Raw genomic sequence first — 57,671 nt, 5'->3', positions numbered from 1 at the left:
ATTTAAGTGAAGTGTTGCCAAAATAAACCCTCGAACCAACATCGGGATGGCGGCGGGCATGTGCTACATATTTTACATTCTCTACAGTCATTCCATCCAAACAATTCTCGCGGTCTACCGAATCGTACAGTCCCATAAAATATACTCTTACCAGCGGACTTAGCATACGGGCAATGGCGGTAACCACCAGGCCACCACGACTATGACCGATCAGCACCACCCGAACATCATCGGTTGTCAGCGGCTGGTTATCGAGCATTGATTTGGTAACGGTAGCGGGGATACGGGGTGTTTGATAGTACCCATGGCTTTCCATCATATTCTGAGCAGTACGCTCACTGTTTTGCATACAACTATTTACATCAAACATTTCGAGCGGCTTAATGTGCCTCGAGCGAATGGAGGGGAAGAGGGTGCTGATGCGTTGGTAAATGAAGTCGAGCGCTTCCTGCAAAATAGGTTCACTGTCGCTGCCTGTAACAACATTTGAAGGGCCGTGAAACCATTTGCGGTCAATGTCTATGGCGCCGTAATGCACATCGCGTACAAATTTAAAGGTGCTGCTGTTACTGCCATCTTTATTCATCCAGGAGCGGGAACCGGTGCCGTCTATTCCAACAACAATGTATTTGTAGTTCATAAGAAAGGTTTCAACCAAAAACTGCAGCTAAAAATAAGTTGTAAAAGGGCAGCAGGTTTTTAGTTTGGTTATTGATTAATGGTAAATGGGTATTCTTGTTTTGTAATAATGTAATGTCTAAACACTAACGGCCATCCTGCAACTTTTATCCAGGTTTTCGTCAAAAGTTTTGACTACACAGGTTTTTGTGTATAACAGAACAACAAATTTTAAACCAATTTCGAAAATTATTTTTAATTTAAACATCTGATTATTCAATCGGCACGTAAATTGGTTACAAAAATATACACATCGGAATATTTTTTTGTACTAATTTCGTTTTGCTGCACTGAGAGCATGATCAAGACAATCCTCTTTTGACACGCTTCACTGGTTGCGTTTTATTGTCGTTACCCATTTACCATTAACATTTACGATCATGCGGCTTAAGTATTATACATTACCATTGGACCCTGAATTGCTTATGCAAAAAAAAGAGCATCCCGGTTGTAATTTAAAGCAATCGGTGGCGCATCACCTGCACCTTATTGTTACAACGGCATTCGGTGAAATGCAAAGTGATGCAGATTACGGCAATTCAATCTGGGACCATGATTTTGATAATCTTACCACCCGCACAAGGCAACAGGAATGGATGAAAGAATCACTTACACAAGCTATTCATAAGCATGAAAAGCGGTTGGATGGCATAAAGGTAAGTGTTCAGGTAAAGCAGGAAGAAGTAAGCGCTTTATCGACTGAACGGCGTGTAAAAAAACGTTTGGACATATTTATCACCGGCCGGCTCACGGCAACCAGCGAAGACATTACTTTCCGCGACAGCTTTTTTGTGAGCCCCCTTTCTTATAGTTAGTTTATTGTTTAAGGTTTGTGGTTTGTAGTTGCCATAGTTAGCTTGTGGTTTATGGTTTGTAGTTTGTGGTTGCTGCCACGCTTTCGATTGCGAAAGTATTCGGCACATCCCTTGTTTACAAATCGGGGTATTCCCTTGATTAAGGTGTATCGCCTGAAGAACCACAAACCTCAAACTACAAACCCGAAACTGTTCATTTGTATTACACTGTTTCTTTTTTAAAAATTGATTTTACTTAAAGTGATGGACAATCGCGAGCAGATAAAGAACCGGATGATGAAAACGGCGGCCCGGGTATGGGGCTATCCCGAGGATGAAACGGAATCGTCATTCGATCCCCTGGTGAATGTGTTGTTTTCGGCCTGCGCCCTGGAGCTGGAGAAAATATCAAATGATATTCATTCTACCCGTGCGCGTTTGCTCGAACGCATGGTGCAATTATTGTCGCCCGAAGTTTTGTGCGGCCCATTACCGGCACATGCGGTGATGCATGCAAAATCTGTTGATGAATCGGCCTGGCTCGATGAGTGCGATCAGTTTTATTTTTCACAAAAAACAACGGCTTCTTATGAATCGACCACTACCGGGTATAAAGATATCTTCTTTGCACCCTCAGGGTCTTTTCAGTTGAATAGTTCAGCCGTTGGTTACCTGGCCACCGGTCACCAGCTTTTCCGTTATCGCGAAATGATCTCCAAAGAAGTGATCACCCATTGCCTGCCGGGAAAAGAACTGGAACAGTCGGTGTTATGGATCGGCATCACCGGACAACGGATCAACCTGCACAATACGCAATGTTATTTTGATATTAAGAATGAAGTCACCAAAGAACTGTTTTATCAAAACCTGCCGCAGGCTCGCTGGTTTTATAATAACCGCCAGCTAACAGCGGTTTCGGGATTTAATCAGGATAACATCAGCGGCGAACAACTCGATATTAAGCAATTGTTAACCCGTCGCAATACAGCTTCGTGGAAAATAAAAGAGCATGTGAATGCTTATTACAAGTCAAAGTTTATCACCATACGCGATGAGGAAGAAAATTCGATAAACGAAGTGGCCGTTATTCCCACTGAATTATTACAGTGCTTCGATAAAAAGGAACTGGAACAGTTACAGCAGGAAAAAGTACGGTGGCTAAAAATTCAATTCCCCGAAAATATTTCCAGTGCTGTTTTACAGGATGTGGTTTGCCACTTCAATTGTTTTCCGGTATTGAATTGCCGCTTTCACGAAATGCTGCACCATATGCTGAATATGCTGAACATTGTTCCGCTATATTCCGGCGATATTTATTTTGATCTGCACGACATTACCGATCTCGATGGCAATCAGTACAACATGCGTGAGGTTCAAAAAAATGCACAGGAAAAACTTACAGTTATTTTACGGCAGGGCGGCATTGGCCGGTTCGATGAACGCGATGCCGGTACAATCGTTGAAAACATCATTCAATTGCTCAGTGATGAAAGCGCTGCCTTTTCGGTACTGGGGCGTGAATTTCTGACCGGCGAAATGAAACAGTTGCAGCAAATTATTTATAAGCTGGAACAACAGATACACACCCGCGATCTGCAACGCGAACAAACACCATTCCTCGTAGTTCGGCAAACAAACGATAAACAAATAAACAACCTGGTAATAACACACTGGAGTACCTGCGGCGCTAAGGGGAATGATATAAAAGCAGGAACCGGTTTACTGACGTATAGAACAGCGAGGTTGTATCATCCTGATTGCATACTGGTATCGTCTACCGTTGGCGGAAGAGACCGGTTAAGCGCCACGGAAAGCATTACGGCCTATAAAGCGGCTTTGTTATCGCGCGACAGACTGATCAGCATGGAAGACATAAAAGTATTTTGCCGTCTTGAAATGGGCGACAAAGCAAAAACCATTGATGTAGCCAAAGGAGTGATGGTGCCCCGCCAGGTGTCGCAGGGATTTGCCCGAACCATTGATGTTACTGTAACGCTTCACAGGAAAGATTATATGGATGCGCAGGAAAAAAATCATATAAACTATTGGAAAGAAAGCCTGGCCCTGAAGCTTACAAAAAAATCAGCGGGTTTAACACCGTTCAGGGTATTTATTGAGCAGGAAAGCTGAAAATAAAGCAACATTCAACATTCGATATTCAATATTTAAAATCATTGACCATTGACCATTCATCATTCACGACGGGAGGCTATTGAAAAATTCTTTACCGAGCTAAACGGCAATGTGTACGACATTAAAGCCGAAGCGCTGGTGAACCAGGCCCTGCATTATGCCATGCATCCCGACGATTTTGTGGTGATGAACGACGGGCGGTTTTATCGTGAATACCGGAACGATGTATACGCTGTTACACAAACAGAAGATGCCTGGCTGCATCAATGGCTGCAGTTGCATTTGTCACGGTCAGGTTTATATGATCTGGTGCCTGAAGGACTTTTTCATCAACCCTTCACCGAACGTTCGGCGAATAATTCGGCAGCCGAAATGGCCGCTCACAGCCGTAAAGACAAGAAAAAAGAAACAGCTGCCAGAAAATTTTTTCAACCCATTGAAAATAGTTTATTCAAACAACGGGTGGCGCTTGAAACAGCGGAAGAAAACCTGCTGGCCGGTATTGACAATGGTTTGCTCAATGATTATTTCTTTACGTTCTGGGAATTTCCCGAAGGATTAAATAAAACATCTGCCATGTTGCTGGTATTGTTGCTGCCTTATGCGCATGCCATTGCCGGTGATATACAATTAATGCAGGATTGTCTTGAAATATTATTACAGGAAGAAATAGTGATAGCTCCCGTTGAACCCCGCGAAAGCCTTGCGCCAGGCAATACAGGTGGTTTGGGCATAGGTGAACTGGGTAACGACATGGTGTGCGGATATACATTCAACGAAGATTATCCCTGTTTGCAATACACCATTGGGCCGCTGCAAAATTCAAAGCCTTCGGAGTATTGCGCCGGTGGCGAGAATGACCTGTTGCTGCAGGTGTTCAACAATTATTTTGCGCCAGTTGAAGCAGATATACATATTACCGTAGAGGTAGACAGGGCGAATGCGTTGATTCAACTGGATGAAGAAGTGAGTCCGATACTGGGGTATTCGTGTGCACTGTAATTCAAATTAGCTAATTAGCCAATATGCTAATTTGATAATGAAAATCACTGAACCTATATAAAACGAATTGGCTCATTAGCAAATTAGCACATTAGCATATTATCACATTTATGGAAAGATGGTTTACACCCGATCTTAACAGATTGTTACTGTACCTGGGCATTGGCCTTATCAGTTTTTCGGTCATCATTGGCCTGGTGGCGAGGAAAATACGTAACAGTTTTAAGCCTTTCAGCAAAAAAGCCATTTGGTACCTGCTGATAAGCGCAGCCGTATTTGCCCTTACCGGTTTGTTTGTGGCCGCCAGGTTCTTTTCGACCTATAGCGGATACTTTATCTTTTTTCAGGTACTATTCCTGCTGTATGGCTGTTTGCACATTTACATGATGCAGCAAAAAATGGATTGGGGCAAGGATAAACGCTCCTTCTGGCCCGACCTTATTTTCACCTTTTTGATTCTGGTGGCAGGCGCTATTTGCTTTATGCTGATGTACCGGCTGATAAACCGCGAAGGTCTTGAATTGGCCATGATGATGTCGGTATTGTTTTTCATCATACCGTTGTTCGTTTGGCATACATTCCAAACAGCGATGGCCATTCCGCCCAAGGTGTTCAATCAATGGTATTATCCCGTGCATGAGCCCATGGAAGATCCTGAAGAAGGGAAACTGAAGAATATGTTGCTTATCAGTTTTGAATTTCAGAAAAACGGCAGGGATAGTTTCTTCACCAATTTCAGGGCCAAAGCGCCGGTTGATATGGAACTGGGACAGTTGTTCTATTATTTTATCAATGATTACAATGAGCGGCATCCGCAGGCGCAAATTCATTTTTCCAATGGCACCGGCGAACCCTATGGATGGATGTTTTATAAAAAGCCAAAATGGTATACCATATTGACAACCTATATGGATTCGGATAAAACAATTTTTCTGAACCGTATCAGGGAGAACGACATCATTGTGTGTTCACGCGTAATAGAAAACTGAAGTCGGAAGTCAGAAGTCTGAAGTCTGATAATACAGGAAGCTATTGAGCAATATGAGGTGGGTGAGGACCTTTGAAAAATTAACTGAGCATTAAACTTAATCATAGTATGCAATCACAACGTGAATTTTTACCGGTAAACTGGGTGGATGGAATGAAGATCAATAAAACGCATTTTATTTCCCAGGATAATGCGTTCACTTACCGGCAGGCGCAAACGGTAAGCAGTTTTTTAAATGAACATAACTATGGATTGTTACCGGTATTCGACCGGCACCATACATCGGCCAAATTATTTTTATCGCTCGATAATGAACAAACCGTTCATTGCCGCATACAACGTTGCCGCGCAATAACGCGAGGCGGATACGTAATGGAGTTTGATACCGACACTTCATTAACCGGTCAGCAGTTATCGGCCGGTATTCCCGGTTTGCAGGTACCGTTCAACGAACTGAAAGACCGCTCGGAGTTTTTTTATGTGGTGTTATCGGTTGATCCTTATCAGCGTGTACCTTTTGGTACGGCCGATGCTAAAGAAACACCGCCACGCATGCCGTTTACCATGCCGGTATATAATTTAACGTTGTTGCCTGCGCATGAAACCAGTGCCCTGTCGCTCGGTAATTTTCAGGTGCCCGTAGGAAAGGTGATGGTCGAAGAACAAATAGTGCGGCTGATGGAAAATTATATTCCGCCCTGTACAGCTGTGAATAGTCATTATGAACTGCTGGAAGTGCATGCCGGACTGGAGCAGTTTTTCGGGCAGATGGAGTTATATGCCCTGCAGATCATTCAAAAGATCTTACAAAAGAAACAACAGAATGATTTGGCCGATGCCATCTTTCGCATTTGTGAGAATCTAACCATGTTCACGGCTACCGAATACAGCAATTTCAAACTTTCTTATTTATACCAGCCACCGGTGTTTATGGTTACTGCCGTTGCCGGTATGGCCCGGTTGATCAAGAATTCGATGGACTATTATGCCGGCACCAGCAAAGACGAACTGATAAGCTACTGTACCGAGTGGTGCGGTGTAAGCCAGGGCGAACTGGAATCGGCCATTACCACCATTTGCAATTACCAGTACAATCATCTTGACATAAACGATGCGCTTGAAAAGGCTTTGCGATTTACGCAAATCATTTCATCGCTGTTCGCCAGCCTGGCGAGACTTGAATACATCGGTAAGAAAAAAGAAAGCGGCATATTCGTAAAAGAGCAGGTATTGATACCAACAAACGAAGCAGTGCCGGTGAAAAAACGCAGGAGTTTTTTAGCTGATTAGAAATATTCGCGCAAAGGCGCAAACAGTTTATAGTTTGAGGTTTGTAGTTTGTGGTTCTTTCTGTGAATCTTGCCGTGCAATTTTGATCCTGTTAAACAGTTAAGAAGTTTGATCTTAATAATGAAACTTCAAAGTGCGGCAGCAACTACAAACTACAAACCCCGTCCGACCGGGTCATCCGGGCGGGCACAAACCCAAAACAAAAAATAATTTATATGTCAACCATATTAAACAACAAAGAAAGGAACAGGGCCTTTTTAAAATTCCTTTTCTTTTTCATTATTTCAGTTTGGCTCATTGTTGGGGCCATTTATTTCGACATGCGTATTCCCTTTAAGGAAAATGATGTGCTGCGTGAGCAGGTTACCCGATATCGTAACCAAAGTGTGGCCCAGGAAAAATTTGTAAGCAGTATGGATCAGGCTAAAATACTCATCGACTCGCTGAAACAGCCGGGCGTGAATAGCATGTACGTGAATCAGCAAATAGCAGCCAAACTGCGCGAATTAACCGATTTGCAATATAAAGACAGCAGCATGTACAGTCGCATGAACAAAAATGTACTCGATTTGTACCTGCGTTATCAGGATGCCACGAATAAAGTGGTGAGCATGGGCGATTTGCCAAAGCAGCTCGAAGATTATAAATCGAAATATGAACAAACACAGCGCGACCTCGATCAGGCAAGAAGGGATATTGACCTGTTAAGAAGAGCAAGCAATGCGGCGGGATTTTAAACCCCCGGCCTAACCCCGGGCCCCTAAAGGTGGCGTTAAAGGGGAACAGGGTAATCGTTAAAGAAAGGTCATTTCAATTTTGAAGATTGCTTATTGCCAATTGCCGATTGCTTATTGATCTTAACCCGTCCCGCAGCCACAAACCGTTTTTTCCAGTAAGGATCATCCAAACTGGCCAAACTAACACCGAGGGAGGTTGAGGCATTTATAAAATACCGGTTTTGCAAATACAGGCCAACGTGCGAAATGGGATTGCCGGGAACGGTACAAAAGAAAACAAGATCGCCTTCAGAAAAATAATGATTATCATGAAAAGGTTCCACATTTTTTGTAAAGAACTGTTGCGCGGAAGTACGCGGAACCTGGATGTTGTACACATCATTCAGCAGCCGTTGAATAAAGCCCGAACAGTCGATGCCTTTTTCATCAATGCCGCCATATTTGTACGGTGTTTTCATCCATTTATCAATAAAAGTATACAGCGTTACATTTTTCAAACTGTCTGCGGCAGTTTTCAGGTAAGCGGCATACTTGTAAATAATTCTTTTTTCAGGCGTGTTGTTGGCGGGGTCAGCAGTAGCATCGGCGGGTTTAACAATAATGGTTTCATACTGGTTGGTGGTTTTGCGCGAACCGGAACAGGAAACCAGCGTTATGGTGATAAAAAAACTACCGCAAACGGCAATTGACCACCATGGTTGAAAAGTACGGATACCAGAGAAATATGATTGTAATTGTTTCATAGTTAGAAATACGTTTTGCAAAAGAGCTTTCGCCATATTGACACAACAGGACCATAGAACGAGCGTAGTTTACGACATGTCTTGTTCTCTATGTAAGTCCTATGCGTTCTTTGTGTCTTTCTGGCAAAACTTAAGGGTTTATAACGCGTACAGAAAAGTAAAATTATGGAAAATAAAAAAATACAGCCGGCTTATCTCGATGAAAAGGTGATCCTTACCATGATCATCACCGCACTGGTTGGCCTTGTGATCACCGGCTTTCAATATAAGAACTACGAACACTGCTTCGACTTTCATATCAAAGCAAAGGCGAATTATTTTCGTACCGATGAACCCATCCATTTTGAAACCGACGCTTTATATGCAAAGGAATTTCAATGGGATTTTGGCGATAATGAAAGCAGTGAAACCAATATCAGTTCTGTGGTGCATGCCTATAATATGCCCGGCGAATATACCGTATCATTAACCGTAAACGGTAAATGCAGCGAATACAAAGCTATTTATATTACCAGAGCGCCGAAAATCGAAAATCCGTTGCTGCAGCCCCGGTTTGTTTGTCCGCAAATGGCCGAAGTAGGCAAACCGGTTACTTTTCAGGATACCACGGCCGGCGCTCACAGCTGGGAATGGCGATTTGGTGAAACGGCTGTTGTAGATGCCACTTCGTCTACTGCCAGTTATACTTATAAAACTCCCGGCTTAAAAACCATTTCAATTGTTTTGAATAACGATCCCAGGCAATTGGGAGTTTGCAAAGTATATGTTAACGATAAAAAAGTAGCGCCGTCAAGATCAAATACCCGTATACCAAAGCACCAGCAACCGGCATTTGTTGTGGTGCCGGCAAAACCGGTAACGCCTACGATCGAAGAACAAAGCCATCCGCAGCCTGTAGTTACCGAGCCGCCAAAACCGCAGGGGGTAAACATCAGCAAGCAGGAGCTGGAAAGCAAACTGCGTATGGTGGTGAACAATTTTTATACGGCCGATAACTTTTCGCAATATTTCTGTAATAACATGAATGTGCCGGTAAGTTTAAACGGAACCGAAATAACCTTTACACAGTTTTGTAATAAACTCAGCTCAATTAAAAACGATAAAAAAATAAAACAGCTGAACGTTCAGCAAATAAAAAGCAGCGAAACCAACTGCCTTATCGGGTTAAATGTGAGTTTGAAGATGAAGCAGGGCTTCCTCGGGATATTTTAAGATTTTTTGATTTAGAGATTTTGAGATTTGTAAAGCAGCTTAAACCTAAAGAAATCTCAAAATCTCTAAATCCCGAAATCAGAAATTTATTAATGGGTTAAATATTAAATTATGACAGACCAACTATCCTCCATAGCAATATCTGAATCTTTTAGAAAAATAAATCACATTGCACAGGCCATTGCAAAGGAAAATATGCATCCGCATATTGCAGCGCCGCATTTATTAAAGGCCCTGTTGCATAAAGATGCCGGTTTGCAACCCTTGTTAAAGCAACTCGATAAAGACATTTTTTATATGGAAGAATGGGCCGATGTGCGCATGGAAACTTTGCCCAAAGCCACCCGCCTCGATGACACGCTTATGGCCGATGAACCGGTAAAAGCAGTGATCGAAGAAGCGGATACGATCAGGTTGATGACCGGCCACGATTACCTCGAAGCCGTGCATGTGCTGGCAGCCCTCAGCACGCCCGGTGTTGGGTTTACGTATGAACAGTTAAAAACCTTTCCGGTACAACGGCACGAATTAATACACCAAACGGCCGAAGAGGATACTATCAAAAAAATAACGGGCGTTGAACAATTGAACGGTTCTGCCCAAAAGGGTCAGCAGGCGTTGTTAAAATATTGCACCCATAAAAATCTGCGCGCCAAAGAAGGAAAGCTGGATCCAATAACCGGCCGTGATAAAGAAATCAGGGCAATGGCCGAAATACTTGGCCGAAGATCAAAACCCAATGTGCTGATCGTTGGCGAACCAGGTGTGGGAAAATCAGCGTTGGTAGATGGATTTACCCTCGCCATTGAAGAAAAAAAAGTACCGCGCTTTTTAGAATCGGCACAGGTGTTTGAACTCGATAACGGCGCGCTTGCTGCAGGTGCTTCGTATAAAGGTGAAGTGGAAGAACGGTTGAAAAGCATTATTCAGGAAGTAAAGCAATTCGAAAAGGCCATTTTGTTTATCGATGAACTGCATGTATTAATGGATAAACAGGGCGCTATGGCAGGTGCAGCCAATTTATTAAAGCCTGAGCTGGCGCGTGGTGAGTTGACCGTAATAGGCGCCACCACTCTTGAAGAATATCGCAAGCATATTGAAAAGGATGAAGCTTTTGCACGGCGTTTTGATGTAATACAGGTTGAAGAACCCGATGCAGAAACAACATTCAGGATGATGAAAATGATCATGCCGCATTATTGTAAACACCATACTATTGATGTTGAAGATGGAACGCTGCATGAAACCATCAGGCTGGCAAAGCGATATGTAAAAGATCGGCGTTTGCCCGATGCGGCCATCGATCTGGCCGATCATTCCATGGCCGCATTACGCCTGGCGCGTGATACCGGTATGCCGGTAACAGCCGAAATGAAAGTCATTTTCGACGAATGGAAAAATGAACCGGAGAAACATACTGTTGAAGACTGGCAATGGCACTACAGCCAGTTACAGCATAAGATCAGTCCTATTTTGTGGGCGGCCGTTCAGTCGCAGGACGATCCCATGAAAATGACCGAATCGCAGGCTATCATTGATTACCTCAACACAGCGTATACGTCGTTGTTGCAGGCAGCCACGGATAACCGCCAGCAACTCATCAATGCCGATGTGGCGGCGATCGTTGCGCATAAAACGGGCATACCTATCGGAAAAGTGCAGGCGCAGGAAAAGGAACGGTTGTTGAAAATGGAAGAAATATTAAAGCAACGCGTAGTAGGGCAGTACCATGCCATCAGATCGGTAAGCGAAGCCATACTTGAATCGCGGGCAGGTTTGGGAAAAGCAGGTCAGCCTATCGGATCGTTTTTCTTTCTGGGCCCTACAGGTACCGGAAAAACTGAGCTGGCCAAAGCGCTGGCCGATTTTCTGTTCCAGGACGAAACATCGATGATCCGCTTCGATATGTCGGAGTTCAAGGAAGAGCATTCTGCCGCCTTATTATATGGTGCGCCTCCCGGTTATGTTGGTTATGAAGAAGGCGGATTGCTGATCAATAAAATACGTCAGCAACCTTATTCGGTGGTGTTGTTCGATGAAATTGAAAAAGCGCACCAGTCGGTATTTGATATTTTTCTGCAGATCATGGACGAAGGCAAGCTGCATGATAAACTCGGTAAAGAAGGCGATTTCTCCAATGCGCTGGTCATATTTACTTCCAATATCGGCAGTCAGTATGTAGTGGATTCGTTCAATAAAAAACAGGTGCCTTCTTCTAATGAGTTGCTTGGGATCATGAGCAATTATTTCAGACCCGAATTTCTGGGCAGGTTAACCGAGATATGTCCGTTTGCTCCCATGACCAATGATATGGTTGAACGCATACTCGATATTCAACTTAAAGGCATATACAGTTCACTCGAAAAACAGGGAATACAGCTAACGATAACCGAGGTTGCCAAAAAGCAGCTGGCGCAAATGGGTTTTGCACCTCAATATGGTGCGCGGCCATTGGCAGGTGTAATTCGCAACCAGTTGCGCCGTCCCTTATCGCGAAAGATCATCAGCGGTGAAGCGGGACCAGCAGGCGTGTCGGAAATCATAATGGATTTTGATGAAAGTGGATTGGTGCTGAAGTCCTGAGCGTAACGAAGCCGGTAGTGAGCGAAGTCGGTGGTGAGCGCAGTCGAACCATCGAAGAAGTATTTAAAAGTGTCGGGCGCAGTTGAGACACGCTGATTTGTAGCAACGATAATACGGTGTTCCTGATATCATCCGGTTCAAAATTCATACCTGAACCGGGGTGGGAGTGTTTTTGTTTAAAATGTGTAAAACATATTTAGCACTGATGTGGAACATAATTAATAATAGTAGTAGCGCAAATTGCTGTTCTAACAGTGAAGACAGTCTCAAAAAACCTGTTCGCAAAAATTATTTGTGACTAACTTTTAAGATTAAAACAACATTATTTTTTGATGACTTGTATTATTTACTAACGGAAACATGTAAATTTATTTGCCATTATTATCCGCACATTAAAAATGAGTTTCACAGATATTTTTGCATAATGGTTTGTGGGGATTTTTGCCTTTTAATGTTCATTCATCAATTTTTGGGAATGAAATTTGTAAAATAATTTGGAGTTTTTTGTTTGATATCCAATCCTTAAAACCGGTTTTATCGTAATTAAATTCGATTGAACATTACAGAAAGTCAGCTTATTCTGAAAACCAAAAATACTTATCATGGGCATAGAACCATACGGAATTGGAGGCACGGAAGTCAGGACCGATGCTTTTGAAGCCTTTGCAGACATTCCTCAAAATCGTGTACTGCTGGCAGAAAAACTAACCTACGATCCTCCTGTTAAGCCAGACATAGTAGAAGGATTGACCAGCGTTGAAGAAGTTTTTGAGCATTACAAGCCGAAAGTAGATATGACTTTTGAAACAGAAGACGGCGCCATGCGTCGTGAAACCCTGCATTTCAAAAGCCTGTCTGATTTTGGTACAAAAGGTATTATAGCACAGAGCGAATACCTTGGTGATGTGAACATGCAGCAGATGCAATACCAGAAAATCATCAGGCAGTTAAAAACAAACAAGCTGCTAAAACAGGCGCTTACCAACAAAGAAACCAAGGAGCATATAATAAAGGCATTGCAGTCACTGATACAGGAACTCGACTCAGCCAGGTAATCAATACCAACACTATTTAATTAAATCGTAATCATGAGTACTGAAGCCATTAAACCCGCCGTTCAGCAAACGGCTATGAAAGAAGATCTGCCTTTCAAAGGGCAGCCGGTTGAACAACTGGAAAGCAGTGTACAGGGGCTCGCCAAATTTGGGGGATTTGATCTGCTCGAATCGGCCATTGATGCTGTTCAGAACATTAATCCTGAAAGAAAAGCACGAAAAAAAATATTCCTCGAAGAAAACAGTAAAAAAGAAGAGCGTACAGCACTGAAAAAAACATTGAAGCTGTGGCTCGATATACTGCAAAGCTCTGACGATATCGGTGAAATGGTTCAAACCTGTAACGAGCGCTCTGAACAATCGGGTCAGGTGTTAAAAAGGAATCTGAAAGCCGCTGTTAAAGAAACTGAACAACTCGAAAGATCCTACCGTTCAGTTGCCCTCTTTTATAAAAATACCGAAAGTCTTAAGGTAAAGAACGTATCTGTTATTAATATCGATCCCGATCAGGTAAAAGACCTCGATAACACCCGTTTTATTGATGCTATTCACAACGAACTGGTTGATAATTACGACCGGCTCGACCTTCGCAATAATTACAGCCTGCTTATATTACCCGGCTATCTCGGTAGCAACAAAGTGCTGGAGAAATGGGCCAAGCTCGCTTATGAAAATAAAGTGATGCTGGTGACCGATTTTGAAGATCTTGATACGCCCGATGATGTTATGGAATTGTTTGAAGCGGCCAACTTAACCGGTGGCGATCCATATCGTTCCAATGTAATTATGGCCTGTAACTGGCTGGTAGGCCGCGGACGGTTTTCCGAAATTGAAGAAGAAGACGATCTGCTGGTGCCGCCATCTGCAGCACTGGCCGGTAAAATTTATAATACGCTGATGTCGCAGGTTACTGCCGGTAAAAAATTCGGTGGTATTAATGAAGTAGATGGCGTACGCTTCGACCTGAAAAAAAGCGAAATTGCCAGCCTTGAAAAACTCGGGCTGATACCGATGGTAAAAGAATATGGAAAGGTGATGGCCTTTTCGGCCAAAACATTGTTCAATGGCGACAACCTCGGTTTACAAACCTATTCAGTGGTACGTGTATTTGATTACGTAACGAAAGTGATGATGGACTTCTTAAACCGCCGCGCTTTCGAAAACTTCAATGCATCTACCCGTAAAGAACTGAACGGGCAAATTGTAAAATTCCTCGACGGTATTACCGGCCCCAATAAACTGATTGAAAATTTCACCATTAAACGTTTTGAACAGGACCCTGTTCAAAAAGACCGCATTTATCTCGATATCCACTTGAAACCATACTTTCCTGCAAAAACATTTCTGATAAAACTCGAAGGGCAAAAGGGAGACGATGCCGATAAAGCAGACTGGTCTTCCAAATACGAACAGGATAAATAAACATCATGAGCGTCCTGAGTCCCGCTGAAGCGGGAAAGGATGATTCAAAAGCATTGAGCGTAGCCGAAATGCTTATTGAACGTTTATGCCGATACCGCATTCGGGATAATCAACATTCGCCTGTTAAAATCCACTATCTAACCCAAACTGTAGCGCCGGTTTAACCCCAAAAAATAATAACAGCTTGCAGTGTCATTTTTCAATAATGATGCTGACGGGAAATCATTTTCCCTTGTAAAAAACAAATACCGGCCCTTAGATCTTTTAATGAAATAAAAAGAGGGCGGCCATTAAACCTTGCCACACAGATTGTTCGTTGCCAAACGAGCAGAATAGTTATTTAATACTTCCTGTCTGGAAAAGGCAAATGGGCCTGCACTACACTTATTTCAACAGATTCGTTTTTTATTTTTTAGGTCTATATACCATTTTTTAATCATTTCAAAACCATTTTTTATGTCATTCAAGGCAAAACTCAAAGTGGCAGGCAAGAACGTGAACGTTCTCGCTTGCACGTATGCGCTGAAGCAGGAAACCGATGCAACCGGTCGTCCTTCTTCGATCACTCGTGGCGGAAAGATCACCCTTACGGTTGAATCAACCGGTGATACCACTTTCTTCGAGTGGATGACCAACAACTTTGAGCGTAAAGACGGCTCTATCACTTTTGTTAAACGTGATACCGATGCCACGCTGAAGGAATTGTCGTTTAAAGAAGCATACCTGGTTGAGTACCGCGAAAATTTCGACGGTGCTAACGACAGCCCGGTTACCGAAACATTCACGCTGAGCGCTAAAGCCATTGAACTGGGCAGCGGTAAGCATGAAAATGAATGGGTATAATCACTATCCATTATAACGGCAGGGCCTGCACCCGTAAGTGCAGGTCTTGCCTGATTTTAGTTACCGGTTACCAGTTTCCGGTAACCGGAAGACCGGCGACCGGAAATCGGTAACATTTATGACTTTAATCCTAATAAAAATTCCATGTCATTCATAGCAAAACTTAAGGTTGATGGCGAAGAGTTGAATATTCTGCATTGTGCATTTCGCTTTACACAGGCTACCGATGGAACCGGCAAACCTACTGCCATTCCGCAGGGAGGCGCTGTTACCCTTGTTGTTGAAAGCAATGGCAATACAGGCTTATTCGACTGGATGGTAAGTCCAACGCAAACCAAAAGCGGTTCCATAACATTTTACCGAAGGGATAATATGAGCAAATTAAAAACCCTTCAGTTTACCGATGCGCATTGCGTGGATTATCACGAAACCTATGATCATAACAGTGATAGCCCTATGCAGGTGCAAATTACGCTCAGCGCCAAGGAAGTAAAACTGAACGAATCAAAGTTCAAAAACAACTGGCCTCAGTAAAGGCACAGGTTTCAAGGTACAATATACAAGGCTCAAGGGGACCGTTCACCTTTGACCAATAAACAACCATAAACGACACATCTTTTTTATGGCCCAACTAATTAGTAGTAACATAACCATTGCCGGTAGTCCTATTAAACAAATTACCTCTTTTCAGTTAACGCAGAACATCTTCGACCATCATTATTTCAGATTGGTTTGTCCGGCCGAATCACTCGATGGTATGGATGGTAGCATACTTCATTCTTCCCGAAACCTTATCGGCGGCCTGTTACAGGCTTCCGTTACCAGTACAGGGTCTGCCGGTACCCTTCAATTCAGGGGCATTGTAATGCAGGTAGAAGCCGACCGGTTCAGCGGTCATACCGGCAACATTATCATTTCAGGCTGTAGTCCTACCATTGTGCTCGACAATGGCCCTCATTGCAAAAGCTGGGAAAAAAAGGCTATAAAAAATATTGTGCAGGATGTGCTAAAGCATTTTCCGCAAAACCTGCTGCAGCCACAAATTGCCCCGCAATATCCCGAAACACTCGCTTACACCGTTCAGTACAAACAAACGGCCTGGCAATTTTTAAATTATTTATGTTCAGCCTATGGCGAATGGTTGTACTACGATGGTAATAATCTGCAGATCGGCTCTCTCAAATCCTCCGAGCCTGCCGCACTCACCTTTGGCAGCAATATCAGCCGTTTTAGCATGGCGTTGCAGGTACAGCCGGCCAACAGCCAGATGATGGCTTACGATTATCTCAATCACGAAGTTTACAACAGCACTCCGCAAAGCATCGAAAGCAAAGCCGGATTGAACGATCTGGGCAAATATGTATTGCAGGCAAGTAACAACGTATATGCTGCGCAGCCTAAAATATGGAACAACCAGTTTGTTTCGAATAAAAAGCAACTCGATGATGCGATCAACATACGAACTGCTATGCAAAGCAGTAATACGGTTCGCTTTTCAGGAAGCAGCGGTCATCCCGGTGTTAAAATAGGAGGCTCCATTAATGTGCAGGGCCAGAATGTGTACAGTATGTCGGGAGAAAATTATGGCGAATACACCGTGCTTTCGATCAACCATTATTTCGACGGACATGGAAATTACAACAACGACTTTACGGCCGTTCCGGCAAGTATAAAAATGCCGCCGGTAAAACCCGCAACTATTGCGCATATCGAAACACAAAGCGGTATGGTTACCGATAACCACGATCCCAAAGGCCTGGGAAGAGTACGGGTAAAATTTCACTGGATGAATGACGCCGAAAAAACACCGTGGATACGGGTAACAAGTCCGCATGGCGGTGGTGGTAAGGGCATGTTCTTTATTCCCGAAGTAGGTGAAGAAGTGATCGTGGGATTTGAAGGCGATAGTCCTACCAAGCCTTATGTTATAGGTACCGTGTATCATGGTAAAGCCAGCAATACATTCAGCAATGGCGGCAATGATGTAAAAGCGCTGCAAACACGCAGTGGTAACAAAGTGGTGATGAACGATGCCGATGGTAGTGTATTTGTTGAAGATAAAGCCGGCAACAGCATGCTGATAGATGGAGCAGGTAACATAACGATTAAATCCAGTAATACAGTAACCATAGATGCCACCAATGAGATCACTTTCAAAACGAAAAAGATCACCATGCTGGCCGAGAACGAAATATACATGGAGTCGAAAAAGCTCGATGGCCAGTTTAGCGAAACTGCTACCATATACGGTAAAGATGAAATGAATGCAGAATCTAAAACAGCAGTGAATATAAGTGCCGTAAACAAAGTAAATGTTGGTGCCAAAGATATAGACGTTACCGGCGATACTAAAGTGTCGTTGAACTCTGAAGCGGTAGAAGTAAATGGTAAAACAGCTACGGTAGTTACCGGTGGACATATAAAACTGAATTGCTGATGCAATCGGCAATCGGCAATAAGCAATTGACAATGACCAATCAGCAATAACTGAGCGTTTTGCTTTAAGCGTTCAGCGTTATGCAAAAATAAAACAAGTAATGAACGAACATAACCCGATAACCATTCGAATAGACGAAATGGTGAATGTTTGGAAAAAGAAGGTTAGGGCTCAGCACAGCCTGATCCGCTGGATGCTGAAACCCGAAGACCACCGTATGTACGAAGGGTTTTGTCGCCTCGAAGCGTCGCCGCATGGAAAACTCGATAATCTGTTCGTTTTCTTTTATACCCATTTCAACTCGCCTAAAACCTACAGCCATGCCATCATGCAAAGCTGGTTGAAGGAATATGACGATGCAGAGCAACAGCAGCTGCTGGCCAAAGCAGGCGTAAAAGGAAAATGGAATGTAGAGCCCTTCAGAAAAGCGGTAGAAGACAACAATTATATCGTTTGTAGCAGCCTGTTGCCCGAAATGATTCAGTCGTACCGGAACTGGATCGGGCAATCGCAGACCCAGTTTGTATTAAGTGTGTTGCCCAAAGAAATGAGCGCACCGCAACAGTTTTTACAATGGTTGCAGCAATGGATGGATCAACCCAAACAACCCGGTATACAGCTGCTGGTATTTGATCATACCGACGGTAATTTTTGGGGAACCGTTTTTGAAAAGTATGCCGATAAAGCAGTTTCCCTTGTACATGATCTGCGTATGCAGGATGCCATCAGGCAGATAGCTACAGCAGGATCAGCTACCGATCCCTATGCATTTTTCAGAAAGTGCATGTTCGAAATGGGAGATGCCGCCAGCAAAAAAAATAAACCATTATTAAGCGAATGGGGACAGAAAACCATTGAATGCGGTAAAAAAACAGGCGATAAAAGTTTGCTGGCCACTGCTTATATCACTTACGCCGGAATGCTTTTTTCGTTTAAAGATCATATGCTCATCAATGAACTGCTCGATACCGGTATGCGCCTGTGTAAACAGGAAATAGCAGGTGGCAATGAAACAATAAAACCATTGCTGCTGCAATATTATACCTATAAAGGAGCCGACTGCCAGATACAACGCGAAAGAAAAGATGCCCTTGACTGGTTTATGAAAGCAGGCGACGAAGCGGTTGAGTTCGGTTTTACCACACAGGCCGTATCGGCCTATTACAAAGCCTGGATCTTTGCCGATTATAAAAACTGGCAACCCGAAAAATTGCAGGCCAGTGAACAGGCGATGAAATTAACCGGCCGCTTATCTGATGAGGAAATACAGGCATCGGAATATCCTTTCATGGCTTATGATTATTGGCAGCAGAAACAATATGATATAGACAGCATGGTGAGAGAGGTGGAACTTAAAATGGTAAGGGCCTATGGCGACGACTGGCAAAAAACAGTAGAGGAGCTGAAGCAAAACTATACGAAGAAAAAGATCAGAGAGGCGAAAACCGGTGAATTGATTGTTTGATGGTTGAATTGTTTGATGGCTTATCGTTGAACTTTATAAATTTTCCGGATTTTCAAACAATAAAACAGTTGAACATACAGAACCATTTCAATATTCGGAATCAACAGCAATCGAACTATAAAACAATCAAACAATCACTTTATGGAATATGGAATGCTACAATCAAAAATTCAACTGATCGATGAAAGAATAACCCATAAGTATGTTGACGAGCTGCGTAGCAAAGAATCGCGCATTGATTTTACCAAAGATGGCTGGGTAGAAGTGTTGAGAACAATTGAATCTGAGTACCGGAAAAAAATTCAACCCGAATTAATTTATATCAGGCAAATGGTAACAGAGGTGTTGGAAAAAAATGGTTATTCGAACCGGCAGATCATTGCCGGTTTTCTTGAGCAAACACAGCGATTGAAAGATTATATCTCATTAGATGGTCAGATGGTTTGATTGTTTGATGGTTGGAATATCGCAATATAGAGTGCCCGACTAACTGTTAACCGTTCAAAAGTTCAGCCTGCCCAACAATCAAACAATTTAACAATCAAACAATCCTAATACTAAGCGGTAGAAAATAATTAAGGCATTTACAAAAAGAAAATCTACCATGTACGTTGCCAACACGCATTTAAAACCGGTGATTGGAATTGATATTCACTTTGTGAATCTGCCTTTTCCATTTGTTCCGCTTCCACATCCTTATATCGGGTTGGTAATTGATCCGTTTGATTATATTCCTTTTATCGGCGCTACCGTTAAAGTAAACAATGTGCCCCGTGGCAATACCGATACCATGGGTATGATCATCACTTTCGTTCATATTCCGTTTGGAGCAGGGTTTACTTTAGTTCCTATAATTGGTCACGACAGCCAGAATTTTTTTGGCAGCAAACGCGTATCGGTCGATGGCGCTCCCATGAGCGGCGCCGGTTATATGCTCATGACCTGTAACGATATCGGTATTCCGCTTTCATTTCGTCCTGGTAAAAAATTCATTCCCATTCCTTCTTTATACCTGCCAACATCTTTTTGCATTCCGTTGCAATGGGGCAAACCGGTAATGGTAGGAGGGCCGCTGGTGCCTAACTTCAGCATCATGGCGCTATTGAAAGCCTTTGCTTTCGGTTCGTTTTTGAAGATCCTTGGCAAAGCCGGTGGCAAAATGCTGAAAGCATTGAACAATAAAGTGGCCAAGAAATTTCCTTCTACAAAAAAACTCAGTAACCGCTTATGTAAAATGGGTTTTGAGCCGGTTGATTTGGTCACCGGCCGCGTAAATTATGAATACACCGATTTTGATTTACCCGGGCCCATACCGGTAAGGTGGACACGCAACTGGGACAGTGATTCTTCAATACAAGGCCCTTTGGGCCATGGTGTGCATTTGTGTTATGATCGTTGCGTACAGCTTTGGTCCGAAGATGGATGCTTATCGGTTACCCTGGCCGATGGCCGTCAGGCTGTATTTCCGCTGTTGTATTACGGTGAAAGTTATTATCATCCGCAGGAAAAAATAACGCTGCACCGCAAACAAAACGGACACTTTTTACTGGATGATCATGATGAGTCGCTGTATTATCATTTTAACTATGAGCACCAGGCCGGAACATGGCAATTGTCGTATATCGAAAATTACAGTGGCAACCGCATACAATTACATTACACCGGCAAACACCTGAATGCGATTACCGACAGCGCAGGCCGCTTACTTGTTTTTACGTTAGATAAACAATTCCGTATAACACAGGTAATCGTAAAACACCGCGAACTGCAGCAAACACTGGTAAGTTATACATATAATGAACACGGCAATTTAACAGAGATTGGCGACGCCCTGAATCAGGTAACGGCCATTGAATACCGGTATCACCTGATGATACAAAAAACCGATCGCAACGGGCAAAGCTTTTACTGGGAGTACGACAGCAAACGCCGTTGTATACATACCTGGGGCGATGGTGGTGTGCTGGAAGGTTTTATTCAATATCATAAAGGTCATAACATTGTTACCAACTCACTGGGCGAAAATACTACTTACTATTTCGACGAAAATAATTTATGTGTTCAGGAAACAGATCATTACGGTAATTCACGATACACCGTATACAACGACAACTTTGATGTATACCGCGAAACCGATGAATCAGGAAATGTAAGTGGTTATGTATATGACGATGCAGGCCATTTAAAAGAAAAAATATTGCCCGATGGCAACCAGTTGCAGTTTCACTACAATCAGCATCACCAGCCAACACTCATTATAAGTCCTGATGGAAACAGCCAGACTTTTGTATATGACGAACAACGCCGGTTGAAATTTATAAACCATCCCAACGGGCGCACCATTACCTATGACTTTAATGAGAATGGCCAGGTGGGAGCCATTATTGAAAGCAATAACCGCAAAACGATATTCCGGTACGATGAAGATGAAAATATCGGGTCTATACAATTGCCCGACAAAAGTGAAGCGCACTGGCGCTATGATGCACTGGGCCGATGTACACAGGCCGTAAATGCCGATGGCGACCGGCGCTTTTTTGAATATGATGACCTGAATCGCATCCGTACCATTCATTTGCCCGATGGAAACACAGTAAAACTGCAGTACAATGCTTATGAAGAAGTAACCCTCGCCACCGATAAACATCACAGGGTAGATTATGAATATACTCCTTTAGGTAACGTAAAAAAGCGTACGATCAATAAAAGAGAGTTGAACTTTTTTTACGATACCGAAGAAAGATTGCGGACTATCGTAAACGAAGCAGGAAAGCATTATGTCTTTGGCTATAACAAAAGGGGAGAAATAATCAGCGAAACCGGCTTCGATGGCATGCAGCTGCGCTACCAGCGCGATGCAATTGGCAGAATTATTCAGGTAAACCGCCCCGGAGAACGCTTTACCCGTTATGAGTACGACGCCAACGGACGCATCATCAGAATTGAATACAACGATGGAAGCTGGAAAGCTTTTACCTATGATAAAAGTGGCAGGGTCACCACTGCTGAAAGCGAAAACAGCGTGGTACAGTTTGAAAGAGATCGTGCAGGCAATGTAATTACAGAAAAGCAGCAGGATTATGATATCAGAACCGTGTACGATAAAATTGGTAACCGTACCCGCATAACAAGCAGTTTGGGCGCCGACATTGTCTTCGAACGCAATAAGCTTGGCTTTGTTTCCAAAATGCACGCCGCTGCCGGCGCCTCGTGGCATTCACAAATGTTGTACAATGCGGCAGGCCAGGAGTTGCAAAGAATATTGCCCGGTGATGTATCGGTTGAATGGCAATATGACCAGGCAGGCAGACCGCAGGAGCAAAAGGTTGCTGCCAAAGGAGTAGTGCAACGGTGGAAAAAATATACCTGGGACACCAATAACCGGCTCACCAATGTATTGGATGCATTGTCGCAAAGCAACACGCGATTTAAATACGATGCGCTCGATAACCTGGCATTTGCGCAATATGCCGACAACAGCATTGTTCACCGTACAACAGACGATGCCGGCAATATTTACGAAACGAAAAAAAGAACCGATCGTCAATACAGCGCTGCAGGCGCCCTGCTCGAAAGTGAAAAATACATTTACAAATACGACGGGGAAGGCAACCTGATCAGCAAAACCAATAAGGCTACGAATAAAAAAACGCGTTACGCCTGGTATGCCGATGGCCTGTTGAAAAAAGTATTGAAACCCGATCAAACCATTGAATTTACCTACGATGTTTTTAACCGGCGAATACGCAAGCTGGTGAAAAATATTGCAGAGCATGGTAAGGCGCAAAAAGGAACTGTAACAAGATGGGTTTGGGATGGCAATGTGCCGCTGCACGAATGGAGCTATAGCGAAACCGATATTCCTAAAACAGTTGTTAACGAATGGGGCGAAATAAGTTATGACAGAGAAGAACCGAACCCGTTAAATGCAGGAGTAAACGAAATAACCTGGTTGTTTGATGCCGATAGCCTGGTGCCCTGCGCCAAAATACAAAATAGAAAAACCTATAGTATAGTATGTGATCACCTCGGTACACCCAATGAAGCATATGATGCCGATGGCAAAAAAGTATGGGAGTGTGTAACCGATATTTATGGAAAGGCGCGAACCCTGAAGGGTACAAAAGATTTTATACCTTTCAGGTACCAGGGGCAATACGAAGATGAAGAAACAGGTTTGTATTATAACCGGTTCAGGTATTATGCGCCCGAAGAAGGCGTGTATATCACTCAGGACCCGATAGGACTGGCCGGCAACAATACTACCCCATATGCTTATGTGAATGATACCAATAGCAGCATCGATCCTTATGGCTTAAGCGGTATTGGCTCCTGGAACGAATTTTTACAAGCTACCAAAGGCCGGTTTACCGAAGCCAACAGCTTTGCGAAAGATAAAAATGTAATGAAGGATGCGGCTTCGGCCTGGAAAGAATATAAGAACAACTTTAATAGCACCAATATGCCGGTTATCGGCGGATTGCACGACACGGGAGCATGTATAGGTAAGCCGGGATTAAATGTATTACAAAGCGACCGCTGGAACCTGAATGTAAACGATATGTGGGTTCAGGGAGGCATCGACAGAAAGGCTACCTTTAAACTGGTATCGCCGCAAACACACGATTTCCTGTGGGATGACGTAAATAATCGTCCGAAAGTATACGACAGGGAATTAAAAATGCTTCGAAAAGCAGGCTATGTTGAAATTGACGACCATATGGTTCACCCGGATAATGTAAAGAAATTTAAAGCGCGTTGTAAATAAACAGGTTTATGGAAAGCATCGACACCTTACAATCGAAAATCGATTTAATCGACGAAGAAATAACGAAAAAGAATCAGGATGAATTTCTGACTCAGAGAAAGGCTATTGATTTTAAGAAGGAGAACTGGGAAGATGACATGCGGGCGATTGAACAGGAATACCGGAAAAGAATAGAGCCTGAATTAACCTATATCAGACAGGTTATTATACAGGTGCTGAAGCAAACAGACTATAAAGAACTGAAAAGGGTAGCAGATATAATAAACCAGGCGCCTCAGCTGAAGAAATATGTATGGCCAGGTTTTGACGATCTGTTAGCAGATACGCAAAAGAGTTCGGAAGATTATCTCACCCTGTGGGTTGCATTGTTTATAATGAAAGATCTTGAACCCGATGCCCGCGATTTAATCGTTTCGTTCAACGATTTTATAAAATTATGTAAAAGCAAAAAGATCAACAGCGCTCCCATTTTGCAGCACTTGCTTCCCTATGCTTCGGCAGTAATAAAATACGGAGGACATTCCGTACAATCATTAATGCTGAGTGGTATAGAGCAATTGTTGACTGTAAAAAAATCTAAGAAGGCATGATTGTTTGATGGCTTTATTGTTTGATGGTTGGGTTTCGATATGTAATTTCTGACTATTTGTGAGCATTTTCGAATTTCAACAGGCCCAGCCATCTAACAATTTAACAATATAACAATCAAATAAAGGCCTATTTAAAAATAATAAACAGCTAATAACTAAACCTGTTCTATGTACGTCGCAAATACGCACCTGAAGCCAGTAATTGGTATTGATATACATTTTGTAAATCTTCCATTTCCATTTGTTCCCCTTCCGCATCCCTATATCGGATTGGTAATTGATCCGTTTGATTATATACCTTTTATCGGCGCTACTGTTAAAGTAAACAATGTACCACGTGGCAATACCGATACAGCAGGTATGATCATCACCTTTGTGCATATTCCTTTTGGTGCAGGGTTTACTTTAATGCCCATCATTGGTCACGACAGCCAGAACTTTTTTGGCAGCAAAACGGTTTCGATAGATGGGGCGCCTATGAGCGGCGCCGGTTATATGCTCATGACCTGTAACGACATAGGATTACCGCTTTCTTTTCGTCCGGGTAAAAAATTCATTCCCATTCCCTCATTATACCTGCCTACATCTTTTTGTATACCGCTGCAATGGGGCAAACCGGTTATGGTAGGAGGGCCGCTGGTGCCCAATTTCAGCATAATGGCCTTACTTAAAGCATTTGTGTTTGGTTCCTTCCTGAAAATACTGGGCAAGGCAGGTGGTAAAATGCTGAAGGCGTTAAACCATAAAGTGCTTAAGAAATTCCCCTCAACAAAAAAGCTTAGCAATAAGTTGTGTAAAATGGGCTTTGAACCGGTTGATCTTATAACCGGTCGTGTTAATTATGAATATACCGATTTTGAACTGCCCGGCCCCATGCCAATAAAGTGGACCCGTAACTGGGACAGCGATTCTTCCAACAAAAGGTTATTGGGACATGGGGTGCACTTATGCTATGATCGTTGTGTGCAACTTTTACCGCAGGAAGGATGTTTATCAATAACCCTTGCAGATGGCAGAATGGCCATATTCCCCTTATTGTATTATGGTGAAAGTGTTTATCATACGCAGGAAAAGTTGAAGTTGCATCGCAAACAAAACGGGCATTTTTTACTGGAAGATTATAACGAATCAAAATACTTTCATTTTAATCATAATGTAGAACAAGGTGTTTGGCAACTGTCTTTTATAGAAAACTATAACGGTAACCGCATACAGTTGCATTACACGGGCCGGTACCTGCGCGCCATCACAGACTGTGCCGGCAGGAAACTGCTTTTTGAACTGGATAAACAGCATCGAATTACCTGTGTAGAAGTAAACCATCGGGATATCAGGCAGGTATTGGTGACCTATGACTATAATGAAGATGGGGATCTGGTAAGCATTGCCGACGCATTAAATCAGGTTACAACTATTGAATACAATGACCACCTGATGGTAAAGAAAACCGACCGCAACGGGCAAAGTTTCTACTGGGAGTATGATAATCAAAAGCGATGTGTGCATACCTGGGGTGATGGCGGCGTGCTGGAAGGATTTATTGAATATGGTAAGGGATATAATGTTGTTACCAATTCTTTGGGCGAAACCACAACGTATTACTTCGACGAGAATAATCTGTGTGTTCAGGAAACCGATCACTATGGCAATCACCGGTATACCGAATACACCGATGATTTTGAAATTTATCGTGAAATTGATGAAGAAGGAAATATAACGGGTTACACATATGACGAAAGATGCCGGTTAACAGGAAAAAGAATGCCTGATGGCAGCCAGGTTCAGTTTCATTATAATGAGCATAATAAGCTCACGCTGGTTATGTATGAAGATGGAAGCAGTGAAACCTTTGGATACGATGACCGGCAGCGGTTATGTTTTGTAAACTGCGCAAACGGAAAAGTGGTTTCTTACGAATATAGCAACGAGGGGCAGCTGGAAACGATTACCGAAAGCGGCAATCGCAAAACCACCATTAGTTATGATGAAGATGAGAACCTGGCAGGCGTACGTATGCCAGATGGTTCAACATCCTCGTGGAAATATGATGCCCTGGGCCGTTGTGTACAAACAATCAATGCCACCGGTGAAATTCGTTTTATTGAATATGATCCGCTGAACCGCATTCGTAATTTATACCTGCCGGATGGCAATAAGATTAGCCTGGAATATAACGCTTATGAAGAAATTACGTATGCAACAGACAAGTATGGACAAATTTCTTTTGAATATACGCCCATGGGCAAATTAAAAAGAAAACGGCAACATAATACCGAACAACAGTATTTATATGATACGGAGCAACGTTTGCGGAGCATTGTAAATGAAGCCGGCCGGCAGTATAGGTTTGAGTACAATAAAAGAGGAGAAGTGATCAGTGAAACCGGGTTCGACGGGTTACAGGTGAAATACGAGCTGGATGCTACTGGTAAAACAATCAAAACATTACGGCCCGGAGGCAGATATATACAATACGAATACGACGTAAAGGGTCAGATAGTAAAGGCGGAATACCACGACGGCAGCTGGGAAGCATTCAGTTACGATAAAAAGGGCAATTTAACAGAAGCCGTAAACGAATATTGTACGGTTCGCTTAGCCAGGAACAAAATGGGATATGTAGAAACTGAAGCACAGAATGAATACAAAGTGAATAGCCGCTTTGATAAAGGGGGGAGCCGCATTCAAATTACCAGCAACCTGGGCGCCGATATTCAATTGCAGCGTAATAAAATGAGTCTGGTCACCAATATGCAGGCAACTGTTGTTTCTCCGGAGGGAACCGCAACCTGGCAGGCACAAATGAAATACAATGGCCTGGAGCGTGAAACAGAAAGGATATTGCCGGGCGGACTAACCAGCGAATGGAAATACGATCAGGCAGGAAGACCTGCAGAACATAAAGTCAGCTGCAGGGGCATAGCACAAAGCTGGAAAAAATATACCTGGGATGCCAATGACAGGCTAACTGGTATATTTGATTCTTTGGCTCAGGCCGGTACTTCATTCAAACATGATGCGCTGGGAAACCTGGTATTTGCCCAATATGCCGATAACAGTATTGTACACCGTACAACTGATGACCCGGGCCATATTTATGAAACCGCTGACAAAACAGATCGCAGGTATAACGGCGCCGGTGCTCCGCTGGAAAGCAAAAAATACATTTATAAATATGATGAAGACGGTAATTTAATCAGCAAAACAGAGAAAGCTACTCATAAAAAAACACAATATGAATGGTATGCAAATGGCACACTGAAAAAAGTGCGAAAGCCTGACGGGAAAACCGTGGAATTTACTTATGATGCATTGGGCAGGCGAATAAGCAAATGTTTTGCAGGTAAAATAACGCGGTGGGTATGGAATGCGCATGTACCATTACACGAATGGACCTACGATGAAAAAGAAAAACCACAGCCGGTAGTCAATGAATGGGGCGATATAATATATGATAAAGCAGAACCCAATCCTCAAAATACGGCTATCAGTGAAAATATAACCTGGCTTTTTGATGAGAATAGATTTGTACCTGCAGCTAAAATAGAGAATGGTAAAGCATATAGTATAGTAGGCGACCATTTCGGCACCCCCCAATACATGTTTGATGACACCGGCAAAAAAGTTTGGGAAGGCGTATTGGATATTTATGGAAGATTAAGAACTTTACAGGGCCACAATAGTAATTTGCCCTTCAGATACCAGGGGCAATATGAAGATGCTGAAACAGGATTGTATTATAACTGGTTCAGGTATTATTCGCCGGAAGAGGGACTGTATATAAGCCAGGATCCCGTTGGTTTGGGAGGTGGGTTACGGTTTTACGGTTATGTTGGGGACCCTAATGGCTGGGTTGATCCATTTGGTTTGGCTATGAATGGTGCCACAGCCACAGTGTCGGTAGTAGATGGAAATTCAGGTGTATTTAAGAGCACCGGATCATTAGGAAACCATGCTGAAATTAATGGATTAAACTGGCACCTTGCAAATGGTGGGTTTGAAAATAAAGATGTAGTGATCAGTGATATAATAGGTCATTACAACCCTGGTGGTGATTTGCCTGCACCAATGTGCGTACCTTGCCGGTCAGGTATCTTTGGCCCGTTGATAGAAGGCGGGGCGAAAAGTGTTACCATAGAGGTAAATGGCGGCTATAAACATAAAGGCACTATAAAAATTCCATCTGAAAACTTTGCGAAGGCGCAGGCTGAAATAGATCGCATACTTCTAAAATATGCCGGAACGAAAAAATTTGGAAAAAGATCCAAAGAAGCCTGGGAGGCGTTGGAAAAACACAAAGTCAAATGCAAGTAAAAAAAATCAAACCCAAAGAATCTTCTTTTATTTATCGTCCAAAGGTCAACGATTTGTGCCTGGCCATTGGTCTTCAATTCTATTTTAATTATAAAACACGAAAATTTGAGGTAAACCAGAATCCTCATGGCGATCCTGACTTAATGCCTTTGCATAATGTTGAAATGAATAGTGATTTTTCACAACTTTCGTTTGAGGCACAATACCAGGGGAAGCAGCAACAGTTTGAAATAAGTGTTACCTATGAATGTGATAAGATCATGTTTGAATTCTTTGCCCGGTTACAAAACAATGATTATTTAATCGCCGGAGAAGATCTGGATGATTTGCAATTTACTTTTGACAAAGGGAAACTTGCTTCTATACGGGGTTTTAAACGTTCCAAAACCAATGAACAATTAGATTCCTTAAATATCAAATCAGAAGAGGGAAACTATTCTTTAATAAAACAGATGCCATGGCGAAAATTCAATCTGAATGCGATTGAGGTAGAAGATAGCAGATTGATCAGTAAAACTGCTGATGAGGAATTTATTTACAACCTCGATATCCAACCCCTTATTTTCGAAATTGTAAAAAAACTGGTAGAAAGCAGCAGGTCCTGATTTCGGCTATCTACTTCTGCCCACCATAGCTTACATAAACCTGTAAATAAGCTGCACAGACATCAGGGATAGCTTACTCAAACGCAATGTCAGGCTACAAAGAAGTGAATTAGCCAACATGGCAAAAAATACAACCTGCAATACTGGCAAGGCAGCACACAAAGCTGCTTTGTTTTTTGCAGGGCCTCTTTGCAGCACTGCAAAGGTGCGCTGCAGCGCACTTTGCTTCCGGAATAGCTTACAACAACATCGGAATAGGTTACAATGACCTGATAATAGCTTACATAGCCTCGAAAAAATCAACATTCAAAAAAAATAGCTTACAAAATTAATATTGTAAGCTATTTCCACTTTTTATGTGCGTATTTGAACAGCTATGTAAGCTATTTTTAAAAAAAAGTTGCTGCAAAGCGGCTTTGCATGCGTGCAAAGACTTTTGGCTGATAATCAAAGCCTACGTGCACGGGCATCACTCCTCCAGCAACTCCCCAATATCTGCAATCAGCCTGTCGGCTTCGAGCGCCAGCGTACCGTTATATATTCCGCGAATGTGCCTGCTCCGGTCGATCAGCAATAAATGCTCGGTATGTAAAAATTCAGTAGAATCTTTTTGAAAGCCCGGTTCTTCCTCTGCAAAATACGACTGACGGGCCAGCTGATAAATGGTGGCCGTATTGCCCGTAACCAGCTGCCAGCGATTGTTTAAATGATATCGTTTTGCAAATGCCTGCAACCGCGAAACACTATCTATCCAGGGAGTAACGGAATGAAACAAAAAACGAATATCACTTTTACCGGCAAATGCCTGCTGCACTTTTAACAGGTTGGTGGTCATTTTCGGACAAACCGCTCCGCATCCTGTAAAAAAGAAACCGGCCACATAAATGGTATTGCGAAAAGTTTTTTCAGTTACCGTTTCGTTACGCTGATTAGTAAACGCAAATGAAGGTATTGTATGCAATTGGCCTTTCAGGGTATTGATATTCCATACCGGTGTAAAATCAGGCGTATTGTAATAAGGCAGGCTGCTTTTATGATGACAGCCCGCCATTATCAATCCTGATAAACCGACCCTGAAAATATGTTTGATCATGCTTTTATTTTTACTGCAGTGGCATCGTACCTTTATTCACCATTGACCATTCACCATTCACCATTGACTTTATAATTCCTGCAATGCATCGTGCCGGTTAATCCGTAATAACGTCCGTTGCGCGCTTCGTAATTGGCAAATAAAGATCCATCGGGTTGCCATATTTGCTGTAATCCTTTTTCATAACCATTTTCATAGTTCATGTTGCGATAGGGCTGTCCGTTTACATACCATTCCTTAACCGGCCCTTCAAACACATCCTGTGTAAAATGATAAATAAACTTTATGGCGCCGTTTTCCCACCAGCCTGTATGCACTCCTGTTTTTTTGCCATTTAAAAAGTTTCCCGTTTCCTTCAATTGTTTATCGGGGTACCATTGCGTGGCTATACCCGATTCACGGCCATTTACAAATGGCGTTATAAAAGCGGTATCTCTGTTTTCATACAAGGTAAACTGGTAACCCGAAAATGGCTGGTTATCGAGGTATACCACGCCCTGTTTAAGTTTAAACATAGTATCAGCGGCATTGATCCATATCGAAGGCGCTTTCAAATCGTCGGGTGCAGCATGTTTGAAGCTTAACCAGGTTGCAATGGCCAAAACAAATAATATCACTAAATAGGGCTTCATATTATTGTGCTACGGTTCCGGGTGATCCATAAAAACCACTGCCATTGATATAAGGCGCTTCGGCAGTGATATGATAATGATATATGCCATCGGGATAATCGGTTGTTGCGTGGCTGTGCCCGTGGCAATCATCCAGCGCTGCATTGGTAATGGTGCTGTTATTTTCCAATGGTCCGTATACGGGAAATCCATCCAGCAAAAAGCCAAGCAATACATGTTTGCCGTATCGGGCTGTAAGCGAGGTGGGCTCAATATGATAATGATACCCGCCCATCATTTGCGGATGGCCATTGTATTGGTCAAGCGTATTGATCTCCATCGTCAGCGGCTGATAATTGGCTGCATACTGGTTATAAAACGGAACTCCGTTCAGCGATACGCCTATTGGCCCTAATGGCGTTGCCTGCACTTTGGATGCTTTTGCAGGGTGCAATGGTATTCTGAATGTAAGATTAGCAGTGGCAATTTTATTCGGGTTTAACATAAAACTGGTGTTACTGCCATTATAAGCCTCGTACAACGTGCTTTGCCACTCGGTTCCGTTGTAATACGGACTTTTATGATCTGGCCGTCCGTTTGATTTAATTACGATATAATCACCGTCGATATACATATCCGTAGCGCCGTATACTTTTTTGTAAACAGAAGGTATATCTGCATTGTTGCTACCCGCATCTTTTTTATGACAACTTATTAAAAGGATGAATAATGTTATTAACTGAATGAGCATATACTTCATGGCTTTATTTTATTATTTGTCGAACGGCGACATAAAAAACCTGCGGAACCTGATTAAAAATTCCGGGGCGGGGGAGGTGGCGGGCCATCCGGCCGCGCATGCGGGGGCGCCATACGATGGGCTATTTCATCAATAGTTCCATCAAATAATTTTTTCTGATCACCACGGCACAAATTCCTCAGTTGCTGAAAATGGTCAAACGTTGCTCTTTCAATGATGGTACGTTGTGCAGCTATCAGCGAGGCCACTGAATCGGCTTTTGCTTTATCGGGATGATCTGTTTTGAGTAAAGTAAAATACACATCGTGCAAATGCCGGTCTTCATCCTGCGCCCTTCGAATGGTTTCGTGGTGCTGCATGCGCAATACAGCAAACGTCTGTTGTTGCTGCTGATCGAGCTTCAGCTGATCAATGATAAACACATCGGCGCCCTGACCACGCAGTTCCTGCTGATAGCTTCGTAATTTGAACAGATAGATCAGCATACCTGCATTCAGCAAAAAAAGCAGTACAATTCCTATCGTTAAAAATAAAACCTTGTTCATTGCTGTTATTTTGAAAAGTTCATGGTATAAAGATCATTATTGCCGCCCCATCCGTATTCCTGCATTACCTGTTGTATGCCGGCGTTTTTGGGCGATGGCGTATGGCTCCACAGCGCTACGTTTATTATAAGCAATGTTATCATGGCAAAGGCTGATGCATATACCCAGCGTATTGGTATCTGCGAAGAGGTGACTTTTTCGCTGAGCAATTGCAATTTTGCTTCTACCCGTGTTGCCAGAAAAGGGTTGGCTTCTACGGGCTGAATATTTTTTGAGCTTTGAATAATATCATCAATCCATTTTTCTTTTTTCATAGCTTCTCTTCTTTATACATTCGGGATAATATCTTTTTTAAGTTGGTGCGGGCGCGGAACAACAGCGATTCAACCGACGATACCGACACATGCATTACCTCGCTGATCTCTTTATAACTCAGGTTTTCCATTTCACTCAGCACCCAGCTCATATGCTGGTTGGGCGGCAGTTGATTAAGGGCTTTAAAAAGAATAGCCAGTTTTTCGCGGTCCTCGGCCAGTACACCGGGATGCATACTATGCGATGGCTCCGTTTGTGCATCATCAGTTGCCGGTGAAAAAAATGCTGATAAAAAACGGCGGTTCTGTCGTTGTTTCTTTCTTAAATGATCAATGCACTTGTTCATGGCAATACGGTACAACCAGGTGGTAATGCCTGCTTCGCCCCTGAATGCTTCGGGTTTACGATAAACATCAACAAACACATCCTGCGTTATTTCTTCGGCATCGTGTACATGTTGAACCATATTCAATACCAGATTAAACACCCTGTTCTGGTGTTCTGATATAAAAGTCCTGAAAGCAGTTGCGTCGTCCCGGAAATTCAGCATTTACAATTTGTTGATCGTCAATATCTCTTTATAGGGTTCTTCTTATTAGTCGAAGCAGCGAAGTAAAACCTGCGGTCAGATAAAAATATTTTTTTAAGCATTGGTTTTTTATCCGCTTAAGTAAGACCGGTATTGGAAGAATTTGCACAGGAAGGAGGCCAAAAGCAATTTTAAGAATTATATTAACAGTCTGCCCCTGAATTTAACATATTAAGAATAGGGGTTTATAAGCCCTGATGTTTATTATGATAACACGTAAACTTCAATCCTAAAACTTTATTATGAAAAAACAAATATTTACTCTTTTCCTTTCAACACAGGTACTATTATTATCAGCACAAAATAACCAGGGACCCAATGAATTAAGAACCCTCACCAAATTAGATTTAGGTCCGGAGGGCATTGGAGTGTCGGTTGAACCGAAATTGTCGCGTAATACAACCCTCAACCTGTCGGTGGGCACCGGTGGTTTTTATGAAATTCAAAAAGACGATTTTCACTATGAATGGAATTTTTTCGATCCCGCTTTGTATGTTTCTGCATCTCCTAAGTTTTATTATAACCGAACAAAGCGGTTTCAGAAAGGAAAAGCAACCCGGTTAAACAGCGGAAATTACTTTGGACTGAAAATAAAATATACCTCTGCAAATATCACTAATGAAGCGGGTTGGCCTACCTTGTTATTAAACGCTCACTGGGGTATGCAACGACCTATAGGCAAAAAGTGGGTATTAAATACCATTTTTGGTGCCGGCTTTGGCGCCGCTACTGATGACTTTACTATTGAGAACGGAACATTTTATCCGGTTATGGACATAAAATTCTCTTACATTTTTCCAAAAGTTAATCGCAATTAAGAAGGCGATATTTTTCAATAAGCCCGTTTCTTTTCATCAAAATAATGATCAACCGACCAGGGGCCATTGCCTGCAATCAAAAAATAAATAAGGCCCAATAAAACTATAACGGTAATTGCTATTTGCGAAAAGGGTTTGAACATGCCTTCTGCCTGGTTCAGAAAAAATAAAGCGCCTATTAAAATGGGAAGTTGTAAAATACAGGCTGCGCGTGTAAGCAGGCCAACAGCAAGCATAGCGCCACCTACAAGATGAGCAAATACAATATAATGCCCCAATATGCTTAATGCAAAATAGCTGTTAGGCAGCATGCCGCTCATGCGGCTGATCATGGTGCTCATATTTTCGAGGAACTCAATTCCTTTGTAAACAAGGAACACACCAAGGGCAAACCGAAGAATATCTGCCCACCGGGGATGATGCCTGTCGCCCCAGTATTCAAATCGTTGAAGGAGATTCATATGGCGAAAATTTAAGTAAATAAAGAAAGAACTTTTACAAAGGTAGCTATATTCTGCGACAGGCCTTTTAAACGCAAAAATCCCTCCGATGCATCGGAGGGATTTTTTATTGCAAATGCTAATTCTTAATGTTAATGCTTACTCTTAAATGGGTAAATTATTCAACAGAAATCGAACTCTTTGATGAAAACAACCAACCCGATAACTGCATACCGGCCATTTTCAGGCGATTGGGAAAGGAGGTTGACATATTGCCTGCATAATCAACAAACTGAACCTGCACTTTAATCATAAGCACCGGTTCGGTCTTCACTTTTTCTTCCATAGTTGCAGAAGCGGCCGAGAGTTTTTCTATTTCTGTCTGGTCGCCTACAATTGAACCTTTTCCCTGTATTTTCAACCTGAATGGTTTCCCTTTCTTAAAAAACTCTAACCGTACCGGAAACTCCTTATCAAAAGCATCAATATCCTGAGCTGGTTTGGGTATTACAAACCAGATCTGCCCGTCGTCGTTCATTTCCATTTCGGTAACAAGATGATTCGGAAGCTTAAATAAAGAATCTCCTTCTGCAAAAAACAAAGCACTGTTCAGCTCAGATAATTTACGTTTTAGGAATTTGCCGGGTAAATGAGTATTCATAGTTTCCGTTTTATTGTTCAAAATAAAAGCCAGTGGTATGGATTATCAATTCTTCTAAATGCTACAAACCATACTCCCAATCAGCATACCATTTTATTGATTAATGATTATAAGCGAATTAGCACAGACCTCTCAGGCAACTTTGTCCCATAATTGGATAAAAATTCCAATATCTAAATTGCTGAGTTATACTGAACCGTTGGATTTCCCGGTTTTAATTTAAAATAGTAATGGAAACTGGATTCGTTAAATCTGAATACCCTTGATTAGCACAACCGATTTTACTGATTGTTCCTTTAGGTGTAAATAGTTTTTGCGTGCTTCATCCTGCTGATACGCCTCAAAGTCTTTCTCTGTTTCAAACGCTGCCAGGTGAATTTCGAATGGCGGTTCGAGTGCATTTTGCACAAAGTTACCAATTGTTGGTCTTATTCGAAAAAGAAGTTGTCCGTTATATTTCCACATAATCGGAATGACTACCTCTTCAAACTGAAAAAACTGCTCTTCTTTGCCTTCTTTTATATATATTAATTGGGTTATGTAGATCATACGGTTTAGTTTGACAATAGCCCTGAAGACATTCCAGATAAGTTTAGGTTGCTGACCGCACGTAAAACTCTGCAATTTTTAAATTAAGTGGTAGCATAATTTTGTTAAAACCCAAACCTTTCGGGGTCGGAGTGTTTCAATATGAATTTTAGAAAGCTTTATTGACCATTCACCATTGACCATTGACGAAATATGATTTTAATAACAGATGTTCATTATAAAAACGACAACGCAAAAGTTGTGTGCGCTGTTTTACAAAACTGGCACGATGCTGTTGCCATGCACTATTGGGTAAAGCATGTTAAAACAACTGCCGAATATGTGCCCGGTGAATTTTACAAACGCGAATTGCCTTGTTTGCTTGAAATACTACGCGATATTGATCTGCAAAAAATAACCTGTATTATCATAGATGGATTTGTTGTGCTGGATGATGACGGCAAACCCGGTTTGGGTGCGCATTTATACAACAGCCTGCTGCATAAAGTACCTGTTATTGGTGTGGCCAAAACAAGCTTTCATCAAAATACCCAACAGGTGATACCTGTTTACAGGGGAGAAAGCAAAAATCCGTTATTTATTACAGCCATAGGCATATCGTTGCTTAAAGCGGCCAGCCATATACAGGAAATGTATGGCGATTACCGCATTCCGGCGGTTTTAAAAGAAGTAGACAGAAGAACAAAGGAAGGAACGTAAATGGTAATTGAAGAAGGCCACTATACGATAACAGGTCGATATCAGCGTATAAACCGAAGATGATTTTGAATTATTCGGCGATTTACGTGCATCCTGTTAAACTATTTTGCCAATTGCCTATCAAAAGCAAAGCAGCTATCTGTTAATTAACAAGCCATTTTCATACAACTAAGCGATTTATGAAAACAATTGTCCGCATTAGTGTTTCATTGATAGTGACAATCATCATATCTGCAGGCGCATTTGCTCAAAGTAAAATGACCGACGAGCAAAAGAAAGAAGCATTAGCAAGATATGAACAGTATAAGCAAAAACTCAATCTCACCGACGATCAGTCAAAAAAAGTAGATGCTGTTAATACCACTTACTTTGAAGGTATTGCTGAATTAAAAAATTCAGATGCATCAAAACTTTCGAAGTACAGGAAATTTAAATCGTTGAGTGCCGACAGAGATGCAAAAATGAAAGGAATTCTTACCAAAGATCAGTACAAAATATATAAAGAGCAGCAGGAAGAACGGAAAGAAGAGTTTAAGCAACGAAGAGCGAATAGAGAGTAGTAAGCAATAAGTAATACAGCAACTACCCATAAGCGGTATCAAAAACATAATTGATTATCACCTATAACTTATTACTCATTGCTTACTAATGTTAGTATTTTAATCAGTCTTAACATTCTTTATACATTTAGGAAACACATTGATAACATACACGACTTACATTTGCACTTTCATATGGCAAGCAATCGTTTGAGCCTTTTGTTTCTACAAAGGGCTTCTTTTTTTATAATACCTCACCTTCCTCATTGCAAAAGTATTTAGCATAGTTGTTCCTTCAACAGGCATACGTAAAAACACCAGCAATTCGAATGTGTTTTAACGATATACTTATGATCTGTAAAAAAGTTTTCGTAAACATTATGAGATCCGAAAATTTGTTGCATTCTTTGCAGCACCGTATCCGATGAAAAGCCTGCGCCTGCAGGTAGGATTGCTGATTTTTTGATTTATAGATTTATTTTATCCCCCCGTTAGACTTCCAATCGCAAAATCAAAAAATCTCAAAATTCCGAAATCAAATTCCTGCTTCTATTTAATCAAGTTCCGGTGTTCCTGTAAAAACCTGAAACCACATTGTTAACTTGATTATGAACCGTACCATGAACCCTCAAATTTTCACACGAACATTGTTGTTTGTATTAATGGCGTGCAGCCATGCTGTATTGGCAAACGATGGCCATACCGGTGCATTTGCATCAAATGGTTTAAAGGCATCTGTAAAAACATTTAATGCCATGAACGAAGCCAATGCAGGGGCCAAAGTGTGTGCCTGCCAGATTCTAAATCTGCGTTCGAACAACCAGTACCTCGAAAACGCAGTTGTATTTGCAGAAAGCACCAGCTTAAACGGGGAAACTGATTTTGTACAGGCCAGTATCAGGCTTGAAAAAGAAAAAAGACATTTGAAAATGTTGTTCTTTACCAAAATCAGCGTAGTAGCCAAAACCAGTGCGGCAACCGACTGCAATACGCTGTTCATGCAGTTGAAAAAGCGTAACGACCGGCTTATTAAGTATGAAGTGTTGAATGCGGATGTAGTTGTCCGGTAGAATGGAAGTCTGAAGTCGGATGTCGGAAGTCCGAAGATAGAACCTGGAGGGGGAAAGAAACAGTCATGAGCTAAACAACCCGGGCTCTTCTGACTTCTGACATCTGACCTCAGACTTCGTTTTTAATACTGCTCCTTATCGTTCGGAAATTCTTTTGCCTTTACATCCTGAATATAATGTTTTACGGCACCGGTAACCTGGTCGTGCAGGTTCAGGTATTGACGCAAAAAACGGGGTTTAAATTCGGTATTAATGCCCAGCATATCGTGCATTACAAGCACCTGCCCGTCGCAATGCATACCGGCACCGATACCAATAGTTGGCACAACCAATGATTCGCTTACTTCTTTGGCAAGCTGTGCGGGAATTTTTTCAAGCACCATACCAAAGCAACCTGCCTCCTGCAACAATTGTGCATCCTGCCGCAGTTTATTGGCTTCGGCTTCTTCGCGTGCCCGTACTGTATAGGTGCCGAATTTGTAAATCGATTGCGGTGTTAAACCAAGATGCCCCATCACCGGAATGCCGGCAGCTCCAATACGTTTTACTGATTCAAGGATTTCTTCTCCACCTTCGAGTTTTATAGCATGGGCGCCTGTTTCTTTCATAATTCTGATGGCAGAAGCCAGTGCTTCTTTTGAATTACTCTGATAGGTACCAAAAGGAAGGTCTACCACTACCAGGCAGCGGTTAATACCCCTGATTACCGAAGAGGCGTGGTAAATCATTTGGTCAAGCGTAATGGGCAGCGTGGTTTCATGACCCGCCATTACATTCGAGGCAGAATCGCCAACGAGAATTACATCGATGCCCGCTTCATCGAACAGCCGGGCAAACGAAAAATCATACGCCGTGATCATGGAAATTTTTTCTCCTACGGCCTTCATTCTTTGTAAGGTATGTGTTGTTACCTTTTTTACTTCTTTGTTAACATGTACCGACATAGCTGGTGGTTTTGTGTGAGAATGGCGGGAGAGGGGAATATGGCTCTGCATTAGAATAAAACACATTCATAATGCTCCACGCAGTGTTAGTGCCTGCTAAGGTAGGAGAATTTAATATACAAGTTACAAGTTACAAGGCACAAGTTTCAGGGAAACCCTAAAAGTTGAAATAATAAATTAGGAATGAATAAGTTGGGAGCAATAGGCAACCGGCAATAGGCAATAAGCAAATTGAAACAATAGGGTGTAAGCAAAAATAAACAAAGACCAAAAACCGGCAACGTTTGCCAGTTGCTTATTGCTTATTGTCTATTGCAAATGCCCCTTTCTTTTCAAATCATCATACAGGTGCTGAATCAATCCGTCGGCCAAACCAATTTTGGGAACATATATTTCTTCAATATCGGCCCAGCGCATAATGTTTATATAGATCAGCAGGGCTGGTACAATAACATCTGCCCGGTCTTCGCGCAGTTTATAAATGCGTATTCTGTCGGTCACCGAAAAACTGCTGAACTCTTTGTGGTAATCTTTTAATAGCTGCAATGGCAAAGGCTTGCCTTCTTTTCTTTTTGAGAGAGAAAAAATTTTGTTGATGTTACCACCCGAACCAATGGCAACGATTTCGCGATAGGGTTTTGTTTCGCGTTTGATGAAATCTTTTAATTCATCCCACAAAAATTCATCTACCTGGTCTTTCAGCAATCGGATAGTACCTATATTAAAAGACCGTTTGAATCTGAGTTTGCCATTTGCAAAGAAAGTAAGTTCGGTACTACCGCCACCTACATCAATATAAAGGTAGGTATGTAGTTTATCGAGATTTTCGGCAATATGGTTTTCGTAAATCAGCGTAGCTTCAAAATCGCCTGTGATCACTTCTATGCCAATACCGGTTTCTTTCTTTACCCGTTCAATAATTTGCCGGGCATTGATGGCGTCGCGCATGGCCGAGGTGGCGGCGGCTTTGCAATGCTGCACGCCATAGGCGTCCATTAACAGTTTATAAGCTTTGATGGTGTTCAGGATCATATCTTCTTTTTCTTTCGAGATCCTTTTCTGATCAAACACATCAAAACCCAGGCGCAATGGCACCCGTACAAGATTTAACTTTTGAAATTGTGGCCTTCTGTTACTGGTATGAATAACATCCGAGATCAGCAATCTTGCCGCATTACTTCCAATATCTATGGCCGCCAGTTTCATGAGTTAGTTTATACCGGGGTTTCTCCCACCGCTGCGATAGGTTCAACTACAACAGGCGAGGGCGTTCCCGGAATGATATTAGTCTTTTGATGCAAATAATTATATATCTCCAGCTGCGACCTGATCTTTTTATGTTTCCTGTCGCGCACATACCGGTTACTCAATTCATTGTCCAAAATTCTGGCTTTTACGTTATCAGAGAGTTGTATTTCCAGGATATTTTTCAACACTTTCTTAATATTCTCATCAAAAACCGGGCATGTTGCCTCTACACGGTGATCCAAATTGCGCACCATCCAGTCGGCAGAAGAAATAAAAACCCTTTCGCTGCCATTATTATGGAAGATAAATACCCGTGCATGTTCCAGGTATTCGTCTACAATACTCACTGCTTTTACCGGTTTGATAAATTTCTTATTTTCTGAATACATACAAAAAATGCCTCTGATGATGAGCTTCAGCTCAACGCCTGCCTTGGCAGCTTCGTACAATTTGTCGATCAGCGTTTCGTCGCTCAGCGAATTCATTTTAAGAATCATGCCGGCCTGTTTACCCTCTTTGGCATTTTTTATTTCGCGGTTGATGAGCTTCAGCAATTCTTTACGTAAATCGGTGGGGCAGGGGATAATGGTTTTACAGGCTTTTAAAAAATGTACACCGTCTTTTGGTTTTTCGAGGTAATTAAAGATGCGGTTCACATCGGCCATAATATGCCGGTCGGCGGTAAGCAAACAATGATCGCCATAAACGGTGGCTGTTTTTTCGTTCAGGTTACCGGTACTAACAAAACCGTAGTGAATGGTATGGTTATTTACTCTTTTTTTAATCAGGCATGCTTTGGCATGCACTTTCATGTCGGGTATGCTTATCAAAACCTTTACGCCTTCTTCTTCGAGCCGTTCTTTCCACTCCAGATTGGCTTCTTCATCGAAACGCGCCCGCAACTCAAGCATCACCGTTACCTGTTTGCCATTGCGCACGGCGTTTATCAGGGCATTGATCACTTTTGAGTTGGAGGCGAGCCGGTAAGCCGTGATCTTAATTACTGTTACATCGGGGTCAATAGCGGCTTCACGCAGCAGGTCAATAATCGCATTAAACGAATGGTAAGGAAAATTGAGCATAATATCCGTTTGCTGCACCACATCTGTTACCCGCAGCGCCTGTTTCAGCAGCGGATGCGGAAATGGTTTTTTACGTTGTCCCTTTTTCACAAATACATCCGGAAAATCCATAAAGTGCCTGAAGTTATGGATGCGGCCTCCGGGCATCAGGCTATCTTTTCGCGACAAATTCAGCTTCCTGATCAGGTAGTCGAGTAAACCGGGATCCATTTGTTTATCATACACAAACCGAACAGGTTTTCCTTTGCGCCTGTTTTTTACGCCCTTTTCAATTTTCTGAATCAGGGTGGTCGAAATATCGCTGTCCATATCAATCTCGGCATCCTTGGTTACTTTACAAACCCAGGAAGCATAGCGATCATATCCGAAATACGAGAAAATGCTTTTCAGGTTGAACCGTATCACGTCTTCGAGCAATATAATATGATGTTCACCCGACGGCGACGGCAATTGAATGAACCGGCCGTTGGCACGGGTAGGTATTTCTATAATAGCATATTTTCTTTTGAGGGTAGCATCTTTGCGCGACAGCACCACACCGAGGTATATTGATTTTTCGCGCAGATAGGGGAATTGGGGAATGCTTTCGATCATCAGAGGGATGGTATTCATGCGCACTTCCTCTTCAAAAAAGGTCAAAACAAATTTTTGCTGTTCTTTATTAAGGTCCTTTTCTGTGACCAGGAATATTTTTTCTTTCTCCAGTTCTTTGTGCAACACCTCCCAGGTTCTGTTGAACTCAGTTTGTTGTTCCAAAACGATCTGTTGAATTTCATCAAGAATTTTGCCGGGCGCCTGTTCAAGGTGCATGTTCTTTTTACCAACCAGGGTCATGCGTTTGAGCGTGGCTACCCGAACGCGGAAAAACTCGTCGAGGTTATTCGAAAAAATGCCTAAGAATTTAATCCGTTCGCGCAGTGGTACGGTAGGGTCGGCAGCTTCCTGCAGCACCCTGGCATTAAACGACAACCAACTGATATCCCGTGCGATCGTTTTACGTTTCATCTGACTAATCATATTAATTTTTGACAGGAATCCCCGGAAATTCCATTTAAACGGTTTTAGTTGATAATTTCATATTAGGGCACAAGGAATAATTACTTCATAACTATTATAATATGAAGATGTTCTGTCAAAGATGTAAAGGGTTACTGTAAAATTAAATTAAGTAATTATTAAATCAGACTGGGATGAGTGGGATTGACTGGGATTTTTAGGATTTGGAGGATTACCGGTTTTCCCTAATCCCTGAAACTACAGACAATAGTTCGTTCCGGATACGGAAATCCTAAAATCCCACAAATCCCTAAATCCCATCTATCCCAGTCCGGTTGACGGAATGTTTGACTTATACTGAAGCCGGGATGTATTCAGGAAGGATCCGGGAAGTAGTCGGGATTTGTTCGGGAAACTCCCGAAGCCTTCCTGAGTACATCCCGAACAAATCCCGAACACAACCCTATACTGAATTGGTAATCAGATTGTTTTTATACTGATATTAATCTTTTTTGCATATTATTTCCGGCTTCAGATCTCCGATTTCTGACTTCCATATTAAATATTCTCTAATTTTCAATAACTTACATATCCACAGATGTTGAAAAAAAGCAAAAAAAAGTTTGGTATTAGTTTGTGGATTACATAGATTTTACGACCTTTGCCGTCCTAAATTTTTACGCGTCATGGCAAGAGTATGTCAGGTAACAGGTAAAGTTCCGGTAACAGGACACAAAGTTTCGCATTCCAACATTAAAACCAAACGTCGGTTTTTGCCGAATTTGCAAACTAAGCGTTTTTACCTGGCCGAAGAAGATAAGTGGATTACCCTGAAATTATCTACTGAAGGTATTCGGACTATTAACAAAAATGGTTTATTGAGCGTAGTAAAAGAACTGCGTGCGAAGGGTGAAAAAATCTAACTTAACTTTTAAAGCTTTATAAAAATGGCAAAGAAAGGCAACAGAGTACAGGTAATTTTGGAGTGTACTGAGCACAAAAACAGTGGTAAGCCTGGTACCAGCCGGTATATCTCTACCAAAAACAAGAAGAATACTCCAGAGCGTTTGGAGTTAAAAAAATATAACCCGATCCTGAAAAAGGTAACGGTGCATAAGGAAATTAAATAATTAGCCAATATGCTAATGTGCTAATGATCTTTTCAGCATCATATTAGCAAATTAGCACATTATCACATTATCAAATTGTAGTTATGGCAAAAGCAGCTTCAAAAAACGCGAAAACTAAAGATGCTAAAGCAGCAGCTGAAGCAAAAAACTGGACGAAGGTAATACGTGCTGTAAGAAGTGAAAAGTCTGGTGCATATACCTTCAAAGAGTCTATCGTGCACAAAGAAAAGATCAAGGATTTCTTAGCTGGAAAATAATTTTGGGTAAGGAAGTATCTTATCAAAAGCTGTTCCCGTACAGGGGACAGCTTTTTTGCTTTCATAACATACGATACCACATCATTAAATTCTTTGGGTCAGATTGAATTTGGGGGATTGTTACCTTCGTTTTATGAAACCAGGACTCTTTTTAAAAAGCACATCGCTGTTAAACGATACCTTGTTTGAAAATTCTGTGATTTTCATTACCGAATACAATGAAAAAGGCGCCATGGGCTTTGTGGTTAATCAAAAATTTCCCAGAAAGCTAAATGAACTGGAAGAATTTAAAAATGGGAGACCTTTCCCGATACATCTCGGCGGGCCGGTAAACCAGGAGCACCTGTACTTTATACATCGGCGGCCCGATTTAATCGAAGGAGGAGAACCGGTGACCGGTAACATTTTCCTTGGAGGAGATTTTAAGTCGGCCTTGAGAAATATCGACAATCATATGCTTACTGAGAAAGATCTCAAAATATTTATTGGCTATTGCGGATGGAACTTCCATGAGCTGGATGAAGAAATAGCAGAAGGGAGTTGGGAGGTGGTGGAAACGGGAGATCCTTTTTCGATTGGGCAGGGGTAACGGTTGCCGATTCACGTTTCACGACAACAAAACATTTATCTTAGCCTTAAAATCAGGAAAATGAGTTTTTTCGGGAAGTTGTTTGGTAAAAAAGAAAAAGAGTCGCTCGACCAGGGATTGCAGAAAACCAAGGAAGGCTTTTTGTCGAAAATAACAAAAGCCATTGCCGGCAAAAGCACGGTAGATGAAGAAGTACTCGATAAACTGGAAGAAGCCCTCGTAAGCGCTGATGTGGGCATCGATACCACCGTTCAGATCATTGATCGTGTTGAGCAACGTGTGGCGAAAGATAAATACCTCAATATCACTGAACTGAACAGGATATTGCAGGAAGAAATTGAAGGTGTGCTGGTAGAGGCGCCCGAAAGCAACTCCTATAACTTCAATACCAACCTGCCTGCCAGTCCATTTGTAATATTGGTGGTTGGTGTAAACGGGGTAGGCAAAACCACTACTATTGGCAAGCTGGCCTATAACTTCAAAAAAGCCGGCAAGTCGGTTTTACTGGGGGCTGCCGATACCTTCAGAGCTGCAGCAGTTGACCAGCTTACTATCTGGAGCGAGCGGGTAGGCGTACCCATTGTTAAACAGCCTATGGGCGCTGATCCGGCCTCGGTAGCTTTTGATACCGTGCAAAGCGGTTTGGCAAGAGGTGTTGATGTGATCATCATCGATACAGCCGGCCGGTTACATAATAAAGTGCACCTGATGGATGAATTGGGAAAGATTCGCCGGGCTGTACAAAAACAGATACCCGAAGCGCCCCATGAGGTTTTACTGATACTGGATGGTTCAACCGGACAAAATGCCCTGGAACAGGCCAAACATTTTACCGCCACCACCGATGTAACGGCATTAGCCATTACGAAACTCGATGGAACGGCCAAAGGAGGCGTGGTGCTGGCCATCGCCAACCAGTTTAAAATACCCGTGAAATTTATTGGTATTGGAGAAAAGATGGAAGACCTGCTTGTTTTCGACAAACATGAGTTTGTTGATAGCCTCTTTAAGCTGGGGAATAGTTAACAGGTTTATTAGTTGATAAGTTAACAAGCTAACCCGGTTAACTCATCAACCTGTAAACTTTTCAACTCGTAAACTGATCAACCGATCAATATAAAAAAACGGCCTCCACGATAGTGGGGCCGTTTTTTTATTATATCTTCTTTTTCTCTTAGAATGTAAAACGAACACCTAAACCGCCCCAAACATCAACATAAGGATGTTCAAGGATCTCTAAAAACGGATTAATATCCAGGCTCAGGTCAATAGGAGCGCCCTTTATTTTGTAATCAAGACCTAATACACCATCAATACCCAGTGATGCACTGCCGTCATCGTAGTAATGGTGATCGCGGTACCATCCTTCGTTGTAAACGCCAAAGTGAGCGCCGGGACCAACAAACCATTTTAAACCCGGAGCGCCGTTGATATCGCCATGTACTTCATAAAAACCGGTGAACCTGAAACCATGACCCCAGAAATATAAATCTCCTTCCAATGCCCTGTTATCGCGAATAAAGTGCTTAATAGAAAGTGCACCGGGCCAGAACTTAACCCCGATAGCAGTGCGATATTCTGAACCCATTGACTGGGCATTTGAACGGGAGGTTACGGTTAATAGGGCAATTAAACTTAAAAGAGGAATGATTTTTTTCATACATATAATTGTTTGGTCAATCCAGTCTCAAAAAAACTATGCCAAATCTCAACGACCACGGCTCTACCCTTCAAAAATCGAGGCAATATTACGGCTAAACAGGTAAACCACAAAGAGTTGGTTATTAGTTACCAGTTACCGGTTTCCAGGTAACCGGTAACCGGCGACTGGTAACTTGCTGTTTTTGCCTACCTTTGCGCACTTATTATGAAAGTTAGATCACATAAAAAAGATAAGGTAAATATCATTACGCTTGGCTGTAGCAAAAATATGGTCGATAGTGAAGTATTGAGCGGACAGCTGATGGCTAATGATATTAATGTGGTACATGAAAACCCTAAGTCGGATCATAATATTGTAATTGTTAATACCTGTGGCTTTATCGATAAGGCCAAGGAAGAATCAATTAATACCATTCTTGAACAGGTCGATCGCAAACGCCGCGGTCAGTTAGATAAAGTTTATGTAACCGGTTGCCTCAGCGAACGCTACCGTAACAACCTCGAACAGGAAATACCCGAAGTAGATGCTTATTTCGGCACAATGGAACTGCCTTTGATATTGAAACAATTTGAGGCAGATTATAAAGCCGAATTGTTGGGCGAACGCCTGCTGGCTACGCCTACCCATTATGCTTACCTGAAAATATCAGAAGGTTGCAACCGCACCTGTGCTTTTTGCGCCATTCCGCTGATGCGTGGTCAGCATATAAGCAGGCCAATTGAAGAACTGGTAAAAGAAGCCGAATTACTGGTAAAAAAAGGTGTGAAAGAAGTGATGCTGATTGCCCAGGAGCTTACTTATTACGGGTTGGATATTTACAAAAAACGCATGTTGCCCGACCTGTTAAACCGGCTGGCCGATGTAAAAGGTCTTGAATGGATCAGGCTGCATTATGCGTATCCATCGAAATTCCCGCTCGATATACTTGATGTAATGCGCCAGCGTGATAATATCTGCAATTACCTCGATATGCCGTTGCAACATGCCAGCGATAATATGCTTAAAGCGATGAAACGGCAGATCACTCAGGCCGAAATGAATGAGTTGATTGCCGCCATTCGCGAAAAAGTGCCGGGCATTTGTTTGCGTACAACGCTTATAGCCGGTTTTCCGGGCGAAACCGAAGAAGATGTTGACTCGCTGAAACAATTCCTGCAACAACACCGCTTCGACCGGGCTGGCATCTTTACCTATTCACATGAAGAGGGTACGTCGGCACATGATCTGGAAGATAATATTCCACACGAAGAAAAAGAAAGAAGGGCGCAGGAAGTGATGGAAGTACAGCAGGAAATCAACTTTGAAAAGAACCAGGAAAAAATTGGTAAAACATTTAAAACGCTCATCGATAAAAAAGAATCGGGCCGCTACCTTGGTCGCACCGAGTTTGATAGTGTGGAAGTTGATAATGAAGTGATCGTTAACAGCGCTCACAAACTCCCCATCGGCGAATTTGTACAGGTAAAAATTACCAAAGCATACGATTTTGATCTGGAAGGAGAGGTTGTTGAATAAATCCTTCGCTTCGCTCAGGATCGGATGCAGTTGCGCTAAGAGTTATAAGGAGAAGAAAGAGAAAAAAGAGTCTTGTAATACAACATTGTTTAATATTTTTCCGTAACCTGCTATTGGAATTTGATATTAAATCCTGAACCGTTAAGAGTTTTAAAATAAAATGAATTTCAGCACAAAAACCTCTTTTTTCTCCTTTATCTCTTTAAACTCTTAGCGCTACTGCACAACCGCTGAGCGTAGCGAAGCGAAGCATACCTACCGGAACCATTACCACAAAGTTGTATTGTTACTACCTGTAATTCCCAATACCTTCGCCGTATATTTATTCCATATGCAGGAAAAATACTGTTCAAAAACAGTTATTGCATACTGTTGCAGTTAGGAATACTCACCATTACACCTTATTTCAACTTACGGTTAAACCTGTTGTAACCAGCGCATCCATAAATTATAAACGACTCAATCGGAGGCAATGGCAAACCCGGGAAGGTTTGTGAAAACAGATTTATCCCGGAATTGAGATGGATAATGAAGCAGGGCGACAAATTTTTGCTGCACATTATTCACACTGGCAGGCGCACGACCTCTTGTGCCTGCCTCTTTTTTTGCATTGAATTAGCGCCCGCTGCAGTGTTGACGGAAAATAGCAAAAAGGGTAGTATGCAGTCCTAATTAATTAGAAGTATGCGACATACCATTAACAAAAAAATACAATGAATAGTCAACCAGGGTAAAAAAATTACCTGCGCTACACTTTATATTTGGATCAGGTTACACGCTTTGTTTTTCATTAGTAGCAACTCTCACCATTAGAATGTTTAGGTTCTGATTGTGTTGTGCAATTTGAATTGCACAATCCGGGATGCATTAACAGCGAAAGAAGGGGTTCTTTCTTTCCTGTTAATGACCGGAAATTTCAGATGGTTTGATGGTTCAATTGTTTGATTGTTGGTTTACATTTATACAACCCTTTATTTTTCAATCAGACTACATTTCAACCAGCCATTAATTAGTCGGGATGCCCCATCTGAGGGTATACAGCCATCAAACAATCAAACAATCAAACAATTAGCGAATATTAGCTTTTTAGCTTCAATATTTCACGCAAACAAATTGGGTAACAGATTGTATAATACATTTGTAGTCCCGCCTGGGCGGGAGTAAAATGATGAATTATGTTTAAAGATGCGACCCAACAGGAGATCAATGAAGTACTGAACAATGCATGGCAGGCTTTTCACGTATACCGCAAATATCCACTGAAAGAAAGAGCCCGCTTTATGCGCAGCATCGCAGCTGAGCTCGAAAACGCCGGTGATGAACTGATTCAAACCGCCATGCGGGAAACCAACTTGCCCGAGGCCCGTTTACGCAATGAAAGGGCCCGTACTATATTTCAGCTTACCAGTTATGCCGATGCCTGCGAAAAGGGCGAGTGGCTCGAAGCCAGGATCGATACGGCAAATCTCAACAGAAATCCGCCGAAACCCGATATCCGCAAAATGTTGATCCCCCTGGGACCGGTAGTGGTTTTCGGCGCCAGTAATTTTCCATTTGCCTATTCAACTGCCGGTGGCGATACGGCCTGTGCATTGGCAGCAGGTTGTCCGGTTATTGTAAAGGCACACCCTGCCCATGCCGGAACATCTGAACTGGTGGCAAAAGCAATTTTAAAAGCCGCTGAAGCCGGTAAATTACCTAAAGGTGTTTTTGCTCATGTGCATGGCGCATCGCAGGAAGTAGGCAAAGCCCTGGTAACGCATACTTATACAAAAGCAGTTGGCTTTACCGGTTCTTATCTGGGTGGTAAAGCATTGTTCGACTGGGCCAATCAGCGTAAAGAACCTATTCCGGTGTTTGCCGAAATGGGAAGTATCAATCCCGTGTTTCTTTTTCCGGAGAAATTAAAGCAGTCGGCGGTTGATATCGCTAAAATGTACGCCGGTTCTATTACACTGGGAGTTGGTCAGTTCTGTACCAATCCCGGTCTTATTATCGGTGTTGAAGGAACTGAGTTGCAAAACTTCATTATTACATTGGGGAATGAAATAAAATCGGTTAGTCCGGGTACTATGTTGCACCCCGGTATAAGTAAAAATTATACTGAAAACAGAGCGCGGGCACTGTCTCAAAAAGATGTACAAACAGTAGCTGTATCCGATGCACAACCGCAAACAAACCAGGGTGCGCCTACCATTGCATCGGCAAGCGGTGAAGCCTTTTTAAATAATCCCGTTTTACACCAGGAAGTGTTTGGTCCGTATTCGATCGTGATCCGTTGTAAAGATAGCAGTGAAATGCTTGAAGTAACGCGTCGCCTCGAAGGACAGCTCACGGCTACTTTAATGGCTACTGAAAAAGATATTGTTGAGAATGATGATCTGGTAGAAGCTGTAAAAAATATCTGCGGGCGTTTTATTGTAAACGGAGTTCCTACAGGTGTTGAAGTATGTTTAAGCATGCATCATGGCGGGCCGTTTCCGGCAACTACCGATTCGCGTTTTACTTCGGTTGGGGCAGATGGCATCAAACGTTTTGCCCGGCCTATTGCCTATCAAAGCTGGCCCGATAACCTGTTACCGGATGAATTAAAAAGCAGCAATCCGCTGGGCATCTGGCGCACGGTGAATGATGTGGTAACGAAGGAATCTGTACAATAGGCAATTGACAATAGACAATAGACAATAGGCAAGTTGTATGGCGAGAGCGTAAGAAGTATGAACCAGTTTTTTGTGTAGACAAAGTTTGCCTGTTGCTTATTGCTTATTGCTTATTGCCAATTGCTTATTGCCAATTGAATTGCAGTTTTCTGCGGCATACAAATAAATTACCATCATCAATTTTTTATTACTTTAATCGTTTGAAACGATAAGCTTGCATAAATGAAGGACAGCTATTAGTTGAGGTGTAATCACCGGAACTTATCTGTGTTGATCTGTGTAATCTGTGGCAACAACTGCTTCGCGCAGCGAAGCAAAAACAAATCAGTGGCTTAAATGAAAAAAACATTTTTCTGTATCGATGCACATACCTGTGGAAACCCTGTACGTCTTGTAGCAGGTGGCGGCCCCGTTCTGGAAGGAAAGAACATGAGCGAAAAGCGCCAGCATTTTTTAAAAGAATACGACTGGATTCGAAAGGGTTTGATGTTTGAACCACGCGGTCATGATATGATGAGCGGCAGCATTCTGTATCCTGCGCACGATCCGCAAAATGATGTAGCTGTTTTGTTTATTGAAACAAGTGGCTGCCTGCCTATGTGCGGCCATGGCACCATCGGTACTATTACCATTGCTATTGAAGAAGGATTGATTTCTCCCAAAATACCCGGTACCATGCGTATGGAAACACCCGCCGGACTGGTAATGATCAGCTATAAACAGGAAGGTAAAAAAGTAAAAAGCGTTAAACTCACTAACGTTCCCGGTTATCTGGCGGCAGAAGGTTTAACAGTAACCTGTCCTGAGTTAGGCGAACTTACTATCGATGTTTCATACGGCGGAAATTTTTATGCCATCGTGGATGTTCAGCCAAATTTCAAAGGGCTGGAACATTATGGCGCCGATAAGCTGATTGCCTGGGCGCGTGAATTACGCAAACGGATAAATGAACAATACCAGTTTGTGCATCCTGAAAATCCCACGATCAATGGCTGCTCGCATATTTTATGGACGGGCGCCACAATTGATAAAAATGCTACCGCCCGCAATGCGGTATTTTATGGCGATAAAGCAATTGACCGTTCACCCTGCGGAACCGGCACTTCGGCCCGTATGGCGCAATGGTATGCAAAAGGAAAACTGAAAAAAGGCGATGCCTTTATTCACGAAAGCATCATCGGCTCTCAATTCATTGGCCGTATTGAAGAAGAAACTATGGTAGATGGAAAGCCGGCCATCAGACCCAGTATCGAAGGCTGGGCAAAGGTTTACGGATACAACACCATTACAATCGATCCCGAAGATGATCCGTATGCATACGGGTTTCAGGTACTTTGATAATTTGAAAATGTGCAAATTTGAAAATGAAAAAAAACAATCGACTTTTTCAAATTCACGTTTGCCGTTTCACCACTAAATTAAACAAATGAGCAAACAGGTTACAATTATTGGCGGGGGCGTTATAGGCCTTTGTTGCGCTTACTACTTACAAAAGGAAGGATACGAAGTAACAGTTATCGAAAAAGGCGACATTACCGATGGTACCTCATTCGGTAATGCCGGTTATGTATCGCCCAGTCATTTTGTTCCGCTTGCTACGCCCGGTATTGTGGCGCAGGGCCTGCGCTGGATGCTCAGTTCTACCAGTCCTTTTTACATTAAACCCCGGCTCAATGTTGATCTGATCAAATGGTGCCTTACCTTCTGGAAACAGGCCAATGCACAAACCGTACAGAAAAATGTACCGCCGCTGAATGATATTTTGCACCTAAGCCGCGAACTCACAACCGATATAAAAAATGAACTCGGCAACCGTTTCCGCATGCAGGAAATTGGTTGTTTAATGTTATACAAAACTGCGGCTGTAGAAAAACATGAAATTGAAATGGCGCACGAAGCAGCCGCGCTGAAAATCGAAACAAAGGTCCTGAATGCACAGGAAGTGCAGGCGCTGGAGCCGGATGTACAGGTTGATGTAAAGGGTGGCATATTATATCCGATAGATTGCCATATGCATCCCGGCGATTTTATGGGTACTCTGAAAACTCATTTACAAAAAGCCGGTGTAAAGCTGCAGCTGAACACTACGGTAACCAGCTTCGAAAAAAATGGCAATAAGGTTACGGCTGTAATTACCGATAAAGGAAAATTCGAATGCAACCAGCTCGTGCTTGCCAATGGTTCGTGGCTGCCGGTAGTAAGCGAAAAACTGGGCGTTAATATAATGTTGCAGGCCGGTAAAGGGTACAGTATGACCTATGAAAATATTAAACGAAACCTGCGTTATCCCGCCATATTGGTCGATAAACGGGTTGCTATGACACCCATGGGCGCCGATCTGCGTATGGGTGGTACTATGGAAATAAGCGGATTGAATTCACCTCTTTTAATAAAACGGGCACAGGCCATTTATAACGGCGCCAAAGCCTATTATCCCGATTTGCCGGTTGATGTTATGCCGGTTGAAAAAATATGGTACGGGCTGCGTCCTCTTACGCCCGATGGATTGCCCTACATAGGTGGTCACAGCAAATATTCAAATCTTGTAATTGCAGGCGGACATGCCATGCTGGGTCTGTCGCTCGCTGCTGGCACCGGTAAGCTGGTAGAAGAGCTGATCAGTAAAAAGCAAACCTCAGTTGATGTAAGTGCTTTTGCCCCGGAAAGGTTTTAATGCTGTTTATAGTTTGTGGTTGTAGTTTGTAGTTCTTTTGGTGAATCACACTGTGCGATTTCATTCCTTTCGCACTTTTAAGTGTCGGATTCAATAAGGGATCTCCAAAGCGCGGTAGCAACCACAAACCACAAACTACAAACCGGAAACTGTTTTCTCGTATCTTTAGCATCCTCAAAAACAGATACATATGAAAAAACAGGTAATTACCGGTTCCTTATTATTAACCACCTTATTCGCTACTGCCCAACACGAACTCAATAAGAAATGGGAAACAGATACATTGTTAAAAGTGCCTGAATCGGTATTGTACGATGCTCTAGGCAAAGTGCTGTATGTATCGAATATCGACGGACAACCCTGGGAAAAAGACGGCAAAGGATCGATTGGTAAAGTGGGGCTCGATGGTAAAATCATTGCGGTTGACTGGGTAACCGGCCTGGAAGCGCCAAAAGGACTGGGTTTATATAAAACTAAATTATATGTAGCTGATGTTGATAAAGTGGCGGTGATTGATATAACAAAAGGGGCTATTGAATTGACAATTCCGGTTGAAGGCGCACAGGGGCTGAACGATTTAACTGTCGACAAAAAAGGGGTGATATATGTTTCTGATTCAAAAACCAAAAAGGTGCACCGCATCGAAAATGGTAAAGTGAGCACCTTGCTCGAAAATCTGAAAGGCCCCAACGGCGTTTTGATCAATGGCGATGATCTGTATGTACTGGATGCCGGTGGTTTATATAAAGTTGAAAAAGATAAATCATTGACCAAACTGGCCGATGGCATGGAAGGCGGTACCGATGGCGTTGAACACGTAGCCGGCAAGGATTTTATTGTAAGCTGCTGGCAGGGCTCAATATGGTATGTGAACGGAGATGGCACCAAACAGAACCTGCTCGATACCCGCGACCAAAAAATGAATACGGCCGACATTGGTTACGATGCCAAAAACAGGATCGTATATGTTCCCACCTTCTTTAAAAATAAAATCGTGGCTTATGAACTAAAGTAACAATGGAACGTTAAAATTGATGGCTGATTGTGGCGTTTGTGCGGGTGATAGTACTTTTATGTTCGCATTTTATTGAATATGGATTGTAATTCTACCAATTTATCTTACCAGCAGACGGGTTATTTTTCGAAGTTAATTACAGATTATCTGAACCAGTCACCGGCTGTACAACCTTTTTATCAGTATCCCGTTTCTGTTGAAGGTATTGCAGCGGCTATCAATGCGCGGCAACCGGTTAACACAAACCGAAATTTACTGGTAGCTGAATTACAAAAGCAGTATGCTGCTTTAACTACCGCCAGTGCGGTGCAACAAAATATTCAGCTGTTGTTGCAGCCCAATACTTTTACAATTACCACGGCACATCAGCCGGCCATCTTCACAGGAACCCTGTACTTTATTTACAAAATTCTTCATGTAATTAAACTGGCCGAAAGGTGCAGAAAAGAATTTCCGCAGTACAATTTTGTTCCTGTATTCTGGATGGGAAGCGAAGATGCCGACCTCGATGAACTGGGCCATGTTTACCTGAGCGGCGAAAAGCTGGTATGGGATACCAAACAAACAGGCGCCGTTGGTCGAATGAATACCAAAGGGCTCGATAAACTGATATATCGTATAGAAGGAGAGTTGTCGGTACAGCCTTATGGTAACGAACTGGTTCAGTTACTGAAAACCTGTTATCTGCAAAGTCCCGATATACAAACCGCCACTTTTAAACTGATCGATGCATTGTTTGCACAATATGGTTTAATAGTGGTGTTGCCCGATAATGCCGCGCTGAAAAAGGTTATGGAACCGGTATTTCGCGAAGACCTGCTGCAGCAAACCGCCGCCGGTATAGTTTCAAAGACCATTGAAAAATTATCGCAGCAGTATAAAGTACAGGCACATCCGCGGGAAATTAATCTGTTCTATTTAAAAGATAATATACGGGAGCTGATTGAAGTAAAAAGTACGAAGTATGAAGTAAGAAATACTTCTATAAGTTTTACGAAGGAAGAAATACTGGCTGAATTAAACAGCCATCCTGAAAGGTTTAGTCCGAATGTAATTTTACGTGGATTGTACCAGGAAACCATTTTGCCCAATATTGCTTTTGTAGGAGGCGGCGGTGAAACCGCTTACTGGCTCGAACTGAAAGACCTCTTTAATTACTATAAAGTTCCTTTCCCTGCATTGATATTGCGTAATTCGTTTTTGATCGTAGAAAAGAAATGGCAGGAAAAGATCCACAAACTGGGGCTGCAGCCAAGTGACTTTTTTCAACCGGAGCAACAACTGCTTACCGTATTGGTGAGCCGGCATAAAAACGGCGAGCTGAAACTAAAGCATGAACTCGAAGCGGCTATGCAGGTGTATGAATTATTAAAGAACAAAGCCGCCGCGATCGACAAATCGTTATTACAACATGTTGAAGCATTACAGGCTCGAACATTAAAGCCCCTGCAGGAGCTGGAAAAGAAACTGCTTCGTGCCGAAAAAAGAAAATACGAAACCGAGCAGCGGCAAATACATACTATTCAATCGGCTTTATTTCCGCGAAATGGCTTGCAGGAACGTATCGATAACTTCATGCCCTGGTATGCGCTATGGGGAAAGCAATTTATTGAGAAAGTATACGAACACTCGCCCGCGATCGAACAACAGTTTACCATTATAAATGAGAAATAATAAATGAAAAATGAGGAATGAAGAAGTGTATTCCACTTTTCATCCCTCATTTCTTATTTCACATTTTAATTTTCTACTCTTTCACTCTTACCGTAAACACACTATTACTTCCCGTTTTATTTTTGGCCAGTAAAAACAGTTTCAATCGCATATTTTTTTCGGTACGAATACAAACCGATTGCATATTAAAACCGTTAAATGCTTCATTGGTTTCGCTCAAATGAAACAGCGTATTTACTTTCATTTTTTTGCGAACTACTTTACGCGAAGCATTTTCAATAACTGCGAGGTAACTGTCGCCTAAACCGCCTTCGGGGTCGGTTGAGCTTTCAGTAAGCAGGGTGGCAACCAGCCAATCGTTTTTATACGAATAAGCAAGTCCTGAAAGACCAACCACCTGTTTAGGTGTTTGCGGTAAATCAAAACTTACGGTGGTTATTTCTGCGCCCGACTGGTTTCTATAGAAATCCACATCTGTTACAATAATATGCTTTTCGGGCGCTGCTTTATGATCGCGGTTACATAATATCAGTTTTCCCAGCACAATAGCAGCCGATTCAATGTTAATGACCCCCACGGTTTCTTTCAGCCGGTTGTAAAACTCAGTGATATCGAACTCTTCTTTGGTATGATCATCCAGATTGATGAGGATAGCTTTGTGGTGATTGTCTTTTACATCAAAACCCAATACCAGCAAACGGGGAATACTGTTCACCTCAATAATGGTGGTAGCTTCAAAATCAGATTTACTTTTGGGAGCGATTTTGGGGTCACCGTTCACCAGCAGGTGATGGGTGGCATGGGTTTGCCATTTTTTATTAAGCACAACCATGTCACTGGCATCATCATCTACCAGATAAAGGAAATCATTAAAAAATTCAAGATTTGAGCCAATGGGTAAATCCGGCAATTCTTTATAATCAAGCAGTTTCAATTTCATACCACGCGCAAATTACAAGGATGATCAATAATTGCCTAATCAAATTTATTTTCCCACCCCTGTTTTTTCAGGTTTTCAATTTTAACCATTACTTCCTGTTCCAGTTTTTGCTTATAGGCAGCTACCTGGTTACCAATGGTTTCATCAAAAGCCCCTAAGATAGAAGCGGCAAGAATGCCGGCATTTTTAGCGGCATTTAAAGCAACCGTAGCCACCGGTATGCCGTTAGGCATTTGTAAAATCGATAATACCGAATCCCATCCATCGATCGAGTTACTCGATTTAATAGGCACGCCAACCACCGGCAATGGGGTAAGGGAGGCAACCATACCAGGTAAATGGGCGGCCCCGCCGGCCCCGGCTATAATTACTTTAAGCCCTCTTTCACGTGCTTTGGTGGCATATTGCACCATCCGCAGCGGTGTTCGGTGGGCCGATACTACAGTTAATTCGAAGGGAATATTCAATTCAGTTAATACCTCTGCGGCAGCTTTCATTACCGGTAAATCGCTGTCGCTGCCCATTATGATACCAATCTTAGGCTCCATATAGCTGGTTAGTTAAGTAGCAAAGAAAAGAAATATAATATTAATGCAACAAATCCCCCTTCAACCGCAACAGCTCCGTTTCGGCTACTTTGGTGTTATAGCGGGCGGCAATTAAGCGGGTTTTGGCATCGAGTAAACTTTTTTGGGCCTCGCGCAATTCGAGCCAGGTCGAAACACCCTGTTTGAACCGTTCCAGGGCGATCACTACATTTTCTTCAGCAAGGGTAATATTATCTTCTTCGAGCGTTAACAGCTGCTTTTGTAGTTCATAATCTTTAAATGCATTGGTAAGGCCAACATCAACCAGCGATCGCTGATTGTTATAATTCAGTTGCTGATATTGCACATCCAGTTGCGCCTGTTTAATAAGCCGGCGTGTATTAAAGCC

General features: G+C 42.4%; 53 protein-coding genes (2 of these 53 cut by a window edge). 35 read left to right on the top strand and 18 right to left on the bottom strand.

Annotation, left to right across the window (positions count from 1 at the left end; all coding sequences use genetic code 11):
- Positions 1-640: the 5' portion of an alpha/beta fold hydrolase gene (locus AC59IL_RS00405; protein ID WP_496550080.1), read on the bottom strand. 287 nt of this gene lie to the left of the window's left edge; only the first 640 of its 927 coding nucleotides appear in the window; it begins with the start codon at positions 638-640; the stop codon falls past the left edge of the window.
- 418 nt (positions 641-1,058) lie between these two features.
- Here AC59IL_RS00405 and AC59IL_RS00400 point away from each other — a divergent pair, with 418 nt between their 5' ends.
- From AC59IL_RS00400 to tssO, 6 genes are all read left to right on the top strand, one after another.
- On the top strand, positions 1,059-1,493 hold the full coding sequence (locus AC59IL_RS00400; RefSeq protein WP_496550079.1) for a GPW/gp25 family protein: 435 nt from the start codon (positions 1,059-1,061) through the stop codon (positions 1,491-1,493).
- Positions 1,494-1,718: 225 nt separating this feature from the next.
- Entirely contained in the window at positions 1,719-3,602 is a 1,884-nt protein-coding gene (locus tag AC59IL_RS00395) for a hypothetical protein (protein WP_496550078.1), read from the top strand.
- Between the two features lie 51 nt (positions 3,603-3,653).
- Positions 3,654-4,607 (top strand): hypothetical protein, encoded by a 954-nt coding sequence (locus tag AC59IL_RS00390; RefSeq protein ID WP_496550077.1) that lies wholly within the window; start codon positions 3,654-3,656, stop codon positions 4,605-4,607.
- A 110-nt stretch (positions 4,608-4,717) separates the two neighbouring features.
- Positions 4,718-5,596, top strand: coding sequence for a TssN family type VI secretion system protein (locus AC59IL_RS00385; RefSeq protein WP_496550076.1), 879 nt, complete (start codon positions 4,718-4,720; stop codon positions 5,594-5,596).
- A gap of 107 nt (positions 5,597-5,703) precedes the next feature.
- On the top strand, positions 5,704-6,885 hold the full coding sequence (locus tag AC59IL_RS00380) for a hypothetical protein (RefSeq protein ID WP_496550075.1): 1,182 nt from the start codon (positions 5,704-5,706) through the stop codon (positions 6,883-6,885).
- Between the two features lie 215 nt (positions 6,886-7,100).
- Positions 7,101-7,622, top strand: a complete 522-nt coding sequence (gene tssO / locus AC59IL_RS00375; protein WP_496550074.1) for a type VI secretion system TssO — start codon at positions 7,101-7,103, stop codon at positions 7,620-7,622.
- 68 nt (positions 7,623-7,690) lie between these two features.
- On the opposite strand, the gene AC59IL_RS00370 is transcribed toward tssO, so the two are convergent.
- Positions 7,691-8,365, bottom strand: a complete 675-nt coding sequence (locus AC59IL_RS00370) for a C40 family peptidase (RefSeq protein WP_496550073.1) — start codon at positions 8,363-8,365, stop codon at positions 7,691-7,693.
- Between the two features lie 165 nt (positions 8,366-8,530).
- Between AC59IL_RS00370 and AC59IL_RS00365 the strand changes: the two genes are divergently transcribed.
- From AC59IL_RS00365 to AC59IL_RS00300, 14 genes are all read left to right on the top strand, one after another.
- Positions 8,531-9,577, top strand: coding sequence for a PKD domain-containing protein (locus tag AC59IL_RS00365; protein ID WP_496550072.1), 1,047 nt, complete (start codon positions 8,531-8,533; stop codon positions 9,575-9,577).
- A gap of 111 nt (positions 9,578-9,688) precedes the next feature.
- Positions 9,689-12,160: an ATP-dependent Clp protease ATP-binding subunit gene (locus tag AC59IL_RS00360; protein ID WP_496550071.1), complete on the top strand. Its 2,472-nt coding sequence runs from the start codon at positions 9,689-9,691 to the stop codon at positions 12,158-12,160.
- Between the two features lie 602 nt (positions 12,161-12,762).
- The gene (locus AC59IL_RS00355; RefSeq protein WP_496550070.1) at positions 12,763-13,215 is read left to right on the top strand and encodes a hypothetical protein; all 453 of its coding nucleotides are present in this window, start codon (positions 12,763-12,765) and stop codon (positions 13,213-13,215) included.
- A gap of 33 nt (positions 13,216-13,248) precedes the next feature.
- Positions 13,249-14,637, top strand: coding sequence for a DUF5458 family protein (locus tag AC59IL_RS00350; RefSeq protein WP_496550069.1), 1,389 nt, complete (start codon positions 13,249-13,251; stop codon positions 14,635-14,637).
- A gap of 5 nt (positions 14,638-14,642) precedes the next feature.
- Positions 14,643-14,801: a hypothetical protein gene (locus AC59IL_RS00345; protein WP_496550068.1), complete on the top strand. Its 159-nt coding sequence runs from the start codon at positions 14,643-14,645 to the stop codon at positions 14,799-14,801.
- A 292-nt stretch (positions 14,802-15,093) separates the two neighbouring features.
- Entirely contained in the window at positions 15,094-15,480 is a 387-nt protein-coding gene (tssD, locus tag AC59IL_RS00340) for a type VI secretion system tube protein TssD (RefSeq protein WP_496550067.1), read from the top strand.
- 144 nt (positions 15,481-15,624) lie between these two features.
- Positions 15,625-16,014, top strand: a complete 390-nt coding sequence (tssD, locus tag AC59IL_RS00335; protein WP_496550066.1) for a type VI secretion system tube protein TssD — start codon at positions 15,625-15,627, stop codon at positions 16,012-16,014.
- An 88-nt stretch (positions 16,015-16,102) separates the two neighbouring features.
- The gene (locus tag AC59IL_RS00330; RefSeq protein ID WP_496550065.1) at positions 16,103-17,917 is read left to right on the top strand and encodes a type VI secretion system Vgr family protein; all 1,815 of its coding nucleotides are present in this window, start codon (positions 16,103-16,105) and stop codon (positions 17,915-17,917) included.
- Between the two features lie 100 nt (positions 17,918-18,017).
- Entirely contained in the window at positions 18,018-19,382 is a 1,365-nt protein-coding gene (locus AC59IL_RS00325) for a hypothetical protein (protein WP_496550064.1), read from the top strand.
- A 141-nt stretch (positions 19,383-19,523) separates the two neighbouring features.
- On the top strand, positions 19,524-19,829 hold the full coding sequence (locus AC59IL_RS00320; protein ID WP_496550063.1) for a hypothetical protein: 306 nt from the start codon (positions 19,524-19,526) through the stop codon (positions 19,827-19,829).
- A 157-nt stretch (positions 19,830-19,986) separates the two neighbouring features.
- A complete protein-coding gene (locus AC59IL_RS00315) occupies positions 19,987-24,150 on the top strand; it encodes an RHS repeat-associated core domain-containing protein (RefSeq protein WP_496550062.1) in 4,164 nt (1,387 codons plus the stop codon).
- An 8-nt stretch (positions 24,151-24,158) separates the two neighbouring features.
- On the top strand, positions 24,159-24,740 hold the full coding sequence (locus AC59IL_RS00310; RefSeq protein ID WP_496550061.1) for a hypothetical protein: 582 nt from the start codon (positions 24,159-24,161) through the stop codon (positions 24,738-24,740).
- A gap of 168 nt (positions 24,741-24,908) precedes the next feature.
- The gene (locus AC59IL_RS00305) at positions 24,909-29,054 is read left to right on the top strand and encodes an RHS repeat-associated core domain-containing protein (RefSeq protein WP_496550060.1); all 4,146 of its coding nucleotides are present in this window, start codon (positions 24,909-24,911) and stop codon (positions 29,052-29,054) included.
- Positions 29,045-29,659, top strand: coding sequence for a DUF8184 family protein (locus tag AC59IL_RS00300; RefSeq protein WP_496550059.1), 615 nt, complete (start codon positions 29,045-29,047; stop codon positions 29,657-29,659). Before AC59IL_RS00305 ends, AC59IL_RS00300 begins: the two co-directional genes overlap by 10 nt.
- A 469-nt stretch (positions 29,660-30,128) precedes the next feature.
- Here the strand turns inward: AC59IL_RS00300 and AC59IL_RS00295 are convergent, their stop codons facing one another.
- Genes AC59IL_RS00295 through AC59IL_RS00270 form a run of 6 tightly spaced genes read right to left on the bottom strand, consistent with a single transcriptional unit; the run spans position 30,129 to position 33,533 of the window.
- Positions 30,129-30,752 carry an SCO family protein gene (locus tag AC59IL_RS00295; RefSeq protein ID WP_496550058.1) on the bottom strand — a complete coding sequence of 208 codons (624 nt, stop codon included), beginning with the start codon at positions 30,750-30,752 and terminating at the stop codon, positions 30,129-30,131.
- A gap of 50 nt (positions 30,753-30,802) precedes the next feature.
- On the bottom strand, positions 30,803-31,384 hold the full coding sequence (locus AC59IL_RS00290) for a toxin-antitoxin system YwqK family antitoxin (RefSeq protein WP_496550057.1): 582 nt from the start codon (positions 31,382-31,384) through the stop codon (positions 30,803-30,805).
- Position 31,385: 1 nt separating this feature from the next.
- Positions 31,386-32,123, bottom strand: a complete 738-nt coding sequence (locus AC59IL_RS00285; protein ID WP_496550056.1) for a YHYH protein — start codon at positions 32,121-32,123, stop codon at positions 31,386-31,388.
- A gap of 53 nt (positions 32,124-32,176) precedes the next feature.
- A complete protein-coding gene (locus AC59IL_RS00280; protein WP_496550055.1) occupies positions 32,177-32,668 on the bottom strand; it encodes a hypothetical protein in 492 nt (163 codons plus the stop codon).
- A gap of 5 nt (positions 32,669-32,673) precedes the next feature.
- Entirely contained in the window at positions 32,674-32,982 is a 309-nt protein-coding gene (locus AC59IL_RS00275; protein WP_496550054.1) for a hypothetical protein, read from the bottom strand.
- On the bottom strand, positions 32,979-33,533 hold the full coding sequence (locus tag AC59IL_RS00270) for an RNA polymerase sigma factor (RefSeq protein WP_496550053.1): 555 nt from the start codon (positions 33,531-33,533) through the stop codon (positions 32,979-32,981). Before AC59IL_RS00270 ends, AC59IL_RS00275 begins: the two co-directional genes overlap by 4 nt.
- Before the next feature lie 281 nt (positions 33,534-33,814).
- On the opposite strand from AC59IL_RS00270, the gene AC59IL_RS00265 reads away from it, so the two are divergent.
- Positions 33,815-34,390: a hypothetical protein gene (locus tag AC59IL_RS00265; RefSeq protein ID WP_496550052.1), complete on the top strand. Its 576-nt coding sequence runs from the start codon at positions 33,815-33,817 to the stop codon at positions 34,388-34,390.
- A gap of 14 nt (positions 34,391-34,404) precedes the next feature.
- Here the strand turns inward: AC59IL_RS00265 and AC59IL_RS00260 are convergent, their stop codons facing one another.
- The 3 genes from AC59IL_RS00260 to AC59IL_RS00250 all read right to left on the bottom strand — a co-directional run bounded on the left by AC59IL_RS00260 (position 34,405) and on the right by AC59IL_RS00250 (position 36,040).
- The gene (locus AC59IL_RS00260; protein WP_496550051.1) at positions 34,405-34,851 is read right to left on the bottom strand and encodes a DoxX family protein; all 447 of its coding nucleotides are present in this window, start codon (positions 34,849-34,851) and stop codon (positions 34,405-34,407) included.
- Between the two features lie 157 nt (positions 34,852-35,008).
- Positions 35,009-35,491, bottom strand: a complete 483-nt coding sequence (locus AC59IL_RS00255) for a hypothetical protein (protein ID WP_496550050.1) — start codon at positions 35,489-35,491, stop codon at positions 35,009-35,011.
- 246 nt (positions 35,492-35,737) lie between these two features.
- Complete coding sequence (locus tag AC59IL_RS00250) at positions 35,738-36,040, bottom strand: DUF1330 domain-containing protein (protein WP_496550049.1); 303 nt, start codon at positions 36,038-36,040, stop codon at positions 35,738-35,740.
- Positions 36,041-36,232: 192 nt separating this feature from the next.
- Here AC59IL_RS00250 and AC59IL_RS00245 point away from each other — a divergent pair, with 192 nt between their 5' ends.
- The 3 genes from AC59IL_RS00245 to AC59IL_RS00235 all read left to right on the top strand — a co-directional run bounded on the left by AC59IL_RS00245 (position 36,233) and on the right by AC59IL_RS00235 (position 38,348).
- Positions 36,233-36,739 carry an endonuclease V gene (locus tag AC59IL_RS00245; protein ID WP_496550048.1) on the top strand — a complete coding sequence of 169 codons (507 nt, stop codon included), beginning with the start codon at positions 36,233-36,235 and terminating at the stop codon, positions 36,737-36,739.
- A 179-nt stretch (positions 36,740-36,918) separates the two neighbouring features.
- A complete protein-coding gene (locus tag AC59IL_RS00240) occupies positions 36,919-37,299 on the top strand; it encodes a DUF4890 domain-containing protein (RefSeq protein ID WP_496550047.1) in 381 nt (126 codons plus the stop codon).
- Between the two features lie 599 nt (positions 37,300-37,898).
- Positions 37,899-38,348 carry a hypothetical protein gene (locus tag AC59IL_RS00235; RefSeq protein ID WP_496550046.1) on the top strand — a complete coding sequence of 150 codons (450 nt, stop codon included), beginning with the start codon at positions 37,899-37,901 and terminating at the stop codon, positions 38,346-38,348.
- 122 nt (positions 38,349-38,470) lie between these two features.
- Here the strand turns inward: AC59IL_RS00235 and panB are convergent, their stop codons facing one another.
- The 3 genes from panB to ppk1 form a co-directional block, all read right to left on the bottom strand.
- Positions 38,471-39,292: a 3-methyl-2-oxobutanoate hydroxymethyltransferase gene (gene panB / locus AC59IL_RS00230; protein ID WP_496550045.1), complete on the bottom strand. Its 822-nt coding sequence runs from the start codon at positions 39,290-39,292 to the stop codon at positions 38,471-38,473.
- A 309-nt stretch (positions 39,293-39,601) separates the two neighbouring features.
- Positions 39,602-40,498: a Ppx/GppA phosphatase family protein gene (locus tag AC59IL_RS00225; protein ID WP_496550044.1), complete on the bottom strand. Its 897-nt coding sequence runs from the start codon at positions 40,496-40,498 to the stop codon at positions 39,602-39,604.
- 8 nt (positions 40,499-40,506) lie between these two features.
- Entirely contained in the window at positions 40,507-42,627 is a 2,121-nt protein-coding gene (ppk1, locus tag AC59IL_RS00220) for a polyphosphate kinase 1 (protein ID WP_496550043.1), read from the bottom strand.
- 677 nt (positions 42,628-43,304) lie between these two features.
- Here ppk1 and rpmB point away from each other — a divergent pair.
- From rpmB to ftsY, 5 genes are all read left to right on the top strand, one after another.
- Entirely contained in the window at positions 43,305-43,541 is a 237-nt protein-coding gene (gene rpmB, locus AC59IL_RS00215; RefSeq protein ID WP_496550042.1) for a 50S ribosomal protein L28, read from the top strand.
- Between the two features lie 24 nt (positions 43,542-43,565).
- Positions 43,566-43,748, top strand: coding sequence for a 50S ribosomal protein L33 (gene rpmG / locus AC59IL_RS00210; RefSeq protein ID WP_496550041.1), 183 nt, complete (start codon positions 43,566-43,568; stop codon positions 43,746-43,748).
- A gap of 83 nt (positions 43,749-43,831) precedes the next feature.
- Positions 43,832-44,005 (top strand): DUF4295 family protein, encoded by a 174-nt coding sequence (locus AC59IL_RS00205; protein ID WP_496550040.1) that lies wholly within the window; start codon positions 43,832-43,834, stop codon positions 44,003-44,005.
- A gap of 133 nt (positions 44,006-44,138) precedes the next feature.
- Positions 44,139-44,594, top strand: a complete 456-nt coding sequence (locus AC59IL_RS00200) for a YqgE/AlgH family protein (RefSeq protein ID WP_496550039.1) — start codon at positions 44,139-44,141, stop codon at positions 44,592-44,594.
- Between the two features lie 60 nt (positions 44,595-44,654).
- Positions 44,655-45,620 carry a signal recognition particle-docking protein FtsY gene (ftsY, locus tag AC59IL_RS00195; protein ID WP_496550038.1) on the top strand — a complete coding sequence of 322 codons (966 nt, stop codon included), beginning with the start codon at positions 44,655-44,657 and terminating at the stop codon, positions 45,618-45,620.
- 148 nt (positions 45,621-45,768) lie between these two features.
- Here ftsY and AC59IL_RS00190 read toward each other — a convergent pair whose 3' ends face one another.
- Entirely contained in the window at positions 45,769-46,254 is a 486-nt protein-coding gene (locus tag AC59IL_RS00190) for a hypothetical protein (protein WP_496550037.1), read from the bottom strand.
- Between the two features lie 207 nt (positions 46,255-46,461).
- On the opposite strand from AC59IL_RS00190, the gene rimO reads away from it, so the two are divergent.
- From rimO to bshC, 6 genes are all read left to right on the top strand, one after another.
- Positions 46,462-47,772, top strand: a complete 1,311-nt coding sequence (gene rimO, locus AC59IL_RS00185; protein ID WP_496550036.1) for a 30S ribosomal protein S12 methylthiotransferase RimO — start codon at positions 46,462-46,464, stop codon at positions 47,770-47,772.
- A 1,175-nt stretch (positions 47,773-48,947) separates the two neighbouring features.
- The gene (locus AC59IL_RS00180) at positions 48,948-50,432 is read left to right on the top strand and encodes an aldehyde dehydrogenase (NADP(+)) (protein ID WP_496550035.1); all 1,485 of its coding nucleotides are present in this window, start codon (positions 48,948-48,950) and stop codon (positions 50,430-50,432) included.
- A gap of 336 nt (positions 50,433-50,768) precedes the next feature.
- On the top strand, positions 50,769-51,770 hold the full coding sequence (locus tag AC59IL_RS00175; RefSeq protein WP_496550034.1) for a 4-hydroxyproline epimerase: 1,002 nt from the start codon (positions 50,769-50,771) through the stop codon (positions 51,768-51,770).
- Positions 51,771-51,858: 88 nt separating this feature from the next.
- Positions 51,859-53,106 (top strand): NAD(P)/FAD-dependent oxidoreductase, encoded by a 1,248-nt coding sequence (locus AC59IL_RS00170; protein ID WP_496550033.1) that lies wholly within the window; start codon positions 51,859-51,861, stop codon positions 53,104-53,106.
- 190 nt (positions 53,107-53,296) lie between these two features.
- Complete coding sequence (locus AC59IL_RS00165) at positions 53,297-54,121, top strand: SMP-30/gluconolactonase/LRE family protein (RefSeq protein WP_496550032.1); 825 nt, start codon at positions 53,297-53,299, stop codon at positions 54,119-54,121.
- A gap of 78 nt (positions 54,122-54,199) precedes the next feature.
- Entirely contained in the window at positions 54,200-55,795 is a 1,596-nt protein-coding gene (gene bshC / locus AC59IL_RS00160; RefSeq protein WP_496550031.1) for a bacillithiol biosynthesis cysteine-adding enzyme BshC, read from the top strand.
- A 73-nt stretch (positions 55,796-55,868) separates the two neighbouring features.
- On the opposite strand, the gene AC59IL_RS00155 is transcribed toward bshC, so the two are convergent.
- The 3 genes in view from AC59IL_RS00155 to AC59IL_RS00145 are tightly spaced (at most 40 nt apart) and all read right to left on the bottom strand, a layout consistent with a single transcriptional unit that may run on beyond the window.
- Entirely contained in the window at positions 55,869-56,735 is an 867-nt protein-coding gene (locus AC59IL_RS00155; RefSeq protein ID WP_496550030.1) for a DUF6929 family protein, read from the bottom strand.
- A gap of 35 nt (positions 56,736-56,770) precedes the next feature.
- Positions 56,771-57,283 carry a 5-(carboxyamino)imidazole ribonucleotide mutase gene (gene purE, locus AC59IL_RS00150; RefSeq protein ID WP_496550029.1) on the bottom strand — a complete coding sequence of 171 codons (513 nt, stop codon included), beginning with the start codon at positions 57,281-57,283 and terminating at the stop codon, positions 56,771-56,773.
- Between the two features lie 40 nt (positions 57,284-57,323).
- Positions 57,324-57,671: the final stretch of a TolC family protein gene (locus AC59IL_RS00145; RefSeq protein ID WP_496550028.1), read on the bottom strand. 981 nt of this gene lie beyond the right edge of the window; only the last 348 of its 1,329 coding nucleotides appear in the window; the start codon falls outside the window, past its right edge — the gene reads right to left on this strand; it ends in the stop codon at positions 57,324-57,326.

This window comes from Niastella sp. sgz303648, assembly GCF_059587045.1.
The sequence above is the reverse complement of the archived record's forward strand: the minus strand, read 5'-3'. Positions and strand labels throughout refer to the sequence as shown.

Excerpts from the sequence above, each read along its gene's own strand:
- AC59IL_RS00365 (WP_496550072.1), top strand. The coding sequence starts at position 8,531 with ATGGAAAATAAAAAAATACAGCCGGCTTATCTCGATGAAAAGGTGATC.
- AC59IL_RS00235 (WP_496550046.1), top strand. The coding sequence starts at position 37,899 with ATGAACCCTCAAATTTTCACACGAACATTGTTGTTTGTATTAATGGCG.
- AC59IL_RS00320 (WP_496550063.1), top strand. The coding sequence starts at position 19,524 with ATGGAATATGGAATGCTACAATCAAAAATTCAACTGATCGATGAAAGA.
- AC59IL_RS00400 (WP_496550079.1), top strand. The coding sequence starts at position 1,059 with ATGCGGCTTAAGTATTATACATTACCATTGGACCCTGAATTGCTTATG.
- AC59IL_RS00180 (WP_496550035.1), top strand. The coding sequence starts at position 48,948 with ATGTTTAAAGATGCGACCCAACAGGAGATCAATGAAGTACTGAACAAT.
- bshC (WP_496550031.1), top strand. The coding sequence starts at position 54,200 with ATGGATTGTAATTCTACCAATTTATCTTACCAGCAGACGGGTTATTTT.
- ftsY (WP_496550038.1), top strand. The coding sequence starts at position 44,655 with ATGAGTTTTTTCGGGAAGTTGTTTGGTAAAAAAGAAAAAGAGTCGCTC.
- AC59IL_RS00205 (WP_496550040.1), top strand. The coding sequence starts at position 43,832 with ATGGCAAAAGCAGCTTCAAAAAACGCGAAAACTAAAGATGCTAAAGCA.
- AC59IL_RS00240 (WP_496550047.1), top strand. The coding sequence starts at position 36,919 with ATGAAAACAATTGTCCGCATTAGTGTTTCATTGATAGTGACAATCATC.
- tssD (WP_496550067.1), top strand. The coding sequence starts at position 15,094 with ATGTCATTCAAGGCAAAACTCAAAGTGGCAGGCAAGAACGTGAACGTT.
- AC59IL_RS00260 (WP_496550051.1), bottom strand. The coding sequence starts at position 34,851 with ATGAATCTCCTTCAACGATTTGAATACTGGGGCGACAGGCATCATCCC.
- AC59IL_RS00355 (WP_496550070.1), top strand. The coding sequence starts at position 12,763 with ATGGGCATAGAACCATACGGAATTGGAGGCACGGAAGTCAGGACCGAT.
- AC59IL_RS00345 (WP_496550068.1), top strand. The coding sequence starts at position 14,643 with ATGAGCGTCCTGAGTCCCGCTGAAGCGGGAAAGGATGATTCAAAAGCA.
- AC59IL_RS00305 (WP_496550060.1), top strand. The coding sequence starts at position 24,909 with ATGTACGTCGCAAATACGCACCTGAAGCCAGTAATTGGTATTGATATA.
- AC59IL_RS00245 (WP_496550048.1), top strand. The coding sequence starts at position 36,233 with ATGATTTTAATAACAGATGTTCATTATAAAAACGACAACGCAAAAGTT.
- AC59IL_RS00315 (WP_496550062.1), top strand. The coding sequence starts at position 19,987 with ATGTACGTTGCCAACACGCATTTAAAACCGGTGATTGGAATTGATATT.
- AC59IL_RS00225 (WP_496550044.1), bottom strand. The coding sequence starts at position 40,498 with ATGAAACTGGCGGCCATAGATATTGGAAGTAATGCGGCAAGATTGCTG.
- panB (WP_496550045.1), bottom strand. The coding sequence starts at position 39,292 with ATGTCGGTACATGTTAACAAAGAAGTAAAAAAGGTAACAACACATACC.
- tssO (WP_496550074.1), top strand. The coding sequence starts at position 7,101 with ATGTCAACCATATTAAACAACAAAGAAAGGAACAGGGCCTTTTTAAAA.
- AC59IL_RS00270 (WP_496550053.1), bottom strand. The coding sequence starts at position 33,533 with ATGCTGAATTTCCGGGACGACGCAACTGCTTTCAGGACTTTTATATCA.
- AC59IL_RS00370 (WP_496550073.1), bottom strand. The coding sequence starts at position 8,365 with ATGAAACAATTACAATCATATTTCTCTGGTATCCGTACTTTTCAACCA.
- purE (WP_496550029.1), bottom strand. The coding sequence starts at position 57,283 with ATGGAGCCTAAGATTGGTATCATAATGGGCAGCGACAGCGATTTACCG.
- rpmB (WP_496550042.1), top strand. The coding sequence starts at position 43,305 with ATGGCAAGAGTATGTCAGGTAACAGGTAAAGTTCCGGTAACAGGACAC.
- AC59IL_RS00155 (WP_496550030.1), bottom strand. The coding sequence starts at position 56,735 with ATGAAATTGAAACTGCTTGATTATAAAGAATTGCCGGATTTACCCATT.
- AC59IL_RS00250 (WP_496550049.1), bottom strand. The coding sequence starts at position 36,040 with ATGATCTACATAACCCAATTAATATATATAAAAGAAGGCAAAGAAGAG.
- AC59IL_RS00280 (WP_496550055.1), bottom strand. The coding sequence starts at position 32,668 with ATGAACAAGGTTTTATTTTTAACGATAGGAATTGTACTGCTTTTTTTG.
- AC59IL_RS00350 (WP_496550069.1), top strand. The coding sequence starts at position 13,249 with ATGAGTACTGAAGCCATTAAACCCGCCGTTCAGCAAACGGCTATGAAA.
- AC59IL_RS00175 (WP_496550034.1), top strand. The coding sequence starts at position 50,769 with ATGAAAAAAACATTTTTCTGTATCGATGCACATACCTGTGGAAACCCT.
- AC59IL_RS00255 (WP_496550050.1), bottom strand. The coding sequence starts at position 35,491 with ATGAATACTCATTTACCCGGCAAATTCCTAAAACGTAAATTATCTGAG.
- AC59IL_RS00290 (WP_496550057.1), bottom strand. The coding sequence starts at position 31,384 with ATGAAGCCCTATTTAGTGATATTATTTGTTTTGGCCATTGCAACCTGG.
- AC59IL_RS00330 (WP_496550065.1), top strand. The coding sequence starts at position 16,103 with ATGGCCCAACTAATTAGTAGTAACATAACCATTGCCGGTAGTCCTATT.
- AC59IL_RS00265 (WP_496550052.1), top strand. The coding sequence starts at position 33,815 with ATGAAAAAACAAATATTTACTCTTTTCCTTTCAACACAGGTACTATTA.
- tssD (WP_496550066.1), top strand. The coding sequence starts at position 15,625 with ATGTCATTCATAGCAAAACTTAAGGTTGATGGCGAAGAGTTGAATATT.
- AC59IL_RS00385 (WP_496550076.1), top strand. The coding sequence starts at position 4,718 with ATGGAAAGATGGTTTACACCCGATCTTAACAGATTGTTACTGTACCTG.
- AC59IL_RS00300 (WP_496550059.1), top strand. The coding sequence starts at position 29,045 with ATGCAAGTAAAAAAAATCAAACCCAAAGAATCTTCTTTTATTTATCGT.
- AC59IL_RS00200 (WP_496550039.1), top strand. The coding sequence starts at position 44,139 with ATGAAACCAGGACTCTTTTTAAAAAGCACATCGCTGTTAAACGATACC.
- AC59IL_RS00190 (WP_496550037.1), bottom strand. The coding sequence starts at position 46,254 with ATGAAAAAAATCATTCCTCTTTTAAGTTTAATTGCCCTATTAACCGTA.
- AC59IL_RS00310 (WP_496550061.1), top strand. The coding sequence starts at position 24,159 with ATGGAAAGCATCGACACCTTACAATCGAAAATCGATTTAATCGACGAA.
- AC59IL_RS00360 (WP_496550071.1), top strand. The coding sequence starts at position 9,689 with ATGACAGACCAACTATCCTCCATAGCAATATCTGAATCTTTTAGAAAA.
- AC59IL_RS00325 (WP_496550064.1), top strand. The coding sequence starts at position 18,018 with ATGAACGAACATAACCCGATAACCATTCGAATAGACGAAATGGTGAAT.
- AC59IL_RS00295 (WP_496550058.1), bottom strand. The coding sequence starts at position 30,752 with ATGATCAAACATATTTTCAGGGTCGGTTTATCAGGATTGATAATGGCG.
- ppk1 (WP_496550043.1), bottom strand. The coding sequence starts at position 42,627 with ATGAAACGTAAAACGATCGCACGGGATATCAGTTGGTTGTCGTTTAAT.
- AC59IL_RS00170 (WP_496550033.1), top strand. The coding sequence starts at position 51,859 with ATGAGCAAACAGGTTACAATTATTGGCGGGGGCGTTATAGGCCTTTGT.
- AC59IL_RS00285 (WP_496550056.1), bottom strand. The coding sequence starts at position 32,123 with ATGAAGTATATGCTCATTCAGTTAATAACATTATTCATCCTTTTAATA.
- AC59IL_RS00380 (WP_496550075.1), top strand. The coding sequence starts at position 5,704 with ATGCAATCACAACGTGAATTTTTACCGGTAAACTGGGTGGATGGAATG.
- AC59IL_RS00275 (WP_496550054.1), bottom strand. The coding sequence starts at position 32,982 with ATGAAAAAAGAAAAATGGATTGATGATATTATTCAAAGCTCAAAAAAT.
- rimO (WP_496550036.1), top strand. The coding sequence starts at position 46,462 with ATGAAAGTTAGATCACATAAAAAAGATAAGGTAAATATCATTACGCTT.
- rpmG (WP_496550041.1), top strand. The coding sequence starts at position 43,566 with ATGGCAAAGAAAGGCAACAGAGTACAGGTAATTTTGGAGTGTACTGAG.
- AC59IL_RS00165 (WP_496550032.1), top strand. The coding sequence starts at position 53,297 with ATGAAAAAACAGGTAATTACCGGTTCCTTATTATTAACCACCTTATTC.